The 57,671-nt window shown below is 35.2% G+C and carries 52 protein-coding genes, 1 tRNA gene and 1 pseudogene (2 of these 54 cut by a window edge); 17 read left to right on the plus strand and 37 right to left on the minus strand.

Annotated features, from left to right (window positions below):
• The 3 genes in view from pglK to NYG92_RS00590 are tightly spaced (at most 45 nt apart) and all read right to left on the minus strand, a layout consistent with a single transcriptional unit that may run on beyond the window.
• Positions 1-1,059 carry the 5' portion of a BC-type lipopolysaccharide transporter PglK gene (gene pglK, locus NYG92_RS00580; protein ID WP_082199438.1) on the minus strand. Its footprint begins 642 nt before the window's first position, so only the first 1,059 of its 1,701 coding nucleotides appear in the window; it begins with the start codon at positions 1,057-1,059; the stop codon falls past the left edge of the window.
• Positions 1,053-2,039: a UDP-glucose 4-epimerase GalE gene (gene galE / locus NYG92_RS00585; protein WP_289233210.1), complete on the minus strand. Its 987-nt coding sequence runs from the start codon at positions 2,037-2,039 to the stop codon at positions 1,053-1,055. The genes pglK and galE overlap by 7 nt, the downstream gene beginning before the upstream one ends.
• 45 nt (positions 2,040-2,084) lie before the next feature.
• Entirely contained in the window at positions 2,085-2,864 is a 780-nt protein-coding gene (locus tag NYG92_RS00590; RefSeq protein WP_027303553.1) for a 3'-5' exonuclease, read from the minus strand.
• Between the two features lie 65 nt (positions 2,865-2,929).
• Between NYG92_RS00590 and waaC the strand changes: the two genes are divergently transcribed.
• The 4 genes and pseudogenes from waaC to NYG92_RS00610 all read left to right on the plus strand — a co-directional run bounded on the left by waaC (position 2,930) and on the right by NYG92_RS00610 (position 7,385).
• Positions 2,930-3,952, plus strand: a complete 1,023-nt coding sequence (gene waaC / locus NYG92_RS00595) for a lipopolysaccharide heptosyltransferase I (protein ID WP_270965853.1) — start codon at positions 2,930-2,932, stop codon at positions 3,950-3,952.
• Positions 3,942-4,823, plus strand: coding sequence for a lipid A biosynthesis lauroyl acyltransferase (locus NYG92_RS00600; protein ID WP_289233211.1), 882 nt, complete (start codon positions 3,942-3,944; stop codon positions 4,821-4,823). The genes waaC and NYG92_RS00600 overlap by 11 nt, the downstream gene beginning before the upstream one ends.
• A pseudogene (locus tag NYG92_RS00605) lies at positions 4,820-6,350 on the plus strand (glycosyltransferase family 2 protein). Before NYG92_RS00600 ends, NYG92_RS00605 begins: the two are co-directional and overlap by 4 nt.
• 96 nt (positions 6,351-6,446) lie before the next feature.
• The gene (locus NYG92_RS00610; RefSeq protein ID WP_432264793.1) at positions 6,447-7,385 is read left to right on the plus strand and encodes a glycosyltransferase; all 939 of its coding nucleotides are present in this window, start codon (positions 6,447-6,449) and stop codon (positions 7,383-7,385) included.
• 26 nt (positions 7,386-7,411) lie between these two features.
• Here NYG92_RS00610 and NYG92_RS00615 read toward each other — a convergent pair whose 3' ends face one another.
• From NYG92_RS00615 to mapA, 5 genes are read right to left on the minus strand one after another with little or no spacing between them, the layout of a single operon-like run.
• On the minus strand, positions 7,412-7,858 hold the full coding sequence (locus NYG92_RS00615; RefSeq protein WP_289233213.1) for a hypothetical protein: 447 nt from the start codon (positions 7,856-7,858) through the stop codon (positions 7,412-7,414).
• The gene (gene flgP, locus NYG92_RS00620; RefSeq protein WP_147734654.1) at positions 7,834-8,352 is read right to left on the minus strand and encodes a flagellar assembly lipoprotein FlgP; all 519 of its coding nucleotides are present in this window, start codon (positions 8,350-8,352) and stop codon (positions 7,834-7,836) included. The genes NYG92_RS00615 and flgP overlap by 25 nt, the downstream gene beginning before the upstream one ends.
• A 56-nt stretch (positions 8,353-8,408) precedes the next feature.
• On the minus strand, positions 8,409-10,973 hold the full coding sequence (gyrA, locus tag NYG92_RS00625) for a DNA topoisomerase (ATP-hydrolyzing) subunit A (RefSeq protein WP_289233214.1): 2,565 nt from the start codon (positions 10,971-10,973) through the stop codon (positions 8,409-8,411).
• Positions 10,974-11,010: 37 nt separating this feature from the next.
• Entirely contained in the window at positions 11,011-11,586 is a 576-nt protein-coding gene (locus NYG92_RS00630; RefSeq protein WP_270965858.1) for a ComF family protein, read from the minus strand.
• Positions 11,583-12,227, minus strand: a complete 645-nt coding sequence (mapA, locus tag NYG92_RS00635; RefSeq protein ID WP_270965859.1) for an outer membrane lipoprotein MapA — start codon at positions 12,225-12,227, stop codon at positions 11,583-11,585. Before mapA ends, NYG92_RS00630 begins: the two co-directional genes overlap by 4 nt.
• A gap of 129 nt (positions 12,228-12,356) precedes the next feature.
• Between mapA and murD the strand changes: the two genes are divergently transcribed.
• Genes murD through NYG92_RS00655 form a run of 4 tightly spaced genes read left to right on the plus strand, consistent with a single transcriptional unit; the run spans position 12,357 to position 17,610 of the window.
• Positions 12,357-13,556: a UDP-N-acetylmuramoyl-L-alanine--D-glutamate ligase gene (gene murD, locus NYG92_RS00640; protein ID WP_270976316.1), complete on the plus strand. Its 1,200-nt coding sequence runs from the start codon at positions 12,357-12,359 to the stop codon at positions 13,554-13,556.
• A gap of 8 nt (positions 13,557-13,564) precedes the next feature.
• Complete coding sequence (locus NYG92_RS00645; RefSeq protein WP_270970731.1) at positions 13,565-14,089, plus strand: adenylyl-sulfate kinase; 525 nt, start codon at positions 13,565-13,567, stop codon at positions 14,087-14,089.
• Between the two features lies 1 nt (position 14,090).
• Positions 14,091-15,464 (plus strand): DUF2972 domain-containing protein, encoded by a 1,374-nt coding sequence (locus tag NYG92_RS00650; RefSeq protein WP_289233215.1) that lies wholly within the window; start codon positions 14,091-14,093, stop codon positions 15,462-15,464.
• Between the two features lie 55 nt (positions 15,465-15,519).
• The gene (locus NYG92_RS00655; RefSeq protein WP_289233216.1) at positions 15,520-17,610 is read left to right on the plus strand and encodes an RNA degradosome polyphosphate kinase; all 2,091 of its coding nucleotides are present in this window, start codon (positions 15,520-15,522) and stop codon (positions 17,608-17,610) included.
• Here the strand turns inward: NYG92_RS00655 and NYG92_RS00660 are convergent.
• Positions 17,607-18,056 (minus strand): low molecular weight protein-tyrosine-phosphatase, encoded by a 450-nt coding sequence (locus tag NYG92_RS00660; protein WP_289233217.1) that lies wholly within the window; start codon positions 18,054-18,056, stop codon positions 17,607-17,609. The genes NYG92_RS00655 and NYG92_RS00660 overlap by 4 nt on opposite strands.
• 106 nt (positions 18,057-18,162) lie before the next feature.
• Here NYG92_RS00660 and NYG92_RS00665 point away from each other — a divergent pair, with 106 nt between their 5' ends.
• Positions 18,163-18,735: a hypothetical protein gene (locus NYG92_RS00665; protein ID WP_027303566.1), complete on the plus strand. Its 573-nt coding sequence runs from the start codon at positions 18,163-18,165 to the stop codon at positions 18,733-18,735.
• Here the strand turns inward: NYG92_RS00665 and NYG92_RS00670 are convergent.
• Together NYG92_RS00670 and NYG92_RS00675 are read right to left on the minus strand one after the other, a co-directional pair.
• A complete protein-coding gene (locus NYG92_RS00670) occupies positions 18,721-18,909 on the minus strand; it encodes a hypothetical protein (protein ID WP_004277621.1) in 189 nt (62 codons plus the stop codon). The two genes, NYG92_RS00665 and NYG92_RS00670, sit on opposite strands and share 15 nt — an antisense overlap.
• Before the next feature lie 8 nt (positions 18,910-18,917).
• A complete protein-coding gene (locus tag NYG92_RS00675) occupies positions 18,918-19,436 on the minus strand; it encodes a thermonuclease family protein (protein ID WP_270961921.1) in 519 nt (172 codons plus the stop codon).
• 57 nt (positions 19,437-19,493) lie between these two features.
• Between NYG92_RS00675 and NYG92_RS00680 the strand changes: the two genes are divergently transcribed.
• Entirely contained in the window at positions 19,494-20,762 is a 1,269-nt protein-coding gene (locus NYG92_RS00680; protein ID WP_289233218.1) for a M20/M25/M40 family metallo-hydrolase, read from the plus strand.
• A gap of 12 nt (positions 20,763-20,774) precedes the next feature.
• On the opposite strand, the gene NYG92_RS00685 is transcribed toward NYG92_RS00680, so the two are convergent.
• Genes NYG92_RS00685 through NYG92_RS00725 form a run of 9 tightly spaced genes read right to left on the minus strand, consistent with a single transcriptional unit; the run spans position 20,775 to position 31,425 of the window.
• Positions 20,775-21,554 carry an enoyl-ACP reductase gene (locus tag NYG92_RS00685; protein WP_270976308.1) on the minus strand — a complete coding sequence of 260 codons (780 nt, stop codon included), beginning with the start codon at positions 21,552-21,554 and terminating at the stop codon, positions 20,775-20,777.
• Positions 21,554-22,450 (minus strand): 4-hydroxy-tetrahydrodipicolinate synthase, encoded by an 897-nt coding sequence (gene dapA, locus NYG92_RS00690; RefSeq protein ID WP_270965868.1) that lies wholly within the window; start codon positions 22,448-22,450, stop codon positions 21,554-21,556. The genes NYG92_RS00685 and dapA overlap by 1 nt, the downstream gene beginning before the upstream one ends.
• Positions 22,443-23,693, minus strand: a complete 1,251-nt coding sequence (locus tag NYG92_RS00695; RefSeq protein WP_289233219.1) for a M16 family metallopeptidase — start codon at positions 23,691-23,693, stop codon at positions 22,443-22,445. Before NYG92_RS00695 ends, dapA begins: the two co-directional genes overlap by 8 nt.
• On the minus strand, positions 23,690-24,745 hold the full coding sequence (locus tag NYG92_RS00700) for a quinone-dependent dihydroorotate dehydrogenase (RefSeq protein WP_416346594.1): 1,056 nt from the start codon (positions 24,743-24,745) through the stop codon (positions 23,690-23,692). The genes NYG92_RS00695 and NYG92_RS00700 overlap by 4 nt, the downstream gene beginning before the upstream one ends.
• Positions 24,746-24,783: 38 nt before the next feature.
• Positions 24,784-26,502, minus strand: a complete 1,719-nt coding sequence (locus NYG92_RS00705; protein WP_289233285.1) for an ABC transporter ATP-binding protein — start codon at positions 26,500-26,502, stop codon at positions 24,784-24,786.
• On the minus strand, positions 26,502-27,866 hold the full coding sequence (cysS, locus tag NYG92_RS00710; protein WP_289233220.1) for a cysteine--tRNA ligase: 1,365 nt from the start codon (positions 27,864-27,866) through the stop codon (positions 26,502-26,504). The genes NYG92_RS00705 and cysS overlap by 1 nt, the downstream gene beginning before the upstream one ends.
• The gene (gene murJ, locus NYG92_RS00715; RefSeq protein WP_289233221.1) at positions 27,853-29,307 is read right to left on the minus strand and encodes a murein biosynthesis integral membrane protein MurJ; all 1,455 of its coding nucleotides are present in this window, start codon (positions 29,305-29,307) and stop codon (positions 27,853-27,855) included. Before murJ ends, cysS begins: the two co-directional genes overlap by 14 nt.
• A 57-nt stretch (positions 29,308-29,364) precedes the next feature.
• Positions 29,365-30,549 (minus strand): glycosyltransferase family 8 protein, encoded by a 1,185-nt coding sequence (locus tag NYG92_RS00720; RefSeq protein WP_289233222.1) that lies wholly within the window; start codon positions 30,547-30,549, stop codon positions 29,365-29,367.
• Positions 30,550-30,606: 57 nt separating this feature from the next.
• Positions 30,607-31,425: a glycosyltransferase family 2 protein gene (locus tag NYG92_RS00725; RefSeq protein ID WP_289233223.1), complete on the minus strand. Its 819-nt coding sequence runs from the start codon at positions 31,423-31,425 to the stop codon at positions 30,607-30,609.
• Between the two features lie 49 nt (positions 31,426-31,474).
• Here NYG92_RS00725 and waaF point away from each other — a divergent pair, with 49 nt between their 5' ends.
• Positions 31,475-32,419 carry a lipopolysaccharide heptosyltransferase II gene (gene waaF, locus NYG92_RS00730; RefSeq protein WP_289233224.1) on the plus strand — a complete coding sequence of 315 codons (945 nt, stop codon included), beginning with the start codon at positions 31,475-31,477 and terminating at the stop codon, positions 32,417-32,419.
• Here waaF and NYG92_RS00735 read toward each other — a convergent pair.
• From NYG92_RS00735 to NYG92_RS00815, 17 genes are all read right to left on the minus strand, one after another.
• Positions 32,409-32,942, minus strand: a complete 534-nt coding sequence (locus NYG92_RS00735) for a HyaD/HybD family hydrogenase maturation endopeptidase (RefSeq protein WP_289233225.1) — start codon at positions 32,940-32,942, stop codon at positions 32,409-32,411. The two genes, waaF and NYG92_RS00735, sit on opposite strands and share 11 nt — an antisense overlap.
• Positions 32,939-33,631, minus strand: coding sequence for a Ni/Fe-hydrogenase, b-type cytochrome subunit (gene cybH, locus NYG92_RS00740; RefSeq protein ID WP_027303580.1), 693 nt, complete (start codon positions 33,629-33,631; stop codon positions 32,939-32,941). Before cybH ends, NYG92_RS00735 begins: the two co-directional genes overlap by 4 nt.
• Positions 33,632-33,640: 9 nt before the next feature.
• Positions 33,641-35,356 (minus strand): nickel-dependent hydrogenase large subunit, encoded by a 1,716-nt coding sequence (locus NYG92_RS00745; protein ID WP_289233226.1) that lies wholly within the window; start codon positions 35,354-35,356, stop codon positions 33,641-33,643.
• Between the two features lie 2 nt (positions 35,357-35,358).
• Positions 35,359-36,498 (minus strand): hydrogenase small subunit, encoded by a 1,140-nt coding sequence (locus NYG92_RS00750; protein ID WP_004277638.1) that lies wholly within the window; start codon positions 36,496-36,498, stop codon positions 35,359-35,361.
• A gap of 103 nt (positions 36,499-36,601) precedes the next feature.
• Entirely contained in the window at positions 36,602-38,443 is a 1,842-nt protein-coding gene (mnmC, locus tag NYG92_RS00755) for a bifunctional tRNA (5-methylaminomethyl-2-thiouridine)(34)-methyltransferase MnmC2/FAD-dependent 5-carboxymethylaminomethyl-2-thiouridine(34) oxidoreductase MnmC1 (protein ID WP_289233227.1), read from the minus strand.
• Positions 38,440-40,326, minus strand: a complete 1,887-nt coding sequence (locus NYG92_RS00760; protein WP_432264795.1) for an N-acetylmuramoyl-L-alanine amidase family protein — start codon at positions 40,324-40,326, stop codon at positions 38,440-38,442. The genes mnmC and NYG92_RS00760 overlap by 4 nt, the downstream gene beginning before the upstream one ends.
• Positions 40,323-41,414, minus strand: a complete 1,092-nt coding sequence (locus NYG92_RS00765; RefSeq protein WP_270976297.1) for a nitronate monooxygenase — start codon at positions 41,412-41,414, stop codon at positions 40,323-40,325. Before NYG92_RS00765 ends, NYG92_RS00760 begins: the two co-directional genes overlap by 4 nt.
• Positions 41,411-42,619 (minus strand): tyrosine--tRNA ligase, encoded by a 1,209-nt coding sequence (tyrS, locus tag NYG92_RS00770; RefSeq protein ID WP_270976296.1) that lies wholly within the window; start codon positions 42,617-42,619, stop codon positions 41,411-41,413. Before tyrS ends, NYG92_RS00765 begins: the two co-directional genes overlap by 4 nt.
• Positions 42,620-42,634: 15 nt before the next feature.
• Positions 42,635-44,827, minus strand: coding sequence for a RelA/SpoT family protein (locus tag NYG92_RS00775; protein ID WP_289233229.1), 2,193 nt, complete (start codon positions 44,825-44,827; stop codon positions 42,635-42,637).
• Positions 44,811-45,032 carry a DNA-directed RNA polymerase subunit omega gene (locus NYG92_RS00780; RefSeq protein ID WP_270959980.1) on the minus strand — a complete coding sequence of 74 codons (222 nt, stop codon included), beginning with the start codon at positions 45,030-45,032 and terminating at the stop codon, positions 44,811-44,813. Before NYG92_RS00780 ends, NYG92_RS00775 begins: the two co-directional genes overlap by 17 nt.
• 16 nt (positions 45,033-45,048) lie before the next feature.
• Positions 45,049-45,765, minus strand: coding sequence for a UMP kinase (gene pyrH / locus NYG92_RS00785; protein WP_270976294.1), 717 nt, complete (start codon positions 45,763-45,765; stop codon positions 45,049-45,051).
• Between the two features lie 50 nt (positions 45,766-45,815).
• On the minus strand, positions 45,816-47,000 hold the full coding sequence (locus NYG92_RS00790; protein WP_270976293.1) for a murein hydrolase activator EnvC family protein: 1,185 nt from the start codon (positions 46,998-47,000) through the stop codon (positions 45,816-45,818).
• A complete protein-coding gene (locus NYG92_RS00795) occupies positions 46,997-47,803 on the minus strand; it encodes an FtsX-like permease family protein (RefSeq protein WP_027303590.1) in 807 nt (268 codons plus the stop codon). The genes NYG92_RS00790 and NYG92_RS00795 overlap by 4 nt, the downstream gene beginning before the upstream one ends.
• Positions 47,790-48,455: a cell division ATP-binding protein FtsE gene (locus NYG92_RS00800; protein WP_004275773.1), complete on the minus strand. Its 666-nt coding sequence runs from the start codon at positions 48,453-48,455 to the stop codon at positions 47,790-47,792. The genes NYG92_RS00795 and NYG92_RS00800 overlap by 14 nt, the downstream gene beginning before the upstream one ends.
• A 48-nt stretch (positions 48,456-48,503) precedes the next feature.
• Positions 48,504-49,676 carry a tRNA (guanosine(46)-N7)-methyltransferase TrmB gene (gene trmB, locus NYG92_RS00805; protein ID WP_289233230.1) on the minus strand — a complete coding sequence of 391 codons (1,173 nt, stop codon included), beginning with the start codon at positions 49,674-49,676 and terminating at the stop codon, positions 48,504-48,506.
• Complete coding sequence (locus NYG92_RS00810; RefSeq protein WP_270976291.1) at positions 49,676-50,896, minus strand: fibronectin type III domain-containing protein; 1,221 nt, start codon at positions 50,894-50,896, stop codon at positions 49,676-49,678. The genes trmB and NYG92_RS00810 overlap by 1 nt, the downstream gene beginning before the upstream one ends.
• Positions 50,844-51,821 (minus strand): RluA family pseudouridine synthase, encoded by a 978-nt coding sequence (locus tag NYG92_RS00815; RefSeq protein ID WP_289233231.1) that lies wholly within the window; start codon positions 51,819-51,821, stop codon positions 50,844-50,846. The genes NYG92_RS00810 and NYG92_RS00815 overlap by 53 nt, the downstream gene beginning before the upstream one ends.
• Positions 51,822-51,896: 75 nt before the next feature.
• Between NYG92_RS00815 and NYG92_RS00820 the strand changes: the two genes are divergently transcribed.
• The 6 genes from NYG92_RS00820 to NYG92_RS00845 all read left to right on the plus strand — a co-directional run.
• Complete coding sequence (locus NYG92_RS00820; protein WP_289233232.1) at positions 51,897-52,997, plus strand: FtsW/RodA/SpoVE family cell cycle protein; 1,101 nt, start codon at positions 51,897-51,899, stop codon at positions 52,995-52,997.
• A 51-nt stretch (positions 52,998-53,048) separates the two neighbouring features.
• Positions 53,049-53,125 (plus strand) — tRNA-Ile (locus tag NYG92_RS00825).
• Positions 53,126-53,294: 169 nt separating this feature from the next.
• Positions 53,295-54,002 (plus strand): YebC/PmpR family DNA-binding transcriptional regulator, encoded by a 708-nt coding sequence (locus tag NYG92_RS00830; RefSeq protein WP_289233233.1) that lies wholly within the window; start codon positions 53,295-53,297, stop codon positions 54,000-54,002.
• On the plus strand, positions 53,999-55,933 hold the full coding sequence (locus NYG92_RS00835) for a motility associated factor glycosyltransferase family protein (protein ID WP_289233234.1): 1,935 nt from the start codon (positions 53,999-54,001) through the stop codon (positions 55,931-55,933). Before NYG92_RS00830 ends, NYG92_RS00835 begins: the two co-directional genes overlap by 4 nt.
• Positions 55,914-56,120 carry a hypothetical protein gene (locus NYG92_RS00840; RefSeq protein ID WP_257465869.1) on the plus strand — a complete coding sequence of 69 codons (207 nt, stop codon included), beginning with the start codon at positions 55,914-55,916 and terminating at the stop codon, positions 56,118-56,120. Before NYG92_RS00835 ends, NYG92_RS00840 begins: the two co-directional genes overlap by 20 nt.
• Positions 56,032-57,671: the 5' portion of a motility associated factor glycosyltransferase family protein gene (locus tag NYG92_RS00845; protein WP_289233235.1), read on the plus strand. It continues 103 nt past the right edge of the window; the window shows 1,640 of its 1,743 coding nt (coding positions 1-1,640); its start codon is at positions 56,032-56,034; its stop codon lies off the right edge, out of view. Before NYG92_RS00840 ends, NYG92_RS00845 begins: the two co-directional genes overlap by 89 nt.

A 57,671-nucleotide genomic window follows, 5' to 3' on the forward strand; every position in this document is an offset into this window, starting at 1 on the left:
ATTTTCAAGGCGTAATTCTTTAGTGAAATTTAATTCCCCTTCCGCATTTTTCTCTTCTTTTTCTTTTAAAATTTCAAAAAGAATATCTAAAGAAGAGTGATAATAAAGCAAATCGTGATAAGAGCTTATAATGCGATTTGCACTTGGCATAAGCCTATAAAGAGCCAAAACAAAAATGGAAATTGTCGCTAAAATATTTGAAATATCACTTTCATACTTAAACACCAAAAAAACAACGATAAAAACTAAAACACAAAAACCCACCGCCTCTAAATAAATTCTAGGCAAAGCATTAATGCTTTCGTTGGTAATATTTGCTTTTGAAAAAGCTTCACTTTGGGCTTTAAAAAGTTTCAAAACGCCCTCTTCTTTTGTCTTTAACTTAATGAATTTAAAATTATTTAAATTTGTATTTAAAATTTCAAAAAAGCTTTTCATCGCCTTTTCTCTTTCAATCCCTGCTTTTTTGATGAAAGGACTTAAAATTTTTACCAAAATAAAAGCATTAAGAAGCATAAAAATACTTAAAAAAATTGTAATTTTATAGTTAATCAAAAGCATTAAAGCGTAAAGTAAAAGCACTACAAAAATTTCGCTCATCATCAGCAAAAAAGATGAAAGCATAGTGCTAAGATTATAAACTTCTCCCGTGATGGACTTTAAAATCGCAGATTGATTTTTTTGAGTAAATTTTTCATAACTTATATGCAAAAATTTAGCAAAAATCTTAGAGGCGATAGCGTGGTAACGCCCCTTAGAAAAACGCGCCAAAAGATGAAAATACCACGCATTTAAAATAGCTCTTAAAAGATAAAACGCTATCATTATAAGCCCTAGATAAATGATAATCTTAAAGGCGGGCAAATTTAAACTTTGCTTAATGTTTATTAAAAACGCATTTCTTTCAAAATAAGAAAAATCGCTCGCCAAAGTGATAAAAGGCATTACTAAAGATATGGCAAAAGTTTCTATAAAAGAAATGAGTATAGAAAAAGCCAATAAAGAAAACAAAAAACGCTTATCCTCTTTGGAGAGGATAAAAAAAAGTTTTTTTAACACTGCTGTTCCCAATCATACGAGGACCTACAAATAAGTTCTAAATCATCGTATTTAGGTTTCCAAGAGGTTAATTTGCGAATTTTTTCAGCATTTGAGATTAAAACAGAGGGGTCTCCCGCTCTTCTAGGTGCAAGTTCGACCTTAAAATCCACCCCGCTTACCCTTTTCATTGCCTCAATGACTTCTTTAACAGAAAAGCCGTGTCCATAACCCACATTAAAGACATTACTCTCATTTGTCTCTAAATATTCAAGCCCCGCTAAATGCGCACTTGAAATATCATCAACATGGATAAAATCCCTAATGCAAGTGCCATCTTTTGTATCGTAATCATCTCCAAAAATGAAAAGCTTCTCTCTCTTACCAGCAGCAACCTCAGCCGCAACTTTAATGAGTAAAGTCGCCTTAGGGTAGCGTTGTCCTAGCTTAAAATCCATACAAGCACCAGCAACATTAAAATAACGCAAAATGCAATGCTTGAAATTTGGATTTGCCCGACTTGCATCACGCAAAACTTCCTCACTCATCAATTTTGACCTACCATAAGGATTGATAGGCTCGAGAGGACTTGTTTCGCTTACCACAGGACTTTTAGGCTCTCCATAAGTCGCAGCCGTAGAAGAAAAAATAAATTTATTGACATTATTTTCTAAGCAAGTTTGGATTAAATTTGAAGTATTAGCCGTGTTATTCATATAATATTTTAAAGGATCTTGCATACTCTCAAAGACCTCAATGCTTGCTGCAAAATGCACCACAGCGTCAAATTTTTCTCTCTTAAATAAGTCTTTAACGCCCTTAAAATCACTCAAATCTTGCTCAAAAAAGCTAAAATCCCTTATCGTTTTTAAATCCTCAAGGGCGATTTTAGAACCCTTGCTAAGATTATCTAGGACACAAATTTGATGGTTTGTATTTAAAAATTGTCTAAGCGTATGAGAGCCTATGTAGCCAGCACCGCCTGTGATTAAAATTTTCATTATTTTCCTTTATTATTAAACTTTATAGCATTTTATAATAATTCTTTAAATGCTTAATTTCAAAAACTCCTCCTCACAAGCTTTTATAAAATATGGCACATAAGAGCGATTTGCCTTTTTTTCCTTTAAATATTCTGCCATCAAATTTAAATAAAGCCCATAATCCTCCTCCGCCAAATTCCCCTTAATCAGCTCATATTTCAAAAAAAGCATATAGGTGTTTAAAACATCACTTTCGCAGTATTCGTGAATTTTTTCCATTTGATTTTGATAATAAAGGCTCATCACCTCAGCCCCGCTTACATCATATTTCCCCGGCAATCCAGCCATAGCACAAACGCTATCAAGCCTAAGGCGTCCCCCTAAACTCTCAAGCAAATCGCAATGCTTAAGCTCCGAAAATCTTGTCTTATAATTATTCCATTTATCTTGCGTATCTAAATAGGCACTTGCCCTAATATTATATTTTAAAGCTCTTAAAACAAACAAAGGGCAATCATAATTTTTCCCATTAAAGCTCACAAGCTTAGGCTCACTTTTATCGATAAAGGCGAAAAAATTTCTTAACATCTCTTTTTCATTTTCACCCTCGATTTTATTAACCTTAATAAATTTACCAAAATGATCCGCTATCACCGCACAAATACTGACGATTTTATGAAAAGGCAGGGGTAAAAACTCGCTTCCGTTTTGCTCTTTTTGCCACGCAAGTGCCTGTAAGCTTACCTCCTCATCGCTTCCTTCAAAACCTAAATTTTTTCTTATTAGCTCTACATCTGGCACACTTTCACAATCAAATATGCAAATATAACCTTCATTTTTCATCTTATTTAACCTTTTTTTAAACAACTTCGCTACAATCATAACAAAAAAATTAAAACTAGGTTTAAATGAAAATAGCAATTGTCCGCCTCTCTGCGCTTGGAGACATCATACAAAGTGCCATTGTTTTGCAATTTATCAAACAATTTCGCCAAGATATTGAAATTCACTGGTTTGTCGATGAAAGATTTAAAGAAATTTTAGAAAATCACCCGCACATCGATAAGCTTTACGCCCTACCCTTAAAGGATAAGAGATTTTTCTCTAGCCTTAAAATCGCCCTTGAAGCTAGGAAAAATCACTATGATTTTGTTTTAGACCTGCAAGGCTTGATGAAATCCGCTCTAGTTAGTCGCATTTTAAGTCATAATAATTTTGGCTTTGATAAAGACAGCCTTAAGGAAAGCTTTGCGCATAATTTTTATAATCAAAAACTTAGCATTGACTACGCAGAAAATGTTTTTGTGCGTTACCTTGCTTTAGCTGCATTTGCGCTTAATGCACCCTTTGAGCCTAAGGATATTTATTTTAAGCAGCCTATTTTTAAAGCCGATGAAGAGCTTAAAAACTCTTTAAAGCAAAGGTTTAATTTAAGCGAAAAAAACATTTTAATCCATGTTGGCTCAAGTGCGCAAAATAAAATCTACCCAATGACAAAGCTCGCCATACTTTGCAAACTTTTACTCCACTACGATGAAAAGCTTAAAATTTACCTTGCTTGGGGCAATGAAAAGGAAAAAATTCTAGCCAAAAGAGTGCTTTCTCTCAGCAAAATCGACAAAGAAAGCCTTATTTTACTTGATAAACTAAGCCTTAAAGAACTCATCGCCCTTACCCAGCTTTCAAGCCTCATAATAGGAAATGACAGCGGTCCTACTCATCTAGCTTTTGCGATGAATAAGCCCTCCATTACTATCTTTGGCGCAACTCCGCATTACCGCAATGCTTTTACAACAGAGATTAACAAAACCATCAGCACGGATAAAAAAATTTCCAATGTCAAGCACATCGACAAAAGCGATTTTTGCATTAGAAACATTGACGAGGAGGACATTTTTTCACTTGCTAAGGACCTTTTAGATGAGAGATAGGCTTTATCTTTTTTTATATTATTTACTTAGATTTTTAACGGCAATTTTGCCCGAATTTGTTCTGCAAAAATTAGGCTTAATGGTCGCTAAAATCACCTTTCATCTTAATAAAAAACACCGCAAAATCATCGACATCAATCTTCAACTTTGCTTCCCTCAAAAAGATCTAAAAGAAAGAGAGCAAATCGCCTTAAAAATCTATCAAAATTTCGCCAAATTTGGCTTAGACTGCATCCAAAATCGCTCCAGCACCAAAGAACAAATTCTTCAAAAAGTGCATTTTGACAATGAAGAAATTTTAAATAACGCCCTTAAAAGTCAAAGACCGCTCATATTAACAACAGCACATTATGGTAACTGGGAACTTTCTTCTTTGGCTTATGCGGCGAAATTTGGAAAAATGTCTATCGTAGGACGGGAGCTTGATAGCAAGGCTATGGATATTATTTTAAGTCAAAATAGAACACAATTTGACATCGAGCTTATCGACAAAAAAGGCGGACTTAAAAAAATGCTTAAAGCCCTCAAAAATCGCCGCACTTTAGGCATACTCACAGACCAAAATGCCGCACAAAATGAAAGTATGAGGCTTGAATTTTTTGGTAAGGAGGTCAATTATCAAATGGGAGCAAGTGTCATAGCAAAAAAAACAAATGCCCTTATTCTCCCCTCCTTTATCTACCAAAAAGACGGACTTTTTCACATTAAAAATTTCAAAGCGATGGACGCAGCGACACATAGCGTAGAAGAGCTGACAAAATACCAAGCTAAAAGCGTGGAAGAGATGATTAAATTTAAGCCTGATGAGTATTTTTTCTTTCATAAAAGATTTCGTAGCTTTAATGCTAACATTTACGAGGAGAAGAGATGAATCTTAAAGAAATTAGTGCGGTTTTAATCGTCAAAAATGCCACCAAAACGCTAAAAGAATGCTTAAATTCCCTAAAAGAATTTGGTGAGATTGTGCTTTTGGATAATCAAAGTGATGATGATACACTTCAAATCGCAAAAGACTTCGCAAAAGATTTCCCTAATATACGCATAGAACAAAGTGAATTTATAGGCTTTGGAGCGCTTAAAAATAAGGCAATTAGCTATGCAACAAAGGAGTGGATTTTCAGTATTGATGCTGATGAAGTGCTAGAATATGAAGCCTTAAAAGAGCTTGAAAAGCTTGATTTAAAAACGCATCACATCGTAGCCTTTGCTAGGAAAAATTTATACCGTGGGGAGTGGATAAAAGCCTGTGGCTGGCATCCTGATTTTGTTTTGCGTTTATTTCACAAAAGCTACACAAAATTTAATGATAACTTAGTCCATGAAAGCCTTATTTTGCCTCCAAATGCAGAAAAAATTTATCTTAAAAATGCCCTTAGGCATTATGCTTTTAGCGGAATTTATGACTTACTTGAAAAATGCCAACGCTACTCTCAACTTTACGCCGAGCAAAACTTACACAAAAAAAGCTCTATATTTAAAGCACTCACGCACGGATTGTGGAAATTTCATAGGGATTATTTTTTCAAAAAAGGCATTTTTTATGGCTATAAGGGCTTTATCATTAGCCTTTGTAATGGGCTTGGAGCATTTTTTAAATATGCTAAACTTTATGAGTTTCAAAATAAAAAACCAAGTGTGGCTTTAATTATCACGACCTATAATAGCCCCACCTACCTAAAAGCCGTGCTTGAAAGCGTGATGAAACAAAACACTATGCCAAATGAAATTTTAATCGCTGATGATGGAAGCACGGAGGAAACGGCAAATTTAATTAAAGAATTTCAAAACAAATTTAGTATGCCCCTAAAACACATTTGGCAAGAAGACAAAGGATTTAGAGCTGCAAAAAGTCGTAATAATGCCGCTAAAAAGGCGATAAGTGAGTATATCATCATCATAGACGGGGATATGGTTTTAGAAGAAAATTTCATCAAAGACCACTTAGATTTTGCAAAAAAAGGCGTACTGTTACAAGGCTCAAGAGTGATTTTAGATGCGACTAAGAGCCAAGATATACTAAGGGGGGGGCATTATGGATAGGCTTAAGAGAAACTTTATCCTTTCAAAAATTTATTATCATTTTTCTAAGATTAGGGCAGATTTTTTTGACAAAAAAGACTTTATTAAGGGTGTTCGTAGTTGCAATATGAGTTTTTTTAAGAGTGATTTTGACGCCATTTGTGGCTTTAATGAAAAATTTGGTGGCTGGGGTAGAGAAGATAGTGAATTTGTAGCAAGATTTTTATTTAATGGCGGAGAGTTTAGAAGAGTGAAATTTAAGGCTTTAGCGTATCATCTTTATCATAAAGAAAATGATAAGGCTTGTTTAGATGAAAACCATCAGCTTTATCTAAAAACTATCAAAGAAAGAAGGATAACTTGGAAAGAAAAAAGATAGTCCTGCTTATAGGCGATATCACTACCGGGGGGGGGTTCTGAGAGAGTTGTAAGTCATCTGGCTAATGCTTTTTGCGAATTTTACGAAGTGGAGCTTTTGAGCATTTATAAAGCAAATGAAACACCCACTTTTGCCCTTGATGATAGAATCAAACTTAGCTTTTTACATTTTAAAGAGCGAAAAAGAGTAAGAACCTTTTTTTATAAACTCATCGATAAATTTTACGAAAGCTATCTTTTAAAACAAAAATGCAAAGAAGCAGATATTATCATTTATAATAACTGCCCTCATTATCCCTTATTTAAAAATAAAAATACGCATTATTTATATATACTTCACGAAAGGCAAAAAAAATTTAGAACAAAATATAAGCATTATGACGCACTCATCGCCATTAATTTGAAGCAAAAAGCTCTTTTAGAAAAACATCATAAAAATGTAATTTATATCCCAAATTTTTTGCCTAAAATTCCGGATGTAATAACAAATCATCAACAAAAAGTCGTTTTATACTTAGGGCGTTTTTCTAAGGAAAAAGGGGTTTTAAGACTCATTGATATTTGGAAAAAGGTGCAAGAAGAAGCTAAATTTAGAGAGTGGAATTTAGTTTTTGTAGGGGATGGGGTGCTAAAAGAAGCGATGCAAGATAAAATCAATAAGCTAAATCTAAACGACACTATCATCATCAAAGGCTTTACTAACGATGTGGAAAAAGAGTATTTGGGTGCTAGCATTTATGCGATGAGTAGTTATAATGAGGGCTTTGGTATGGTGCTGATAGAAAGCGCCTCTTATGGCTTACCTAGCGTAGCCTTTGACATTGCTGGATTAAGCGACATTATAGAAAATGAAAAAAGTGGTTTTTTAATCGAAGATGATGATTTAAAAGATTACGCTGATAAGCTTCAAATTTTAATGCGTGATGAAAATTTAAGAAAAACTATGGGAGAAAATGCCAAACAAATCGTAAAGAAACGCTTTTCAAAGGAAATTATCCTTAAAAAATGGCAAGATTTATTTGCCTCTTTAAAATGAAAAGTTAAAATCAATGCAAATTTAGCCTAATCTTTCTTTTTAAGATAATAAATTAAGGCTGAATTCTCACCAAAATCTACGCTAAAACGCAGGGGTAAAATTTTCATATAAGTCTCGCTTTTTGCTTTAAGCAAGTCCGTTTTAACTATATCTTTGACGCTGATTTTAGCACTGATAAAACACTCACCAAGCTCATCTTTATGGGAATTTAAAAAAGCAAGTTGTTCCATTTTACTTGGTTCGATTAAGCCTAACTCATTTCGCGCGAAATTGCTTAAATCTTTTTGTGTATAGGGAATTTCGCAAGCATACTCACTTACCCTATTTTCGCTTTTTGTCATTGCTAAAGAGATATTTTGACTTTGATGAAAGAGAACGAAGTTTTTACTTGAAAGCTCCGCCCAAAAGATAAATTCCTCTAGGGCAAAGCATTTCAAGCTAAGAAAGATTAATAAGCAAACAATTCTTTCCACTTGTCTGCATCGATTTTAAGTTCTAAATTTACCCTATAAAGTCCTTGATTAAAATTCTCATCAATGATACTAGCATTTTTGATAAGTCCATTAACCTGTGCTGTGATAGTTGAACTTCTTAACATAGCGTCTTTAACTGTGTCTTTACCATTGACTTTTACACCATAAAGCTTACTCGCAAGCTGTCTATAAGCATCTGTAATCGCTGCTCTTTTAGCTAAAGCTAAAGCTTGAGCAGAAGAAACAGTGTTTAAAGGAGCTATCCCCTCGCCCACAGCCGTAAAGCTTAATTCGCTCTCACTTGCATCTGGAGCTAACATCTTCTCTTCTCTAATAATGTCGCGCACATCGTCTTTATCGACTTTTTGCACGACTACATCAGAGCTTCCACCACTTGCATCTGCGGTTTTATTAGTCTTCGCAGTGCTTGTTGCACTTGGGACACAGCCACCAAAAATTGCTGCTACAAGGAGCATAAAAAACAAATTTTTCATTTTACACCTTCAAAATATTGTAATATGACTATGAGAAAGCAAAAAGCGTTCCAAGTCTATTCTAAGCTTAGATTAACATCTTCTTCGATGTCCTCTTCTTCACTTTCCTTAGGACATTTAGCTATGCTAACCACCTCATCATTTTCAACATTAACGACAATCACACCACTCGTATTACGACCCGCTTTTCTTATGCTATGCATATCTACGCGTATCATTTTACCACTGCTTGTAAGTGCCATTAAATCCATACTTTCATCAACGATAACCACGCCAACAAGCTCTTTGGTTTTATCAGTGAGCTTCATACAAATGACGCCCTTGCCGCCGCGACTTTGCAAACGATACTCACCTGCATTAGTGCGTTTGCCTATACCTTTGGCACTCACGCTTAAAATTTCTTGCTCATCATTTTCTATGACAACCGCACCGACTAACTCGTCATTTTTCTCTTTAAATTTAATCGCCGTTACACCACGACTCACACGGCCAATCTCACGCACCTTAGCAAGTGGGAATTTAATGCACATCCCCTTTTTGGTTACCGCAAAGAGCATTTTGCCTTTTACACTCTCATCACTTTCTAAATTTGTAAGCGTTTCGTTTTCTAAATCTTCCTCAGTATCTTTAGAGAAAATTTCATTTTCATCTCTTTCTACGATGATAGCCGTTACAAGCTCATCATTTTCGTCCAAATTAATCGCCCTAACGCCTACGCTTCTTATATTTTGATACTCACTTAAATTTGTGCGTTTAACGATACCATTTTTCGTAAAGAAGCATAAAGATTTACTCTCATCAAAATCAGTCGTAGGGATAATCGCCATAATCTTTTCTTCCGCTTGTAAATTGATAAGATTAACCACAGCTTTACCCTTAGCTGTGCGTGAGCCTTCAGGGATTTTATAGACCTTTAGCCAGTAAAGCTGCCCCTTATCCGTTACAAACATTAGCGTATCATGCGTGTTTGCCGTAAAAAAGCTTTCGATAAAGTCATCATCATAAGTTGTAACGGCTAATTTTCCTTTACCACCTCTTTTTTGCTTTTCATACTGCTTACTTGGCACTCTTTTAATATAGCCACGATGGGTGATAGTTACGACCATATTTTCATTAGGAATTAAATCCTCCACATCAATATCATCATAATCATCTTCAATCTGCGTAATACGCGGCACATCAAATTTAGCCCTAATTTCTTTTAATTCTTCACGGATTAAGTCCTCAAGCAAGGCTTCGCTTTTTAAAATTTCATCAAGTCTTGCAATTTCTTTAAGTAATTCTGCCAATTCATTTTCTATCTTTTCACGCTCAAGTCCTGTCAAACGCCCTAATTTCATATCTAAAATGGCATTTGCTTGCAATTCACTCAAGCCAAATTTAGCCACTAAACCTTCACGCGCAGCGTTATTATCCGCACTATTTTTAATTAAAGCTATCACTTCATCTATATTATCTAAGGCGATTTTAAGCCCCTCTAAAATATGTGCTCTAGCTCTTGCTTTTTGAAGTTCATAAATGGTGCGTCTTATAATGACGGTTTTTCTATGGGTTAAAAATAAATTTAAAAGCTCAATCAGTGAGAAAATTTTCGGCTCTTTATTATGAATAGCTAGCATTATCACGCCAAAAGTGCTTTCCATAGTGGTAGATTTAAAAAGATTATTCAGCACTATCTCGCTCATCGCATCGCGTTTAAGCTCAATGACTACGCGAATCCCCTCCCTATCACTCTCATCTCTTACCTCAGCTATGCCCTCAATTTGTTTTTCTTTGACAAGCTCGGCAATTTGCTCTATAAGTCTTGCTTTATTTGTTTGATAAGGAAGCTCATCGATGACTATAATGTCTTTATTTGCCCTTTTTTCAATGTGAGTTTTAGCACGGATTTTTACCCTACCTCTACCCATGCGATACGCATCAATTATGCCCTTTTTACCATAAATAATCCCAGCCGTTGGGAAATCAGGTCCTTTGATAAATTGCATAATCTCTTCTAAACTTGCTTCTTTATTATCTAGCAAGTATAAAAGCCCATCGACAAGCTCATTAAGACTATGCGGAGGGATATTTGTCGCCATACCCACAGCAATGCCACTAGAGCCATTTAAAAGCAAATTTGGAACACGACTTGGTAAAACATCAGGCTCTTGCATAGAATCGTCATAATTTGGGACGAAATCCACCGTGTCCTTATCGATGTCCCTTAAAAGCTCCTCCGCTAAAATGGTCATTCTAGCTTCAGTGTAACGCATTGCCGCAGCACCATCTCCGTCAATCGAGCCGAAATTTCCTTGCCCATCAACACTTGGATAACGCATAGAAAAGCTTTGAGCCATTCTCACAAGTGCATCATAAACGGCTATATCGCCGTGAGGGTGGTATTTACCGATGACATCACCCACAATACGAGCAGATTTTTTATAGGCACTACGACTTCCTACACCCAAATCATTCATCGCATAAAGTATGCGTCTATGCACGGGCTTTAAGCCGTCTCTTGCATCAGGCAAAGCACGCCCGATAATCACACTCATAGAATAATCTAAATAGCTACTCTTAATCGAATCTTCAATATCGATGATTTGAGTATCGGAGTCTTTGTTAAAAAGATTTTCCATAAAATTCCTTTTGTTATAAAAAAATTATTTTAGCAAATTAATCTTTCGCATCAGCTAAAACTAAAGCAAAAAGCACAGAAATTTTGTTTTTTTCTAAAATTTTTTTAGCTTCAAGTATGCTAGAGCCAGTTGTTACAATATCATCGACTAAAATCACAGGATATTTAATTTCTTTTAAAAGCTTAAAATTTCTTTTATTTTTGCGTCTAAAATCTAAGCTTTTTCCACTATATTTAATCTTATTTTGTGCTTGTAAGGCGTGAAAAAGTGGCTGAATAAAAGGAGATTTTAAAGCCTTAGTTAAAATAGCTGCGTGAGAATAAAGCCCCTTTTCTACCCTATCATCGAGCGCTATGGCGTTTAGCTTAGTTTGAGGCTTAAAAATTTGATGAAAATTCGCAAAAGTTAATTTTGCAAGAAATTTAAAGACAAAATAGCCATAAAATTGATGTTTAGAATGAAGTAAATGTTTAATGTCGCTATATTTATAAAAATAATAAACCTTAAAGTCGTTTTCTAGCTTTCTCACTCCCCAGCTTTGCTCACTTAGCTCTTTTAAGCAACTATCGCAAAAGGCTAGAAGAGTGAAAGAGTGGCAGTTAATGCACCTCACAGAGAAGAGATTAAACTCGCGGCTTTATTTGCCATTTGTTTAATTAATAAATGCGTATAAAAAGATAAATCACTTAAATTTTCAAAGCCTTTCACATCTTGCTTGGTTCTTAGTGTGAATTTTTTATCGCGATTAATGTCATTTAAGCTCAACACGCCGATCAATCTTGAGTGAAGCCCTAAACTATCTTGCTTAGAAGTAAATCCAGAAAAAGATAAATTAACCTTAATTACATAAGGAGAGTTTTTGTCATTACTATCAAGCACCACAATACCCCTTGCCTCAAGTTCTTGCTTAAGATAAGTGTAAAAAATCGCATTGAAATTTAAGTCGATGTAATATTTTTGATTTTTAATATAAACTACTTTTTGCTCTTCTTTTAAGTCATAAAAGCGGTGCAAATACACTTTTTTCAAAGCCACGCCCGTATCAAGCGTCCTTTTATCCGCACAACAATTAATCCCCATATCGCTAATATATAAAAGTCCTTTGATCTTCGCTTCAAAACCTTGTGCGCTATCACAAGGATAACATTTGGTATTTTTAGAGATTTGATTGACCTGAGCGAAAGTATCTTGCTTTGCCGAACAACCCGCAAAAATTAAAAGTGCAAATAAAGCTAACAAGTAGTTTTTCATCATTTTTTATCCTTTTAAAATTCAAATTTTCAAATTGTATTTAAAAAGTTAGCAAATTTCAAGGTTTTTTATAATCGATTTAAAAAATTTAATTAAAATTTGTGCTTTTAAGTTTGATTATAAAGATATAAAATGAAAAAATCACTTTTTGGATATGGAAAAACAACAAAGGCTATCGCTCAAACCTTAGCACAAAAAATGGGAACTTTTAGCATTTATGATGATAGCTTTAAAGAAAAAAGCTTTGATGAATTTGGCAATGAGCTTTTACCCGTCAGTGCTTTTGAGCCTAAAAATAGCGAGCTTGAAATCCCAAGTCCGGGCTTTCCCCCTACGCATAAACTCATTAAAGAAGCGAGGAATTTACAAAGCGAGTATGATTTTTTCTACGATATTATGCCTAAAAGCGTATGGATAAGTGGGACAAATGGCAAAACGACCACTACGCAAATGACAGGACATCTCCTCAACGCACAAATAGGCGGAAATGTCGGCACTCCCTTAGCTTTGCTTGATCCTTTTGCAAAAATTTGGATTTTAGAAACCTCCTCTTTTACCTTGCACTATACTAAGACCGCAAAGCCTGAAATTTACGCACTTTTACCTATAAATAAAGACCATTTATCTTGGCACGGGAGCTTTGAAAATTATGTCAAGGCAAAACTAAGCGTCTTAGAAAGAATGAATGAAAATAATGTCGCCATTTTGCCAAAAATGTATGCAAATACCCCTACAAAAGCCCATATTATAAGCTATGAAGATGAAGTTGAGCTGGCTAAAAAAATGGAGATTGATTTAAATCAAATTGCCTTTAAACCGCCCTTTTTGCTTGACGCACTCATCGCTTTAAGCATAGAAAAAATTTTGCTTGATAGCCTAAGTTATGAGCTTTTAAATGGCTTTGTAATGGAAAAAAACAAACTTGAAGAGCTACTTGATACGCAAAATAGACTTTGGGTTAATGACACTAAAGCCACAAACCAAGCAGCGGTTATGGAGGCACTTAAACGCTATCAATTTCAAAAAATCCATCTCATCATAGGTGGCGATGATAAGGGAGTGGATTTAAGCGACTTATTTTCCTTTATGCAGGGTTTAAACATTGAGCTTTACGCCATAGGTGTAAGCTGTGAAACAATGATGGCTTACGCAAAAAAATTTAAATTAAACGCTACAAAATGTGAGTTTTTACCAAAGGCTGTGGAGGAAATTTCAAAAAAACTTAAAGTGGGTGAAGTGGCTCTTTTAAGTCCTGCTTGTGCGAGTTTGGATCAGTTTAGCTCCTATTTAGAAAGGGGCGAGTGCTTTAAAAAAAGCATAGCAAATTTGTAAGGAATAAAATGGAAAAATTAGAAAAAGGTGGGGTGATTTGGTTTAGCGGTTTAGCAGGAAGTGGGAAAAGCTTTTTAGCGGAGGCACTTTGTAAAAAATTACGCACAAAACTTCACAATGTCATTTATTTAGACGGCGATGAATTAAGAGAGCTTTTAGGGCATTTTGGCTATGACAAGGCTTCAAGACTTGAGGTTTCTTTTAAGCGTTCTAAATTTGCTCACTTTTTAAGTGAGCAAAATATGCTAGTCATTGTCAGCGCTATTTCAATGTGGGACGAAATTTATGAATTTAACCGCAAACATTTAAAAAACTATTTTGAAATTTATATTAAATGCGATTTTGAAGAGCTAAAAAGACGCGATAAAAAGGGGCTTTATAGTGGTGCTTTAAGCGGAGAAATTCAAAATGTCGTGGGCGTGGATATCCCCTTTGAAGAGCCAAAACCTCATTTAATCATAGATAATAGTGAGCTAAATAAAGCAGATGAAAAGATAAAACTTATCTTAAATACACTAGGTTTTAAGGATTAAAATGCAAAATTTACTCTCAAACTTCAAAGCAAAACAAGCTGGAATTTTACTAAATGCTCTTCAAAAAGCTAATGATGAGGAATTTTCTCGTTTTGTTTTAGAAAATATAGACGCCATTAGCGCGTGGCTTCATAGTGAGGAATTTGAAAAAGAACATTTGCAAAAGCCCTTTCCTCCACTTTTAAATCCTAAATTTTTAGAACTTGAGTCTTCAAGGTATTGTGCGAATTTAGCGTGGAATTTAAATTTGCCTCTTAGTATTGCTGGGGGGGGGGGGGGCGAACGCCTCAAACTCATTTATATCTCGCCTCACGGAGTAGGAGCGGCGGCTTTTGTTGGCTATCTTTATTTCTGCGATGTTTTTTGCCAACCTTCTTGGAATATGCCCCTTGATTCAAAAGAGCGTTATATCGAGTATTTCACTTATTTAAGCGAGGGGAAATATCAATACTATGGGGTTAATATTAGCGAATTTGGTGTTAAAGATATGGAAAAATATCTGTATTTATTAGGCGAGGATACGCCAGTAATCATTGGCACAAGAGATAGCATAGGCATTTTAAAGCATTGCATAGGGCGTAACTGGGATAAGCATATTGTAAGTTTTAACCAAGAATTTAATCTTAGCCACGATTTTAGAGACTATACTAGACATATCACCCATAAAGATATGGAGATAAAGATCGATTTTAAGGACCTTGAAAACTCTTTCACTAGCACGAAAATCCTGCCTTTTTTTCACAATATCACACCTATTGATTGTGAGGAAATTCTGCCTCATAAAGCCCTTGAAACGATGCAAAAATTAGCGGCTAAATTTCATTTTAATCCACCCAAAAATAAAACATATTTTCAAAATTATGAATTTAAGGGCTATTTGCGTTATATTCTGCCACTAATCCTTTATGCCAATGAGAAAGACCCTATTTTTAGCCTTGGAAAAAGTGTGAAAGAAACGCCACTTGATAGGGAAAATAGCTTTGTTTTTATCATTAATCAAAACTCAGAAACTTATGAAGAATATGAAAATATCTTTAAAGAACTAAGTGATGACCCCATTTCTCAAAATTTGGGAGTCTATGTAAAAAAAGAGGATTTAAAACGCATCGATAAAGAATTTTACGCAAAAATTAAGGGGTATTTGAGTGAATTTATCGCAGAAATTATTAGAGTTACAAAAGAGGCGGAGGAGAAAATTTTAAAAGAAAAAGATGTTTTAGCCTTTTTGAAAGAGCATAGGGAGATTAGCTTAAAATTTAAAAAAATGTGTGATGAAGAACTAAAATATTTTAAGCAAAATCACCCTGATTTAGTGAATTCTTGGCATTATTATAAGGAATTTGAAAAGCTTTGCGAAACTTTTGCTATTAACTAAAAATTGACTAAATATTAATAAAAAATGCTAAAATACAAGGAAAAAAGGACTGCCTATGCAAACTCAACCTAATATGTTTTTAAACAGAGAGCTTTCTTGGCTTCGCTTTAATTCTCGCGTTTTAGACCAGTGCAGTAGGGACCTGCCCATGCTTGAAAGATTGAAATTTATAGCCATTTATTGCACGAATTTGGACGAGTTTTATATGATAAGAGTGGCGGGGCTTAAGCAACTTTTTAGTGCGGGAGTCAATGCAAGCAGCAGTGATGAAATGTCTCCTTTAACGCAGCTTAAAGAAATTCGTAAATATCTGCACGAAGAAAAAAAGCTTTTGGAAAAATATTTTCATCAAATTATTAATGAACTTTCAAGTGAGAATTTGTTTATCAAATCTTACGAAGAACTTAGTAGCGAACTAAAAGCTAAATGCGATGAGTATTTTTTCTCAAATATCTTCCCCGTTATCGTGCCTATCGCCGTGGATGCGACTCACCCCTTTCCGCACCTTAACAATCTTTCTTTTTCTTTGGCGGTTAAAATTTGTGATAAATCTAATCCTGAGCTGATTAAATTTGGCATGATACGCATTCCTAGAATTTTACCTCGCTTTTATGAGGTCAATTCCAACACCTATGTCCCCATAGAAAGCATAGTTAAACAACACGCAGAGGAAATTTTCCCGGGCTTTAAGCTCCTAGCTTCGACTGCCTTTAGGGTTACAAGAAATGCTGACATTATCATAGAGGAAGAAGAGGCAGATGATTTTATGCTTATTTTAGAGCAAGGACTTAAACTGCGTAGAAAAGGGGCTTTTGTGCGTCTTCAAATCGAAGAAAACGCCGATACACAGATTTTAGAATTTCTTCACACTCACACGAAAATTTTTCATAAAGATGTGTATGAATACTCCATCTTGCTTAATCTCCCATCCCTTTGGCAAATCGTAGGAAATAAGGCTTTCACACATCTTTTAAGCCCTCTTTACACGCCAAAAACCTTGCCGCCTTTTGATGAGAATTTATCCATTTTTGAAGCCATTGATAAAGAAGATGTTTTGATAATCCAACCTTTTGAAAGCTTTGATCCTGTTTATAAATTCATAAAAGAGGCAAGTGATGATCCTGATGTGATTTCTATAAGAATCACCCTTTATAGAGTAGAAAAAAATTCAAACATCGTCCAAGCTCTAATAGACGCCGCTAGCGAGGGTAAGCAAGTAACCGTAATGGTCGAGCTAAAAGCACGCTTTGATGAAGAAAATAACCTCCACTGGGCTAAAGCCTTAGAAAATGCTGGCGCGCATGTCATTTATGGAATCACAGGTTTTAAGGTGCATGCTAAGGTTTCTCAAGTGATTCGAAAAAATGGGGATAAGCTTAAATTTTATATGCATCTTAGCACAGGTAATTATAATGCCTCAAGTGCAAAAATTTACACCGATGTGAGCTATTTTACCTCAAGAACGGAATTTGCTAAAGATACAACAAGCTTTTTTCACATACTTTCAGGCTTTAGTAAAAATCGCCGTCTAGAAAGCCTTGCAATGAGCCCTAATCAAATCAAAGAACAAATTTTAAAAATGATAAAGCTTGAAAGCGAGAAGGGGAGTGAAGGAGTTATCATCGCTAAAATGAATTCGCTAGTTGATGCTGATGTCATCGGTGCCTTATATGAAGCCTCTTGCAAAGGAGTGCAAATCGATCTAATCGTGCGTGGAATTTGCTGCCTTCGTCCTCATACAGAATATAGCAAAAATATACGCGTTAGAAGCATAGTGGGTAAATATTTAGAGCATGCTAGAATTTTTTATTTTAAACATAGTAGTCCAAATTATTTTATCTCAAGTGCAGATTGGATGCCTAGAAATTTAGAAAGAAGACTTGAACTTATGACGCCTATTTATGATGAGCGTTCCAAAACCAAACTTGCACAATTTTTAAAGCTAGAGCTTAATGACAATGCCCTAACCTACGAGCTTAAAGAAGATGGAGAATATCACAAACTTACGCCAAAAGAAAAAGATAAAATCATCGATTCTCAACAAACCCTAGAAGAAATTGTGAGTAAAATTTACAAAACCATACAAAAAGAAAATGACGAAAGTAAAGCAACTCACCTAGCTTCCAAACTTTTCAAGGAGAATTAAAGCTCCTTGATTAAATTTTTACAAGCACAAGAAATGATCTCATAAGTCTCGTCAAAATTCCCACTATACCAAGGGTCAGGCACTTCATCATAGCCTAAATTTTTAGCAAAATCTGTCATTTTTTTGAGTTTCAATTCCACATTTTGATAACAACGCTTCACATTTCGCAAATTCATACTATCCATAACGATAATTAGCTCATTTTCATCGCACATTTTTTGCGTTAATTTTTTACTGATGAAATTCTTGGCTTTGATATTTTTAGCATTAAGCTTATTTTTCGTGCCTTGATGCATACTTTCGCCATTATGCTCCTCCGAAGTGCCAGCACTCGAAATTTTAAATTCGCCCTCCCTACCCTCTTTTTCTAACAAATCCTTCATCACAAATTCAGCCATAGGGGAACGACAAATATTTCCCAAGCATACAAAAATAATTTTTTTCATCTTAGCCCCTTAAAAAACTTTATCTTACAACAAATCCCTAAATTGAAAACAAAAGCGTATTAAAAAAAATCTTTTTTAGTCGATATAGTAGCTAGAAAGGTTTGCTATGAAAAAAGACAATTTTGATGAGGGAACTCAACTAGAGGAATTTGTATCTCAAGAGGATATGGCGCACATTAAAACAGAGCTTGTAAGCTGTCCTGAGGCAAATAATTCTTTAGTGGGGACGATTACTGCTTTATCTAAAAATTATGCCAAATCTGTGCTAATCACAAATTCGGAAATGATTATAGATGAGCAAGGCTTGATTATGGACGCTTTTGTCTTTGCTGCAGCAAATTATGTCGCACAAGCCGCTGTCAATAAAGAATTTTCCGTCCTTATAAGCTCAAAGTCCTATTTTTACGCTCCCTTAAAGATGGGCGATATACTAGAGTTAGAAGCACACGCTCTTTTTGATGAAAGTTCAAAAAAAAGAAGTGTTAAGGTTGTAGGTAGGGTTAAAGAAATTAAAATGTTTGAATCAAGCATACAAATCATTTGCACCGATGATCACATCTTTAAACTTAAACGCCCACCAACTCAAGCCGTCAAGCAAGAAGAAGCTCCGCAAACTCCAGCCTCCAACATCAATCCAGAAACTATGGCAGCCTCCCTACTTGCCTCAATGGGAAAATGACTCTGGCGTCATAGGCACATCAATCCAATTTTTGGGGCATTCTTTATGATATGTCCCACTAGCATCATAATACTCCTTACAATCATCATAGTAGCGATTTGAAATGCCTCTTTCATTAACAAAACAGCCCGTTAAATTGAAAAGTACGCCTAAAATTATCATATATCGTTTCATTTTTATCCTTATTGATTTGCCTTACGCCATTTAGATGGCTCTTTAGGATTTTTAGCTCTCCAAAGACCCTTTTTTTGCTCTTTGGCTTTTATTTGCTCTAATTCATAATTCTTAGTCCAATAAGCCCAAGCATAGCCCTCACTTACCAAACGCCTCCCCACATCTTCGCCTCTTAGCGTGATACGAGCGACTATTCTATCATATCTATCTTTATCTTTATAAAAAATTGTAAGGTTTTGATTTAAAACAAGTTGTTGCAAATAAGCTTTTGACTTAGAGCCAAATTCCTGCTTTAATTCAGGTGCGTCAATACCATAAATTCGCACCCTCTCTTGTCCCCTAATGCTTAAAATATCTAAAGTATCCCCATCAATTACCCTCACAACTCTAGCTTCAAAGCTTTCATCATTTTGAGTTAAATTTTGCAAAAAAAGTGCAAATAACACAAAAATTAAAGCTAAAAATAATTTCTTAGGACTACTTGCAAACTTTCTTAGATTTAAAATTTGTCTTATTTTCCTTCTCAAAATTTACCCTGCAAATAAAAAATCATGGCATAATTCTAACAAAATTAAGGAGTAAATATGCAAGAGGTTATCGAAAATTTTAAAAAAATCTGTGCAATTCCTCATTGTAGTTTTGAAACAGAACAATTAAAAAATTTTTTAGCAAATTATGCTAAAGAAAGCGGTTTTAAGGTGCAAATTGACAAGGTTGGCAATATCCACTGCATTAAAGGAGAGCCAAAAATTTGCTTACAAAGTCATTATGATATGGTTTGTATGGGTGATGCACCTATGCTTGAGCTTTACGAGGAAAATGGCTTTTTAAAAGCTAAAAATGCCTCTTTGGGTGCAGACAATGGCATAGGCGTAGCGATAATGATGGAGGCGATGAAACGCTTTTCAAATTTAGAATGTCTCTTTACTAACGATGAAGAGGTGGGACTTTTAGGCGCTAATGGCTTAGAGTGCGAAATCAAAGCCAAAAAACTTTTAAATTTAGACCACGAGGGCGAAGATGAGATTATGATAGGTTGTGCGGGAGGGGTGGATATAAAAGCAAGTCGTCATTTTAGCACACAAAAAGCATGTGGAAAGGTTTATGAGCTAGAAGCGAGAAATTTCAAGGGAGGGCATTCTGGTATTGACATCATTAAAAACCAAAAAAATGCTCTCAAAGAAATGGCAAAATTTATCACACAAAATGAGGGTAAAATCATTTTTTTTGAGGGAGGTGAAAGAATTAATTCCATACCAAAACACGCTAAAGCTCTAATCCTTTGCGAAAAAGATTTAAGAGAAAATGAATGGATAAAATGCACTTTTAAGGGTGAGCAAGAAGTTCAAATTTGTGAGCAAAGTGAGCTTTTACTAAGTGCGATAAACGCCTTTGCTAATGGCATTAGAAATTATGACACTAAACTCAATATTGTAAAAACAAGCATTAATCTTTCTCTTTTAAAAATGCAAGGAGAACAAATTATTTTTGAACTTTTTGCGCGTTCAAACGCCCTCGATGAGCTTAAAAACATAGAATTTGAAACTTTGGAATTTTTTAAGGGTTATGATTTTAAGGTGGAAAGTTTTAATTTTTATCCACCTTGGGAGGGCAAGGAAAGTGCCCTAAGCGAAGAAGTTTTCAAAGCTCTTAGTCAATTTGTCAAAGATGTCAAAATTTCAGCTATTCACGCGGGACTTGAGTGTGGCATTATAGAGAAAAAATTCCCCCTAATGTGTGCTTCCATAGGTCCAAATATCTATAATCCTCACTCAACAGATGAAAGATGTGAATTAAGCTCGGTAGAGAAAATTTCTAAAGCCGTGTTTGAAGTGCTAAAAAACAATCAATAAGGCTTTTTAGCCTTATTTGAAAGTCGTGCCGCCATCGACTATAAAGGTATGTCCGGTAACCCAACTAGCCTTATTAGAACAAAGAAATAAACAAGCCCCAGCCAAGTCTTCAGGCTGTCCCATACGATTTAAGGGACTTAGATTAATGGTCGCTTGCTTAACCTCCTCATAATTTGTAAAAGCCCTTAAAGCGTCTGTTTCAATAGGTCCTCCACTCACAACATTAACGCGTATATTTTTATCACCAAGCTCTGTGGCAGCGTATCTTGCCATAGCTTCCACCGCCGCTTTTGCTGTGCCGTGTCCTGCATAATTTTCTATATGCACCAAATTTCCCGTTGAAGAGATGGAAACAATGCTTCCTCCACCCACCTTTTCCATTCTCTTAGCGGCTTCTTGAGAGCCTACGACAAAAGCATTAACTGTGGCTGTAAAAATATTATTAATCCCCCTAGGCTTTAGCTTCATAAATTTCGTATAACCACCCACAACGGCACGCCCAGAAATAATGGCATTTGAGATAAAAAAATCAATGCGTTCAAAATCCACATCTATTTTTTCAAAAAGCTCCTTATAAGTTTCAGGCTCTAAGATATTAAACTCATAAGCCCTTGCCTTAATTTTATAATTTTGTTCTAAATCTTTTACCATATCATCAGCTATTTGGGCGTTAGAATTATAAGTAAAAGCAATATTTACGCCCATTTTCGCAAATTCATAAACGATAGCCTTACCAATGCCCCTCGTGCCACCGCTAATGACTAAAGTTTTCCCTTGAAATTCCTTATCCATCAAAATCCTTTAATCTCATAATTTTTCATCACAGCTTCTATTTTAGCAAAATTTTCCTTACTAGGAGGGCAAAGTGGAAGTCTAAATTCTAATTTTTCAATCAAACCTGCTATAAACATCGCCGCTTTTATCGGAATGGGATTACTTTCACAAAAAAGAATTTTATTGATATTATAAAGCTCATCATTGATTTTCTTAGCCGCCTTAAAATCCTCACTTAAAGCCTTTTTTGTCAGCTCACTTAGTCTATCAGGAAGCAAATTTGAACTTACCGAAATAATGCCCTTGCCGCCGTTTGAAAGTATAGGATAATTAATCGCATCATCACCAGAAATTAAAACAAGACGCGGTTCGTGTGCGAGTAAATCCACGCATTTATCGATATTTCCACTTGCTTCCTTAATGCCATAAATATTTTCACAAGCTCTAAAAAGCCTAATCGCCGTGTCCGTAGCGATCTCACAGCTCGTTCTTCCTGGGACATTATACAAAAGCACAGGAATTTCAACACTTGAAGCTATGGCTTTATAATGCTGGTAAAGTCCTTCTTGCGTAGGCTTATTGTAATAAGGCGTAACGCTTAAAATCCCATCCGCTCCACACTTTTGTGCAAATTGTGCCAAGCCCACAGCCTCGTGAGTAGCATTGCTTCCAGCTCCTGCTAAGACCTTGACTTTTGAGTCTTTACAAATATCTACGGCGATTTCTATGCAAGTTCTATGCTCCTCGTGCGTTAAAGTCGCACTTTCTCCAGTTGTTCCCACAGGAACGACAGCATCGATACCATTTTGAATTTGTCTTTTGATAAGTTTAGCATAGCCTTGCTCGTCTAATTTTCCATTTTTAAAAGGCGTTATGAGTGCGCTCATCGCTCCTATAATGCAATTTTTATCCATTATTTTCCTTTCTTAAAATTAAAGTGGTTGAATTTTCTCTTATAAAATACTTTGTCGCCACCTCTACTAAATCTTCAAGCTCAAGGGTGGCTATATTTTTTTCATAATTTAATAAAGGCTTCAAATCTCCTCTTGCCAAATAACTTCCGCAGATCTTAGATAAAGCACTGGCATTATTTAAAGAAAAGATAAAATCGCTTCTTGTATTATTTTTCACCCTTTGTAAGGATCTTTTTGAAATTTTGCCCTGTTTAATGGAGTGTAAAATTGCAAGAAGTTTTTTTTCGACCTCTTCGGCTTTAACGCCCGGATTACAATTTGCGATAAAAATAAATAAATTCTCATCAACACTATCACTAACAAAAGCGTAAAATTCATTTACAAGGCTTAATTTATCGACTAAAATTTCATTGATAATCGCACTCTTACCATTTCCCAAAAGCTCCGCTAAAGCACTAAGTGCTGGGATATCTTTATGCTTGAAATTTGGAATTTTAAAAGCAAGAGCTAAAAATTCCGTTTGTGTTTCTTTTGTAAGCTCTGCCCTTCTTGCTCCATCTTGCTTTGGCTCTTTGGTGTGAATTTTTGGAATTTTACCTGTATTTTTAATCTTTTCAAAATGCTTACTAGCTTTTTGAAAAAGCTCCTTTGCCTCGACATCGCCACTTACGATTAAAATCGCATTTTGTGGCTGATAAAAGCTTTTATGAAAGGACCTAATGTCCTCAATACTCCAATTTTCAATATCCTTATAAAAACCTATGGGCGTCCAGTGATAAGGATGATATAAAAAAGCGTGATTATAAAGTCTAAAATACAAATAGCCAAGCGGATTATTATCTGTTCGCCAACGCCTCTCCTCTAAAACAACCTGCCTTTCAGGCTGAAATTCCTCATCTTTTAAACTTAAATTCTGCATAAGTTCTGCAAATAAGCCTAAAGACTGCTCCAAATTCTGCTTAGAACATTTAATGTAATAATGCGTATAATCAAAGCCCGTGCTAGCATTATCCACTCCACCAAAGCCCTTAACAATAGTATCAAATTCCCCAGCGTTTAAATTTTTCGTGCTTTTAAAATTAAGATGTTCAAGCATATGTGCTATGCCGCTTTTCCCCATAGTTTCATTTCTTGAGCCAACTTTATAAAAAATATCTACGCTGATGACTCCGCTATTTTTATTCACGGGCAAGGCATAAACTTCAAGCTTATTTTTCAAAACTTTTTTTTCATAAGTTATCATTTTAGCTCCACTCCAACCGCCTCGCTAATATGCAAAAAGCCGTCTTTTTTCAAAAGCTCCACCAAGCCCTCATTAATATTTTTAACAAGACTAGGTCCTTTAAAAATCAATCCCGTAAAAACTTGCACCAAATTCGCCCCTTTTTTAATCCTATCATAAGCCACCTCCGCACTATCTATCCCTCCACTTGCTATAAGTAAGGTTTTGCCAAAAAGCTCTTTTGAAAGAGCGTGAAAGAATTCTCCGCTTTTTTGCGTGATGAGTTTGCCGCTAATGCCTCCGAAAGTGCGGTTATTACTTAATAGACTATAATCTGTGCTTGTATTTGCTATGATAAAGCCACTCACACCTTTAGCAATGCCACTTTCACAAAGGCTCAAAGCCTCTTTAAATTCCATATCTGGAGCGATTTTAATCAAAATAGGCTTCGTTGTGATTTGCTTTGCTTCCTTCAATAAGGCATTTAAAAATTCCTCATTTTGCAAGTCTCTTAAATTTTTAGTATTAGGCGAAGAGATATTGATGATGAAGTAATCGCACAAATCCTTAAAGCTTTTAAGTAAGGAAAAATAGTCATTTAGAGCATTTTCATTACCTGTAAGCTTATTTTTGCCGATATTTGCTCCAAGGGGCAGAACAAAAGGGTAATTTTGCGTCATTCTTTTTGAGATAAGATCAGCCCCGTCATTATTAAAACCCATAGCATTTTGCAAACTTTCTTGCTCAATTAGACGAAAAAGTCGGGGCTTTTCATTACCCTCTTGAGCTTTTGGTGTGAAAGTGCCAAATTCCAAAAAACCAAAACCAAGCGCACTTAAAGGGCGTATCATTGTGGCGTTTTTATCAAAGCCACCTGCCAAACCTACGGGATTGTTAAATTCTAGTCCTAGTAATTTTTGTCTTAAAATTTCATTATCAACGATATATTTATAAGCTAAAAAGCTCAACGCCCCCGGGAAAATGGCATTTAAAGCTCTTAACGAATGCTCCACTAAACTATGTGCATTTTCAGGGTCTAGCTTAAAAAGTAAGGGTTTGAAAAAATCATACATTATTATCCTTTCAGGTGTGAAATTCTAGCAAAAATTGCTTACAATTTAGCTTCATCGCTTTTTATTTTTAGCCTACGATAAGCCTCACAATGTTCCAAAAGCACAGCATCACTTCCACACGCTACAACTTTGCCTTGATCAATTAGGGCGATTTTATCGGCATTTTCTACCGTGCTTAAGCGATGTGCTATAAGCAAAATCAGCCTATCTTTTTTCAAATTTTCTATGGTTTTTACAATAGCTCTTTCGCTTTCATTATCAAGTGCTGAAGTTGCCTCATCAAAAATAAGCAAATCAGGATCTTTATACAAGGCTCTAGCTATGGCTATTCTTTGCTTTTGACCACCACTTAAATTCTTACCATTTTCAAAAAGCACAGCATTAATCCCGCCCATTTTCTCTACAAATTCATAAGCGTTTGCAAGCTTTAAGCTTTTAATGATTTTTGCCTCATCAAGCTCCTCGCTATAAGCGACATTTTCAGCTATACTATCGTTAAAAATGTAAATATCTTGCGTAACTAAAGCCATTTTTAAGCGTAAAGATTTTAGGCTAAATTCATCTATGCTTTCATTATTAAGCAAAATTTTCCCACTCTTTCTTTTAAAAAAGTGAAGTAAAAGTCCTACGATAGATGATTTCCCTCCCCCACTTGCTCCTACAAGAGCTAAAATTTCGCCTTTTTTAAAGCTTAAATTAAGTCCATTTAACACATTTTTTTCCTCATAGGCAAAATGCACATCCTTAAATTCCACTTCATTAATACTCTTAAGCTCTCTTTCTCCGCCCTTAATTTCAGGTTTTAAATCAAGCAAATAAAAGGTCCTTTCACTCGCCACTATAGCAATTTGTAATCTTCCATACAAATTTGTAAGCTTTTTAATGGGCTGATAAAGTGCAAAAAGAGCCGACACAAAGGCTATGAAAGAGCCAGCGCTCATACGCCCTGCTATGACCTCCTTGCCACCTATAATAATCACCAAAGCCACACCCAAAGAGCCGATAAGCTCTATTATAGGCGAGATTAGAGCATCAACCCTGCTTGTTTTAAGTGTAACTTTGCAAAGCTTTTCATTATGCTTATTAAATTTATCACTTTCTTTTTGCTCTGTGCTATTTGCCTTAATCAGCTCGATATTTTTAAAAATTTCTCCCAAACTAGAAAGTAAATCCGCCCCCGTTTCTTGTGTGTTTTTAGCATATTTTTTAAGCTTTTTAGCAAACCATATTAAAGGTAAAATCGCACAAGGAAGCACGATAAGCGCGAAAAAAGCAAGACGCGGACTATGATAGATCACCACGCTTAAAAGCCCTATGGCTGTCATAATTTCACGCAAAAGCTCAGGCAACAAGGTAGAAACTATGCTTTGCAACGCACCTATATCGTTTGTGCAACGACTCATTAGCTCTCCACTTCTATAACGCTTAAAAAAGTCCATATCTAAACGCAAAAGATTATCAAGCACATTTTTTCGTAAGGTTTTTAAAATATTTGTGCCAATATATGCGACATAATAGCTTTGCATATAAAGCCCCGCGTTTTTAATCAAATAGGCAAAAACGACAAAAAATGGCACGATGTAAAGTAAATCCACCCTTTTTTCTATGAAAACATAATCTAAAATGGGTTGTAAAGAGTGAAAACTAGCCGCCGTGCCTAAGGCTGCCATCATCATGCCTAAAAAAGCGAGTAAAAAATACTTAAAATAAGCGATATAAAAGGGCTTAAACCGCCTTAAAACCTCCCTTAAGCTCATCAAGCTCTCTCCCAAATCGTGCCTTGTGCTGTATCTAAAAGCACAACGCCAAACTCGGCTAAATCTTGCCTTAATTTATCAGCCAAAGCGTAATCTTTTGCTTTTTTAGCCTCGCTTCGTTTTGCGATTTGTGTTTCAATCCACGCAATTTGCTCCTTGCTAAAACCTTGTTGGAAATATAAAATCACATCTTCAAAGCCTACACCAAAAATAAAAGCAAGTTCTTTAAAATCCTCCCTTAAATCCTCTTTTAAAACCTTATTTTCGTCAAGTTTTAAATTGGCATTTGCGATAAATTCATCAAGCAAAGCTAAAGCCTTAGAGATATTTAAATCATCTTGTAAGGCTTGCAAAATAGTAAGAGAAAGCTCTCTTTCACACTTTTTAGGCTTGTCTTCTAATTCGTTTAAATCAAGGCGTTTTTTAAGGCGGTAAAGCTTATCTAAACGCTTTTTACATAGGGATAAATCCTCCAAAGAATAATTAAAATGCGCCCTATAATGCACACTCATTAAATAAAACCTCAAAGCCTCACTGCTAAATTTTTTTAAAGCGTCCTTAATGAAAAAGCTATTATTAAGGCTTTTACTCATCTTTTCGCCATTTATATTCACAAAGCCATTATGAAGCCAGTGCGTGGCTAAATCTTTATGAAAGGCACAACGACACTGCGCCGCCTCATTTTCGTGATGCGGAAAAAGCAAATCCACCCCCCCAGCGTGTATATCAAGTCCGTCCTTAAATAAAGCCTCTATCATCGCCACGCACTCGCTATGCCAGCCCGGACGCCCCTTACCAAAGGGTGCAGCATAAAAGCCCTCGTCAAATTTCCATAGCACAAAATCACTTTCATTTTTCTTTTCTTTCTGCTCTAAAAGCCTTGTTTTAGTCTCTTCAAAACTGCGTTTTGAAAGACTTAAATACGCTTCATCTTTACTTGTATCAAAATAAATTCCATCTTCTAAAGTATAGGTAAAACCCTGCTTTTCCAAACGCAAAATAAGCTCTATCATCTGCTTAATATATTCGGTCGCCTTAGGCTTTAAGTCAGGCTCTAAAACACGCAAATTTTTCATATCTCTTTCATAATGGGCGATGTATTTTTGTGTGATTTGTTCTAGGCTTTCGCCACTTTCTTGCATTTTTTTCAAAATTTTATCATCAATGTCAGTATAATTTCTAGCAAAGTAAAGCTTTCTTCCAAGTGAAAGCAAAACCCTTCTTAATAAATCAAAACAAATGCTACTTCTAGCGTGTCCTAAATGTGCATCATCATACACCGTAGGACCGCACAAATACATATTAACAACGCCCTCTTTTTTAAGGGCTAATTTTTCTTTTTTCACACTATCAAATAAAAGCATTAAAGCCTCCTTTAATCCACTCAAAAAACTCTATTAAAACGCTAATTATCATCATTTTACTTTCTAAAAGCAAATAAGAAAAACAAGCTAAAAAAACTAAGGCTAAAAGGCTTTTCTTCCAAGAAATTAAGCCCCAAAAACGCCTAAAACCAAATTCCTTAATATTAGCCAAAAGTAAGTAAAAGGCACTTAAAGAACTCGCAAATGCCACAGCCAAAACCTTTAAATTCTCATCTTTAATCAAAAAAATTAAAACGATAGAAACAAAAGCACTTAAAATAAGGGATTTTATAGCGATAATGGCGGCTATTTTTTGCTTAAATTCCGCATAAAGCCACAAAGAAAAGAGTTTTTGTAAGCCAAAAGGCAAAAGACCTAGCAAATAAGCCATCAAAACATAAGCACTTAAAAGGCTATCTTTTTGCGTGAAATTACCTCTTTCAAACAAAAGCTGACAAATCTCTTTCGCAAAAATAATCCCTACTATACTCGAAACAACAAGCAAAAAGCTAAGTCCTGCTAAAGCCTTACGCATAAAGTCTAAAGCCTCTTTTTCTTGACTGCTTTTTAAAAGTCTTAAAATTTTAGGAAAGGCAACTTGAGTAAGAGCGATAGCAAAAAGAGCAAGAGGAAGCTGAAAAACGCGGTTAGCATAATAAAGATAAGAAATGCTACCTGTAATTAAAAAACTTGCGATTGTCGTGTCTAAAAGAGAGCTTATTTGAGTCGCTGAAGAGCCTAAAACTCCGTGAGAAAATGTGCTATAAAAGCCTTTTAAATTCGCCTTATACCGCCTTAACTTAATGCTTAAACCCATCGCACGAACCACTGCATTATCTTTTAAGGCAAAAAGGTGCAAGATAAGCTGTGCCACCCCACTTAAAAGCGTAGCATAGGAAAAATAATAAAGCGTTTGATGAGGGTCATTTTTATCCACGAAAAAAGCGGCGATAACTATGCTAAGATTAAACAAAGAAGCGGAAAAAGAAGTGAGGAAAAATTTGTGCTTATAATTTAATAAGGCACCAAAAAAGGTTACTACAAAGATGAAAAATAAATACCAAAAATTAATCGCCACCAAAGGAGAGGCTAAGGCTATGGTCTTTGCATCAAAGCCAAAGGCAAAAATTTTTGTAAAAAAAGACGCGAAAAAACTTACTAAAAGGCAAAATAAAAAGACAATAAAGCCAAATTGTAAAAGCACACTTACGCAAAATGCACCCTTTTTCCTTGCTTTGACAAAATTTGGCAAAAAACTTTGCCCAAAAGCACCCTCAGCAAAAATGCGTCTAAAAAAAGCAGGCATTTTAAGTGCGACAAAAAAAATATCGCTATAAAGCCCAGCCCCTAAAAAAAGGGCTATTAAAACATCTCTAGCTAGTCCTAAAATCCGAGAAAATAAAATACCAAGAGCATTGATTATATAATTTTTAAATACCAAATTTTCTACTCTAAATTAAAATAAGCAACAATTCTAACAAGCTTATTTTAACGCTTTTTAACGCGCATATTTTTCATAAGCTCTAATATGCTTTAAAGCCTTTAAAAATACACTAAAAGCACTTTTTTGCTTTGCCCTAGCGTGTAAGATAAATTCACCCAAAAACAAAAAAGAAGCAAAGTCTTTATCACTGAAATTTTGGGCATTTTGTGCGATTTTTAAATCCTCATTTTGATATTTTATCAAGCGTGAAATTTTAAGCAAATTAAAATTCTTTGTGTAGCGGTATAATAACGCACCAAGCCCTGCATAAAGCAAATGGTCTTTAATGTGGCTTTTAAGCTCTAAAAGCTCGGTATTAAAAGCAGGAGTTTTAACCGCTTCCTCCCACCATAAATCATTGACATTACGCCCCTTACTATCATTAAAAGAGCGTAAAAATTTCCAAGGCTTAAAGCATAGATGAAGAATTTTAGGATTTTCAAAGCTGCGGTTAAATTCCTCTTTTGTATAGTTTAAATAGCCTTTTTTATCATCTTTTGTAATCACATAAGCGTAGGCATTGACAAAGAAATTCCAAGCAAAATCAAGCTTTAAACGCCTTTTAGGCTCTATAGAGGCATTAAGCAAATCTTGGTCTGCACTTTTAATATAAAAACATTTTGACGCTAAGTCCTCACAACGCTCTTCAATTTGTGCCTTTTTGTATTCCTTCACATTGATAAGCAAAAAACCCGAGTTAAAATAATTTTCATCAAAATAAAAAATCTTCTTTTCATTTGCTTCTTTAAATTTAATCTTGGCTTTCTTACTTCCCATATCCCCCACCACAGCAGCGATATTATCCTTTAAATCAAGCTCAAAAAGCTCTCTTACATCATCAAAAACGAGCATATCAGAATCTAAATAAAGACAAGTTTTGACACTTTCATCTAAAAAAGCCATCATTTTAAGGCGGTAGTAAGAAAGTTTATTATTTTGTGCTGCACCTGAACTTGGAAATTTGTCAAATTTGGCATTATCCTGGATGTGGATTATGATTTCGCAAGGGTAAATTTCGCACAAAGCTTTTTGCAAATTTTCTAGCTTTTGCCTCGTTTCATCGCTTACAAAATCGCTTAAAATGTGAAAGCAAAAAGGCTTTTTTTCATAAGCTTTTGTCGCATTTTTGATAATGCTACTCATTAAAACACTAGTAAATTTAATGTAATTTTCATCGGCTGTAAAAAAAATGTGGTACACAAAAAGTCCTTATACTTAAAAATTTTCACTTAATTCTTTTAGTTTAGCAATTTACAATTAATTAATCAAAGCTCTAATCTTTAAATCTCTTATCTCTTTTTCTAAAACCTTAAAAAGCTTAGGGTTTAAATCATTTGGAGGAAATTTCTGCGCTATGCTTTTTATAAGATGAACACTTTTTGTCTTATCTTCATAATTTTGCTTTAAAATCGTTGCTTCCTTGCTCTCATAACGCCCAAAAACATTAAATTCATACATATAAATGCTATGCTTAAAAACGGCAATTTTCTCGCAAAGCATAAAATAAATATAGCAAAAAAGCACATCTTCGCCATAGCACAAAAACGCATTTTTATCAACAAACTCAAAACATTTTAAAGCCAAATCCTTACGAAAAACCTTAGCCCAAAGCGACCAGCAAAAATGTCTTTGTTTGCCTAGAAACTGAAAAAATTCATTTTGAGTTAAAATTTCATCTTGCTTAAAACGATAAAATTGCTTTGTTTTAACCCTATGCACAAAAGAGTCAAAAAGCACCACATCAGCTTTTAAATTTAAACTTTCAAAAACCCTTTTTAACGCCCCATCGCATAAATAATCATCTGCGTCTAAAAACATCAAAAAAGGCGAATTTGCCCTTAAAATTCCCTCGTTTCTACTTGCAAAAGTGCCTAAGTGTGTGGCATTACTAAAAAGCTTAAATCGTCTATCCTTTTTAACAAATTCTAAAGCTATCTTAGCTCCCTCATCTTCGCTTTTATCGTCAATAATAATCACTTCATAATTGATAAAATCTTGATTTTGACAGCTTTTTAAGGCTCTGTGTATGAAATTTTCGCAGTTATGAAGTGGGATGATGATAGAAATTATTGTCATTTTTAGCCTATTTTGTTAAAATTAAAAGTTTAACACACAAAGGCAAAATATGAAAATTTTTATCAATCTCCCCACTTGGCTAGGCGATACCGTAATGGCTAGTGTGGCGATTTATGGCATTAAGGAAAAATTTAAAGAAGCTGAATTTATCTTTTTTGGCTCTTTTGTAGCGACAACACTTTTTAAAGAATTTCCCAACTCAAGCATTATCTTAGAAGATAAAAAAAAGCGCTACAAACAAGCCTTTCATTTGCGTCAAAATCATCAATTTGACCTTGCATTTTCTTTTCGCTCGGCACTTTCGGCAAAGCTTATTTTAAAAATCATAAAATCCAAAAAAAAATTTTGTTTCAACAAAAAAATCTTAAAAGACTCACATCAAGTTTTAAAATACTTAAATTTCATTGAGCATACTTTAAATTTTCAAATCTCATCAAAAGATTTAAAACTACCCATCAAAACGAAATTTAAAGCACCCCTACAACTTAAAAGTGGCAAAAAAATTCTCGCTTTAAACCCTGGTGCAAGCTATGGGAGTGCTAAACGCTGGGATGAAGAGTATTTTGCAAAAGTGGGGTTTGAATTTGCCAAAAGCCACGAAATTATTATTCTTGGGGCGGGTAAAGAAGAGGCTAAAATTTGTGCTAAAATCTGCGAAATTCTTGCACAAAATGGCATTAAAGCTAAGAATTTATGCAATAAAACAAGCATTCATACCCTTACGCAAAATATCGCCCTAAGTGATCTTTTTCTCACAAATGACAGCGGTGCTATGCATTTAGGTGCAGCTTTAAAAGTCAAAATGCTCGTGCTTTTTGGACCAACCAAATTCACACAAACTTCTCCTTGGCAAAGTAAAAATGCCAAAATTATCCATCTTAATCTAGCCTGTATGCCCTGCATGAAGCGTGTTTGTCCGCTAAAGCATCACAAATGTATGCAGGATTTAACGCCACAAATGGTTATAGAAAAATTAAAAGAATTTAAGGCTTAAAAGAAATTCGTGCCAAATCTTGCAGGGTAAAATCTCCCACCTTTTCATAGTTAAAGCCCTTTTTAGCTAGATAATCAAGTAAAATTTTTTCCATCACGCTAGCAGCTTTAATAATCTCACCTGAAAGCTCAAAACTCATAGGCTCAATGCGTCTTGGCACGGCTGCTAAAATTTGTGTATGCGGTAAATCCCCAGCTAATTCCATATATTGTAGCGTTTGAAGCATTTCTATCTCGTGTGCGCTTCCACTCCAATTCACCCTCTTTGGCATAGCCTCATAAGGAAAGAAAAATACCTCTCCCACTTCAGCATCATCAGCATCAATACAGTCAAGCACAATCATCTCATCATACTCTGCCATAATATAGCTTAACTGCAAGGCTAAAGTGCCACCATCAATGAAGCTTAAAGTGTGATTTGGGTGGTTAAATTTGTAGTTTTTTTCAAGCTGTTTGCAAAGATGAACGCCTAAGCCCTCATCTGCAAACATAATATTTCCTATGCCAAGCACAAGAAAATTCAATTTTTCTCTTCCTTGATAAATTTATAACCGCTAATAATAGCGTCTAAAGCACCATCTCTACCCTTGACTGCATTAAAAATAGCCATATAAATATGCACAGGCACGAAAATCAAAATCACCCACATTAAAATTCTATGATAAGTCCTAACCTCAGCCAAGCCCCCCATCATAGCCTCAAGTGGTCTTAGCATATCATAAAGCATACCACCCAAGCCCTCGTGGTAAGTGTGCGTATAAAGAATAAGTCCTGTAAGGATAATGCCTATCATCACAAGATAAAAGAAAAGGTAAGTTACATATTGTAAGGGATTATAAACGCCTTTTAAAGGGGGATGCTTTCCTAAAAAAAGGTAAAATTTAATCTGCTCTACCCAAATTTTAAGGCTAAAAATATCAGCGATACTTGCCCTTTCTTTACGACTCCACTTGTCAAAAAAGAACAAATAGCCCTTAAAAATAATGCATCCTATCAAAACAAAACCCACAGCCTGATGCACTAAGCGATATTTTGCTTGCATAAAATTACTAGGATCACTTGGCAAATTTGGGCTTTGAAAAACATAAGAAATATAATATCCAGTCCCCACTAAAATCACAATCGCTACAGCCCTTATCCAGTGGGTTAAACGCAAACCTATGCTAAATTCATATTCTGCTTTTCTTTGCAATTTTTCTTCTTGTTTTTGCATAAAGTCTCCTTATAAATTCACATTGACTTTATATTCACTTAAATTATTTCCCTTAGTATCCATAACATGCACAGCACAAGCAATGCAAGGATCATAGGAGTGAATTTTGCGTATAATTTCAAGAGGCTGCTTTACATCGGCGATTTTAAGCCCGATTAAACATTGCTCGTAGCTTCCACCTACACCCTTTGCGTCTTTTGGAGAAGCATTCCAAGTGCTAGGGACAACAGCTTGCCAATTTTCAATCACGCCGTTTTTAATCCTACACCAATGACTCAAAGTCCCACGCGGCACATGCCCCATATAACGCCCTTTATATTCTTTATTTTTATCAATCACATAAGGCGAACAAGTGCTTTCATCGATCTTTAAATTTGCGACTAAATTATCAAAAGCTCTCAGGGTATTATCAGCGATAATCTTAGCCTCTAAACAGCGAGTAGCCGTTCTTCCCAAAGTGCTAAATACCGCCGTTAAAGGAAGATTTGTTTCTTTTAAAAAGGTATCGACAACAGGAACTACATATTGATTATTTTTAGCATAATTTACGACAATATTAGCCAAAGGTCCCACCTGCATAGGCTCACCCTCATAACGAGGAGCCTTAATCCAGCTATATTTACCCTTAGTATCGAAATTTTTAGTATGAGCTATTTTGCCGTGATGATCGATACTTTCGCCATCGACAAGCCCTGTGTAATTAGGATTTGTTTTGCCATCATAAGGATGTAAAGGCTCATTATCCGCATACCAAGAATGAGTCGCCTCTTCGGTAATCTTATCTTCTTCCACCTCATAAACCTTACTTAAATCGCCATTTTTAATAATGCCACTTTCAAAAAGCCACTCATCGCGACCCACTTGAAATTCTTTAAAAGTGTAAAGATTTGCCACACCGACATCATTTAACACACTAGCCTCATTTGCATAAGCTTTTCCAGCCATAACTAAGTCAGGATAATAGGCACGGTTCACAAAATCTGCCACCTCTTTAAATTTCTCCATATACTCACCCATTCTAGAAGGACTTAAAAGATCCATAACGCAAGTAACTCCGCCCACAGTCAAGCTTTGTGGGTGAGGATTTTTAGAACCAAAAATCGCCATACATTGCGCGATAATTCTTTGAATTCTTAAGCACTCTAAATAATGCGAAAGAGCAATAAGATTTTGCTCTGGGTTAAAGCGGTAAGTGCTGTGCCCATAATAAGCATTAGCAAAAGGTCCCAAATTCCCCTTATCGACAAAGGCTTTAAGTCTTTGTTGCACTTCCAAAAGCTTATCCGCACCTGTGGCGTAAGGATTTGAAGTATAATTAAAGGCTAAATCGCTTGCTTTTTTCACATCAGCACTTAAAGCACTCACTACATCAACCCAATCTAGTGCGTGAAGCTGATAAAAATGCACAATATGATCGTGTAAAAATAAAGCCGCATTCATCAAAGTTCTAGTTAGTAAGGCATTAAGTGGAGGAGTGATGCCAAGTGCATTTTCCACAGCGACAATTCCAGCTTTATAATGCGAAAAGGTGCAAACTCCGCAAATTCTTTGCGTCATAAAGCCTGCATCTCTTGGGTCGCGACCCTTAACAATAGTTTCAATCCCACGCCAAAGCGTAGAGCCAGCATAAGCCTCCTTGACAACATTATCATCATCAACAACAACTTCAACCCTCAAATGCCCCTCAATTCTTGTGATAGGATCAACGATAATTTTTTGACTCATTTTTACTCCTCATTTTTCTTCATAGAAGCGATTACCGCGTGTGCAGCTACGGCAACTCCTGTGAGCGTTAAAACGCCTATGCCTATTTTATCCGAGACATTATCTGCCCCAAGTCCCAAAACAGGGTCAAATTGACGACTTGCCAAAGGCTCTTCAAAAGGTCCCATAGTATCCCAGAAATTTGGCTCCGAGCAACCTATACAGCCGTGTCCTGCTTGAATAGGCCAAGAAGTATGCTGATTAAACCTTTCTCTAGAACAATTATTAAAAGTATAAGGACCCTTACAGCCCACTTTATAAAGACAGTATCCTTGCTTTGCACCCTCATCACCAAAACTATGGACAAATTCACCCGCATCAAAACGCCCTCTTCTTTCACACAAATCGTGAATTCTCAAGCCATAAGCCCATTTAGGTCTATTATACACATCAAGACTAGGAAGCTCTTTAAAAAGAAGAAGTTGAAGGACATTACCCACGATATTTTTTTCGCTAGGAGGACAGCCTGGAACATTGATAATAGTTTTATTTGTTACCTTGCTTAAGGGCTGAGAATTGCTTGGATTAGGGCGCGCCGCTTGAATCCCACCAAAGCTAGAACAAGTGCCAATAGCCAAAATCGCATAAGCATTTTCACAGGCTAATTTCGAAATTTCATAACCAGTTTTTCCGTGAGGTCCTATGGTAAGATAGCTCTCTGTATCGCCCATAGGGATACCACCTTCGACCATTAGGACATACTTACCCTTATGTTTTTCAATGGCATTTTCTAAATTTTCTTCCGCTTGCCAACCTGAAGCTGCCATTACCGTTTCGTGATATTCTAAAGAAATATAATCAAATATAAGACTATCAATAGTCGGCGTATCGCTTCTTAATAAGCTTTCGCTACACCCAGTGCATTCAGCCATATGAAGCCACACAACAGGAAGTCTATCGGCTAATTCCGCTGCCCTTGCCACCATAGGTGCAAAACTTGCAGGAAGTGCCAAAAAAGCCGTCATAGCCCCAGCCCATTTCATAAAATCTCTTCTTGAAAAACCCGCCTTTTCTAAAGCCTTAGGGATAGAGCCATTGGACTTTAAAGAAGGAAGCTTTTCAAGTGTCGCTAAGCGTTCTTTGATTTGCTCTAGATCAACCATCACTTTTCCTTTTTAAATTTTTATTCTTTAAAATAATAAAATAAAGCTTTTTAAACTTAAATTAAAATTTTAACAATCTTAAAAAAATATTTAGAAATTAAGGTTATCCCAGCAAACCTTTTTTAAGTTTTCTTATTAGAAATCTAGCGGGGTGAATATGAGGGATAAAGTCAGCATAAAAGCCCAATGGCTCATCATTTATCAAGGCACAAAGATAACGAGCACAAAGCACACTTGAGCTAAAAGCTCTTGAACCTTGAGCAAGACTAAGATAAAGATTGGGGATATTTTGCGGAGAAATTTGAGGCTTATTTTTATGCCATAATAAGGCTTTATAATTTTGTTTATAAAATTCCTCATCATAAGCCGCACCCGCTATGCAAAATCTATCACTAGAATAAGAGCGAAATCCCACCCTAGAGCCTATAATCTCAATCTCTTCATCTCCTCTTAAAAATTCTTTAATCTTTTCTAAATTTTCTTCATCATCTTTTCTTTGACCTTTTGGATTTGCATTAAGTCTGTCATAAGTTGCACCAATAACTTGTAAATTAGACTTTGGAGGACAAATATAAGCCTTAGACGAGAGGGGAAATTCCGTCTTAAAAAAAGGCTTTAGGTGCGTTAGCTGTCCTCTTACTCGGCTCAAAAGCATAGCTTCATAATGCAAAAAATCCTTAGCATCTGCTCCTAAAGCATAGATTAAAATCCCAAATTTACATCTTTTAGAAGCGTTTTTAAAAATAAGATTAAAGGTTTCATTTTCACGCTCATAATGGCTAAAATGATGATTAAAATAAATCTTTACTCCAGCTTTTTCAAAGAGGCTTGATAGAATTTCTTTGGGATAAATATGCCCTCCATAATCCAAAAAAGCCTTATTTTGTGCGATTTGAAAATAGGCATTGTCTTTTTGCGTAAAAAATCTTTGCTGCATTTGCAAAGTATAAGCAAATTCATAAACTCCCTTTAATTTTAAGTCTAAAATTTGTCTATAAAAGCGACTCGCCTCCACAAAGGCATTTAAAGAAAAATTTCCTAAAGCACTTTGAGGATTTAAAATCAAAGAGCTTAAAATCCCGCTTTCATTAGAGCTAGCACCCTCATAAAGTGTGGCGTTTTTTTCAAAAATTTCGACCTCAAAACCCCTAAGACTAAGCTCATAAGCCAAAAGTGCGCCACTGATGCCAGCGCCTATAATGGCGACTTTTTTATTTTCAAATTTGGCAGAAACTTTTTGAAAATAAGCCTCCTTGTTTGTCATTTGCTTCTTATGTTTTAAAAAAGCCCTTACCATCTCTCTTTTTCTAAAACCCTTCACTTTTGCGACATCAAAACCACAATGTTTAAGGTTTTTCTGTAAAAAAGAAGATGATGAAAAACTCAAAATTGTCACATTAAGCTTAGATAATCTTGCGATTTCAAAAAGGGTATTTTCATCAAACATAAGAGAATTTTTACTAGGAGAAAAGCCGTCTAAATACCAAATATTTGCCTCAAATTCCAAACGCTTCAAAACACTTATATCATCAAAAACAAGGTCTAAAAAGCAGTCTTTAAAATAAAAACGATAAATCCCCTTAGCACATTTAGGATAAAAAAGTAAAAATTGCTCCAAAAGCTCTTTAATTTCTTCGTAAATTCCAAGTCTTTTATAAGCCTCACGCAAAAAGCTAGGCTCTAAATAAAAACCCTCTACGCTCACATAAAAAAGCCTTTTAGGTCGCTTTTTAGTCTTTAAAAAATTTTGTAAAGTCAAAAAGAAATTAAGCCCTATGCCAAAGCCCGTTTCAGCGATGATAAAGCTTTCGCACTCTTCCCACTCAAATGCCTCCGTATAAACAAAGCGACTTTCTTCTACGCCTTCTTGCGAATTAAAATAAAAATCTTCAAAATCTAAAGAATAAGGCGTATTATCCTTAAAAATGACTCTAGCTTTTTTCATCGATTATGATAAAAATAATTTTCCACCCCATCAGCAATGCCCTTGGCTAATAAATCTTGAAAGTTTTTATTTGCAATTCTCTCGCCCTCGCTAGGATGTGTGATGTAGCCAATTTCAAGTAAAATAGCTGGCATTGAAGCACCAACTAAGACCCAAAAAGGCGCTTCTCTTACCCCACCATCAACCACCTTATAGCGCGTTCTGGTCTTAGCCAAAACGCCCTTTTGTATATCAATGGCAAGTTTGTTAGAAGCGACAATTTTTTCTCTATTTAAGACATTTAAAATGCTTTGCTTGGAAAAATAATTCATCTCTTCAAAGTCGCCTTGATTCTCTTTTTCAGCGGCTTTTTTACTACGCTCACTTCTTGCTGGACTTAAAAAGAAGGTTTCTAAGCCTTCAGAACTTTTAGCTTTAGAAGCGTTGGGGGCGGCATTAGCGTGTATGGATAAAAATAAATCAGCCTTTCTATCATTAGCGATTTTAGTTCTATCTCTAAGATTGATAAATTTATCCGTCGTTCTTGTATAATAAACCTTAAAGCCCCTTTTTTTAAGCTCATTGCCTATCTTTAGCGTTGTGCTTAAAACAATATCCTTTTCCTTTAAACGCTTATTTTTACTTAAAGCTCCACTATCCTTACCGCCGTGTCCTGCATCTAGGACTATGATTTTATTCGTTTTATAATTTTTATTAAGCGTATTTTTACTAGGACTTATTTTGACTGAACTAAAGCTTTGATTTTTAGGCTCATTAAAAGCCAGAACTAAGCTTTTATCATCGATATCCTTATAAAGCCCAAATTCTTTCGCAGAGCTTAAGACCACACGAACGACTTTTGGATTATATTGGGTTACGGTAATGGCGTTTTTACCATAAGTATAGCTTTTTCTATCTCCTCCTAAAACGCCCTTAAAGCTGACGATTTGCCTATAAAATTTAGAATCTTTTGCGTTGGAAATTTCAAAATCTTCCTCATCAAGCTCCTCATCAAATTTCAAAACAACCCCATTTTCACTCTTATCCACATCAACGATATAAAGAGATTTTTTCTCACTTTTTTGAATTTTTAAATTGTTTTCTTGCTTCTCAGGCTTTTTTTCGACCTTTTGCGTTTTGATGCTTTGATTTTTCTTTGGAACATCTTTTAACTCAGTCATCAAAATGCTTACTTTTTTTTCTTCCTTTTTCAAATTTAAACTTATTTTCTCCTTAGCTCTAAGGACTATACGAACGACTTTTGGATTATATTGAGAAAGGATGATATTATAATTTTTAAATTGAAATTCCTTCCTGCCCCCCTCCAAGATCGCTTCAAAATCGATAATATGACGGTAATTCCCCTTTTCATCTAAAACAAAGTCTTTAAATTCACTCAAATTTGCACTTAAATTAAGCTCCATTCCATTTGCTAACTTTTTGGAATTTAAGATATAAATTTTTTCCTCTTTTTTTGTCGTATCACTTTTCTTTAATTCTTCTTTTTTTACGACTTCTTTTTTGGAATTTTCCTTCACATTTTCAAATGCAGGTTTTTCCGTAGGCTTTTTATTCTCAAGTTTCACATCTTTGATAACGACTCTTCTTAAAGACTCAATATTTGCTTTTTTTATGCCACTTTCTTCAAGCTCCTTAGCATAAGATGTATCATCAAGCTTTAATGTATTGGAGCTAATGATAAGGCGTTTTAAAACTTCAACCTTTGTTTTTTCATCGTCATTAATCACGCTTTGTATATAAAGGCTTTTAAGCTGCTGATGCAACTTTACCTGCAAGTCATTTGTAGAGCCTATAAAATTTTTATCAAATTCTTCTATTTGTTTTTCAAAAGCCCCAAAACAAAAGCAAAATAATAAAAAAAGTGCGAGTAAGCTTCGCATTATTCGCCATTTACAAGTTTGTCAATAAGCTCTTTAACGCTAATGAGCTTATCTAGTCTATAACCATTTGCACCTGTAAAAAATAATCCCGTATCCTTCTTTCCCGACCAAGCATCAAAAAGCCTATCTGCGATACAATAGCCCACCTTAGTCGCCTCCTTACCTCTACCACAAGGGCTGACACAATTGCTAATACAATTAATTTTTGGACCCATTTTTTTAGCGACTAAATCAAGCAAATTTGTTTGCACACCTCTTGCAGGGTATCCTACGGGCGATTTTATAAGCTTGATGTCTTCCTCCTTGGAGGCTAATAAAACTTCTTTAAAATTATCACTCGCATCACATTCAAAAGTGCCGATAAACCTTGTCCCCATTTGCACTCCGCTAGCACCCAATTTTAACATTTTTTCAATATCATTTTTATCCCACACACCCCCCGCTGCTATAATAGGAAAAGAACCCCAATTTTTCGCCTCTTCAACAACAGGAGCAATTAAATTTTCTAAAGCAAAATTTGGATCTAGGCATTGCTCATAAGTAAAGCCTTGATGTCCGCCACTTTTCGGACCTTCTAAAACCACAGCATCGGGCAAACGATTATAACGCCCCTGCCATCTTTTACAAATAATCTTTAAAGCCTTAGCCGAAGAGATAATCGGCACTAAAGCCACATCGGGAAAATCCGCCGTAAATTCAGGCAAATTTGTGGGCAAACCAGCTCCAGAAACTATGACATTAAAGCCCACTTCACAAGCATCACGGGCAATTCTAGCATAATCATTACTCGCACAAAGTATATTACAACCCAAAGGTGCGTCCCCACAAACCTTTCTAGCATTTGTAATTAAAGCCTTTAAGCCCTCTTTGGAATAAAAATTTTCACTCCCATAAGGTTTAGCATTTAATTCTTTGCTAATGTGCGTTCTTTCTTCATAATAGCCCGTTCCCACAGAAGAGATAATGCCAAGTCCTCCATTTAAGGACACTGCCGAAGCAAGCCTATCCCAACTAATGCCAAGCCCCATTCCTCCTTGAAAAATGGGATATTTAATCGTATATTTTCCTATTTTAAGGGGTTTAAAACTCATTTTTTAACCTTTAATCTAGCAAATTTTCTTTTTCCTATTTGTAAAATATACTCACCCAATTCTAGTTGCATTTGCTCGTCCTTGATTTTTTGAGAATTAACGCTTACGCTATTTGCCACTATGGCTCTTCTCGCTGCTGAAGTGGAATTTTCCAAACCACATTCAACCAAAGCCTTAGCCAGCCACACACTACCACCACTTAGCTCAAATTCGACTATCTCACTTGGCAGGGCATTTGCACTATGCACTCTATCAAATTCAGCCTTTGCTTCATTTGCAAGCTCTTTAGAGTGAAATCTCTCCACAAGCTCTAAAGCTAAATTTTCCTTGACAATTTTAGGATGCAAAGAGCCATTTTGAATATTTTCTTTAATCGTTTCAATTTCTTTTAAACTTTTTTTGCTTAATAATTCATAATATCTAAACATAAGCTCATCGCTAATGCTTAAAATTTTAGCATAAATATCCTTAGCATTTTCGGTTACACCTATGTAATTATTGAGGCTCTTACTCATTTTATTAACCCCGTCAAGTCCCTCCAAAAGAGGCATCATAATGATGGCTTGTTCTTTTTTTGCATCATAAATTCTTTGTAAGGTTCTACCCATTAAAAGATTAAATTTTTGATCCGTTCCACCCATTTCTATATCACTTTTTAAAGCTACACTATCATAACCTTGCAACAAGGGATATAAAAACTCACAAATGCTAATTGGGCTTTGCTCCCTAAAACGCTTCGTAAAGTCCTCTCTTTCAAGCATTCTAGCCACGCTAAAAGTCGAAGTTAGCTCCACAATCCCAGCCGCACCAAGCTCATTGAGCCATTTAGAATTAAAAACAATGTCTGTTTTGTTTTTATCTAAAATTTTAAAAACCTGACTTTCATAAGTTTTGGCATTTTTTAACACTTCCTCTTGACTTAATTTTTTACGCGTAGCGTTTTTACCGCTTGGGTCGCCTATTTGCCCCGTAAAATCACCAATTAAAAACTGCACCCTTGCACCGTGCTTTTGCAAAAAAGCCATTTTGCTTAAAACCACGCTATGTCCCAAATGCAAATCAGGAGCTGTTGGGTCAAACCCCGCCTTAACATAAAAATTCTCACCCTTTTCGTAATAATTTTTAATCAAATCTTCAATTCTAGCTTCATCAATAATCTCCGCACAGCCTCTTTTCACTTCTGCCAAAATTTCTTTTATATCCATAAAAAAAACCTTTCTTTAACCCTCTTTATACGCATCATCAAGCGAAGTAAAATCTAAAAGCTTACAATTATCCTTCAACCTGTCTTTGACTCGATCCGGATTGATATTATCAGGAATTTCTATAAGCATTTCAAAATAATCTACCGAAGAATTTAAATTGCTTGATAAATTAATTGTTAATAAATTTATCTGCATTTTAGCAAGTAAAGATAAAAATTCAGCCAAAATTCCCTTTTTATTTTCCAAAGTAAGAAGCATTTTGTAAGATTTTGGCATATGAGAATCCCAAGCGATGAAAACCATATCTTTATTTTCCAACATCTTATCCGCCCTATCGCAAAGCTTATGATGCACGACTACATTACCAGCCTCCACAAAAGCCATAACCTCATCGCCCCTTTTTGGATGGCAGCAAATGTCAAATTCTACACTCGCAATTTTATGATTAGAATAAAATAAAAAATTCCCTATTTTTTGCTCTTTAATTTCATATTTATCAAACCAATATGACCTTTTACCATATTTTTTAATAGTATTAACCACATCTTTAAAATAAACGCTATCCTTAGCAACTTTACGAATATGACGCATTAAATTTTCTTTTTCTATCCAAGAAAGGATTTTTTCTTTTCTTTCATTAAAAACAAAACAAAGAATATTAATCGCACTAAGATAATGAATTTCTCGCATTTTTTGCTTACAAAATTCTCTAATGCTCGCTTTAGCCTTACCCGTTTTAACACTATCTATCCAAGAATAACGATAAAATTTATCATTACTTGTAACCACACGCACAATATCGCCATTTTTAAGCTCCGTTAAAAGTGAAACTTTAATACGGTTAACATAAGCTGTCTTAGCGTGAAGCCCTACCTTAGTATGCACTTCATAGGCAAAATCAAGCACAGTAGCACCACGCGGCAGGGTAAAAATTTCTCCTTTAGGAGAATAAACAGCCACATCTTCAACATACAAGCTATCTTTAGCATACTCATAAAGCTCGATGGCATTATAATCTTCGGCGTTTTCTAAGTTATTTGCACTTTGCATAGAAATATCGCTAATCCAATCTAACTTCGGTGCGACCACACTGCCATCTTCTTTATATTTCCAGTGTGCCGCTACGCCAAATTCGGCGATTTTATGCATATCAAAGGTGCGAATTTGTGCTTCGATAATATTTTTTGTATCAAAAATAGTTGTATGTATGGTCTGGTAGCCATTTTGCTTAGGCAAAGCAATATAATCTTTAAAACGCGAAACCAGAGGATTGAAATTTGTATGTAAAATTCCAAGTGCAAGATAGCAATCGCTCACTTTTTCCACTAAAATTCTTACCCCAAGTAAGTCAAGAACCTCTTCAATACCAACGCCTTTTCTTTGCATTTTAAGATAAATAGAATAGCTATGCTTAATGCGTTTTTGAATTTCAAAAGTGCCTTGTCTAAAGCCATTGTTTAAAAATAAAAGCTCGATTTTAGAGATAAATTCATTAAGCCCAAGTTGCATTTGCTGGTCGTTAGAATTGATGTAATTAAAAATTTGCTGATATTCTTCTGGCATTAAATAGCGAAAGCTCAAATCCTCCAAATAATTTTTAATGCTAGAAATTCCAAGCCTATGTGCTATGGGTGCATAAACGACTAGGGTCTCCTCACTGATGCGTTTTTGCTTATCCTCCCTTAAAGCATCAAGGGTGAGCATATTATGCAGTCTATCGCAAAGCTTAACGATTAAAACGCCTATATCCTCGATACTTGCTAAAAGCATATTGCGAAAAGTAAGGGCGGATTTGGTGAGGGATTTTTTAGACTTAGAAGAAATAAGATTATCCTCTCTTATTTCTATGATTTTAGTTAGTCCTAAAACAAGCCTTAAAACCTCTGTGCCAAATTGCTCCCTTAACTCTTCCTCCGTGCAAACGGTATCTTCTATCACATCGTGAAGTAAGGCAGCTAAAATCGTAGCCCTATTTTCACTCAAAAAAGCGACCAAACTAGCCACTAAAATAGGATGCACAGCATAAGGCTCACCACTTTTTCTAAGTTGTCCTTCGTGATATTTAATGCAACACTCAACCGCTTTTTCTAAAATCGCATCTTTTTCACAAACACTATATAAAAGTGCTTTAGCACCTTCTAAATCTTTGCAATTTTTTGTATTTTCGATTAATTCTTCAAGAAATAATTCCTCATCGAGTGCTTTCAATGAAACCCTCTAAAGCAATTTTATCTTCCGCTATCTCAAAAAGTGCTATGTCGGCAAATTTGATTTTATTTTTATCAAAGCTGACTAGGGGAACTGCTCCATTTGCTAACTGCTCGGCTCTTTGTGCCACAACCAAGGCAAGGCGGTAGCGGTCGTTGCCCATTTTTTCTAAAGCTTTTGCTGTAACTTCTTCTATTCTTTGCATACTTTCTCCTTCAAATTTAATTTTTCACAATCGAGCAAAGGCTCGTATCGCCCCGTATGATTTTAAGCAAATTTCCACTCTCAAACATATTACAAACTACGATAGGTAGAGCATTGTCCTTAGCTAAAGCTATGGCTGTATCATCCATAACCTTAATACTATCTTTCATCGCATCATCATAGCTTAGTGTGCTTAAAAACACCGCATCGTCATATTTTTTAGGATCTTTATCATAAACACCATTGACCTTAGTCGCCTTAATGACCATTTGCGCATCAATCTCTACCGCTCTTAAAATCGCCGTAGTATCTGTGGTAAAATAAGGATTACCCGTGCCAGCAGCAAAAATAACCACACGCCCCTTTTCTAAATGCCTTTGCGCCCTTCGCATAATATAAGTTTCACAAAAAGCTTCCATTTGTATCGCACTTTGCACCCTTACATTAAGCCCATAACTCTCAAGTGCTTCTTGAATAGCAATAGCATTAATCACCGTAGCAAGCATACCCATATGATCGCCACTTGTTCGTTTTATAAGTCCTCCCTTAGCCGCCAAAGCCCCTCGCATAATGTTTCCCCCGCCTATAACTATGCCAACTTCTATATCGTTTAAAATTAATTCTTTAATCTCGCAAGCAATGAATTTAAGGATAGAGTCCTCAATCCCAAAGCCCGTTTCTCCAGCCAAAGCCTCACCAGAAAATTTAACTAAAACTCTCTCCCTACTTTGCATTTTTTCTCCTTATTAATGGCTAATTATAATGAATTTTGCTTTAAAACTAGCTAATTTAAGCTAATCAATTCCAAAGGATTAATATGAAAATTCTTTTGCGTTACCTCAAAAGTCAAATCATCTTTAATTCTACCCACAACAGCACCTTTTTTAACCCTCTTTCCCACTTTAATATTAGGAGCGATTTTATCCAAATGCGCATAAATGGTATGAATTCCATCATTATGCTCGATAATAACAACTCTTTGAAGCATAGTGGTATTTTTTGCAAAAACAACCCTACCATCTAACACACTTTTAACGGTCGCATCGGCTTTTTTACTTCTTAAAACGACATTTTCATTAAAAATTTTAATATTATAAATAGGATCAACATAATTGCCAAATTTTTGCTTAATGGTAAAAGAGTCAAGTGGCGCTATGGTCTTTTTCCCCGTATATCGCTTCACGGAGCTTCCCTGATAGCTTGAGCCGATTTGCCTTATTTTTTGATTATTATTAGTAAGCTTGCTAGTTTCTTCTTTTTGTTTTTTGACTTGCTCTTTTTTATCAATGATTTTAAGCTCATCTAGAGTCGCTCTTAATTCTTCTTGCTGTGCCTTTAAATTATCAAGTTTTTTTGCGTAAATTTGTCGGTCTGTTTTTTGCTGATTAATTTCTTTTATCTGTCTATTTTTAAGGCTTTGAAGCTCTTTTAATTGTTCGTTATAATTTTTAAGATTAAGTCTAATTTGCTCAATTTGCTTTTGCTTATTTTCTATTAATAAATTCACTCCCTCATAGTCTTTAGAAAGTTTTGAAATTTCTTCACTTAATACCTTATCCAAGCTTCCTAAAAGCTCAAAAGCCATAAAGCTTTCCTCTCCTTCAATATAACCCTCAGGTATAGGCAAATCATAAGCAAAATCCTTAGCCATTAAACTTATAAGTTTGCTTTCCATTAAAGATTTAATTCTCAAAAGTTCTTTATTTTGATTATTTAAAGTGCTAAGTTCTTTATTTTGAACCTTAATATTGGCTTCCAATTTGCTTGTTTGAGAAGAAAGGGTGTTAATTTGCTCACTTAAATTTTTAAGATTTTTCTCTCCACTTAAAATATCTTGTGCTAAATCTTCAAGCTTTTTACTAAGCTGTTGTTGTATGCGTTCGTTTTCCTTTAAATTTTTCGTTTTTTCAGCTATACCATTTGCAAAAAGCAGAAGAGAAAACAAAGAAAAAAGGAATAATTTCCTCATTTTTTAACCTTAAACATCACAAAATTCACACAAAGCAAACAAACAGACAAAGTGCCTAAGAAAATCAAGCTTAAATGCAAGGCGAAATTAATCTCAGGCAAACTAATATCCACAGCCCTTAAGCTTTCTTGTATCAAAGAAAAGTGATAAATTTGTGTAAAAAAGACAAGCAAAATAATAAAAGCAATCAAACAATCCACAATTACAATCCTATAAAGCATAAAGGAACGAAACCAAAAAGGTGCGCCAAAAAGACACATTATCTCGACCCTTTGTGTATGCTCATAAAGCCAAATTCGCATTTGCTTTAAGAAAAGTATGAAACTTAGCAAAATAATGATGAAAAGAAAAAACCAGAAAATAAATTTCATTAAAACAAGAAGAGAATAGACCTTATTATGCGTTTTAGCGAAGGTTTCGACCTTACTAATGCCCTTGATGCTTAAAAGCTGATTTTCCATCTCGTTTAATTCACTTTGAGTTGGCAAATAATCAAGCTTAATGCTATAAAATTTCGGCAAAGAATCGCGTAAAAGTTTTAAATTCTTATCTGAAATGTCATTTTTAAGCCTTTCGATCAAATTTTTAGGATCTAAAAGCTCAAAAGAAACAAAGCTATTAAGCTTTGTTTTAAGTGTATTTTCATCAAGACTTACACTACTTGTAACGATGATATTATAGTCCTTATTGACAATTTTTTCATAATGCTTTAGCGTTGCGTTAGAAAACAAAATAAACTCAAAAGCAAACATCATAAAAAGCAAGGGCAAAATCAAAGATAAATGTGTTCTAAAAAATTTCATTCATTTTTCCATTTTCTATATTAAATCTTCTGTAATTTAGTCTTAAATTACTAGGAATTCTATGTGTTACAACCACAACGCAAGTGCCTAAAAGCTCACGAGCGGACTTTAAAAGCGTCCAAATAATATCAGAAGAATACTCGTCCAAATTTCCCGTTGGCTCATCACAAAGTAAGAGCTTTGGATTATGCGCTAAAGCTCTTGCCATAGCGACTCTTTGCTGCTCACCACCTGAAAGCTGATCGGGCTTTTTATCAGCTTTGAAGGTCAAATTCACATGCTTTAAAAGCTTAGCTGCTTGCTCTTGGCAAATTTTTTTAGAATAGCCCTTAATCATTAAGGGAAGCATTACATTTTTTTCTATGCTATATTCTTGTATGAGCTTATAATCTTGAAAGATAATTCCTATCCTTTGACGCAGCTTTAAAAGTTCTAAATTCCCTATTTTTCTCATACTTGCTCCACACACTTCAAGCTGTCCTGAAAGCAATTCTAAATCTCCATAAAAAGACTTTAAAAGCGTGCTTTTACCACTTCCGCTCTTGCCCGTGATAAAAATGAAATCATCATTTTTAAAAGCAAAGCTCACTTCTTTTAATACCAACTCATCATAACCCAAAGAAAGCTTTTTTGCCTCTATAAGATTTGCCATTTTTCACCTTTTCTTTTTTTGCAATTTTGCTTTAATTTTGCTTAAAACTTAAGAAAATTGTTCAATTTTGTGCTTTAATTCTCCTAATGCCTTTAAATTTTCTTGTGTTTTTAAAGGATTTTTAAAAAGAAATTCTGTCTTTTTGCCAAATAAAATATAAGCGTGTGATGGGGCATTAAAAGCTCCAAAAGCACATTTTAAAATAAAACCCTTTTCACTCTCATAAAGATTTCTAAAGCTTAAAAAATAATCTTCCCCTCTTATACTTTTCTTTTCAAACTGCTCCCAAAAAGTTCTCATTTGACTTGCATTTAAATGCAAATTTGTCAAATCAAGCTTTTCTTCGTTTTGATTTTCTTCCGGCATATCAAGTCCCCAAACGATTAAATTATAAATGTCTTTTTTCTGCTTTTTCCATCTATCTTCATATTTGCTTGAAATTTCCAATTTCTCATTTTTTTTCAGCAAAAACTGCGGCTTAGAAAAAATCAAAAATTCCTTTAAGGCAAAATCAAAATACGCATAACTATCTGTCCTAAGCTCAAATTCTCCCCTTAAAACCCTCGCACACTCCTTGCAAAACGCCTCACTTATAACCCTTCTGTGCGGCTTATCTTCCCAAGGCACGGGAAAATGTAAGAAAATTTTTTCAATGGATTTAGTCTTTAAAATACTTAATAAAAGTCTCGCATCACTTTGAATTAAAAGGACATTATTTAAATTTTGTGCCTTAGCTAATTTTGCCACTTGAGTGAGAGCTGGAGTGTAAATTTCTACTCCAAGCATTAAAATTTTAGGATTTTGCTTCGCCTTAAAGAGTAAATGCCTACCCGAGCCAAAACCGATTTCTATATAAATTTTTTCTTCTTTTTCGAGTCTTATTGAAAGCTCTTCCAAATCTCTAGCGATTAAGGGAGTTTGCTCCACTAAGGCATTATTTTTTAAGCCAAAAGCCTCATTTAAAATTCCCTCACAAAAATTCTCCTTAAAGACCTTTAAAGCTTTTTGTAAATAGCCTATTTTAGAAGGCTTAGAGTGTTTATCTGCTTTGATAATGAAAGCGTTTTTTTCTTTTTTAATTTGCAAAAAAAAGCTTTGCTCTAAAAGCTGTGTAAAAATCAGCGTAACGCTCGCATTTTCCGCCTTAAAAAGAAAACTTACTCCGTCTTTTTCAAAAGGCAAAGTAAGTTTCTTTATGCTTTTGGTTTTAAAATTTGGCATTATTGTGCTGCTTTGACCTTAGATGAGGGTGCTGAGCGTTGCCCAAGCTCATCAATAGCAATCACTTCATAACTATACTCCACTCCCGCTAAAGCCTTAATATCTCTTAGTCTTTTTTCTTTAATTCCTTTAAAAACAGCGTTTTGCTCCCCACCATAACGCTTGACTTCATATTCTACGGCTCTATTATCATTATCCGCCCACTCTAGCACAATGCCTTCGCTTGTGATTTGTGCTAAAATAATGCTAGGACTAGCAGGAAGACCCAAAGTCTTACCCTCGACACCCTTTTTAGGCATAGGACTTTCCAAGCCGTCTTTATCGACCATAGTGATTTTATATTGCTTACTTTCTCCAGCACCTTGCACTATATCTTCATAGCTGTTTTTATCTGTTTTTGCTAAAAGCGTAAAAGGTAAAAAGCTCGAGCTTGTCGCATAAATTTTAAAATAAGAAAAATCCTCATACACAGGCGAATCCCAGCTTAGCATAATCTTTCCGTTAAGATCATTACTTGCACTTAAATGCGTTATTTCAGGCGGCAAAGCTTTGCTAGTTGAATTTAACACTTCGCTAGGCTCACTTTGAACCCCATCAAAGGTCAAAGCACTTACTCTATATAAAAAATTTTCATTTGCCTTAACCTCATCGATAAATTCAGCACTCAAGCGGTTTTTCACTTCGCCTATTTTTGCAAATTTTTTATCCTCCACTTTCTTTTTTTCAATAATATAGGCATTAACCCTTAAATCCGTATGCGGACGCCAAATAAGCTTAATGCGTTCAGGTAAATTTGTAATCGCTTGCACAAAGGCTAAAGGCTCTGGGCGAGGCTGGGTTGCAATTTCTATTACCTGTCCTTCTTCTGAAAAATGTCCTTGCTCATTAAAAGTTTTCATCATATATTGATATTTTGTTCCGCTTTCTAGCTTTGTATCAACATAATGTGTTTGAAATTTATCCTTAATAGTCGCTACAAGCTTCATTTGCGGCTCTTTTTCGCTTGAGCGGTAAAGATAAAAGCCTTGTATATTCTCACCATACAAAGGCTCCCACTCAAAAGCGACATTACTAAGATCGCTTATACTTTTAAGACTTTGCACCTTTGGCAAACTCTCATTTAACTGCGTTTGCTTAGGCGTGGTAAGTTCAGCCACACTACAAGCACTAAATAAAAGAGTCAAACTCGCCAAGCAAATGCTCAAGTGAAATCGTCTCATCATCTTCTCCTATTAAAAGTTTTTTTTCTAAAATTTCTTTAAAATCTTCCATTAAAGGCGCTTTAACAAAAACTAGCTCCTTTGTTCTTGGGTGTTTAAAATACACAAAATACGCGTGTAACATCACTCTACAAGCCTCATTTCCCTTATAACCATAAAGCGTATCGCCTAAAATATGGCGGTTGATACTTGCTAAATGCGCCCTTATTTGATGCGTTCTCCCACTAAAAAGCTTTGCTGCGATTAAATTGACATCTTTAGCAAGTGCCAAATTTATAAAAGCACTTTTAGCCTCTTTTGCCTTAATTTTTGGACTATAATTTTCTCTCTCAATCGCAATTTTTTTAATACGATTTTGCGTACTTCTTGTTAAGGCTTTATTGATGATTATTTTATCCTCTTTTAGTGGCAAGTCAATTAACGCAAGGTAAATTCGACCCAAGCTTTTATCTTGCAATTGCTCACTTAATCTTTGATGAGAAAAATTATTTTTCGCAATAATAATCGCCCCACTTGTTTCTTTATCTAGCCTATGCACAAGCCCAGCACGAAGCTCTCCTACCAAATTTGAAAGTGTATATTTTTTCGCAAGTAACCAATCGATTAAAGTCGCCTCCTTCACGCTACTTGCACCGTGAACAACCAAATTTTGAGGCTTATTTAAAACAAGCACATCTTCATCTTCAAAAAGAACATCAACCTCAAAATTTACTTCATATTGCGTTTTAAGTTCTTTTTGCGGCAGGGTTTTAAGCGTGATAAGATCGCCTTGTTTAAGTTTAAAGGAATTTTTATTTTGAATTTTATCATTGATTAAAACGGCATTATTTTCTATCAGTAAGCTAACTTGCGAACGACTTTGATTAAGAATTTTAGCAAGTTTGACATCTAATCTTGCCTCTTCATTAATTAAAAAAGTTTGCATTTTATTTTATCTTTCCTTAGCGTAAGATTTAAAATTCTAGCGTATAATTGCGTATTTTATCACAAAAGGCAAATTTTGTTTAAACTTGACAGAAGAATACTTACGCATTTTGACTATATCCAGCCCATACTTATCCTGCCTATCATTATGCTTTCTTTTTTTCTCATTTATGAAGCAAGTGCTAGATTAGCCGAAAAGCAGTTTATTTACATTTGTGTGGGCTTTTTGACCTTTTCTTTTTTCTTTCTTTTACCGCTTAGAAGATTTATTTGGCTTATCCCTGTGCTTTATTGGATTAATATCGCTTTGCTTTTGAGCGTAGATTTATTTGGCGTAGAAAATTTAGGAGCAAAAAGATGGCTTGCTATCCCTTTCACCTCCTTTACTATCCAGCCTTCTGAACTTTTCAAACCTGCTTTTATCTTAATGTTAGCTTATCTCATCTATCAAAATCCCCCACCAAAAGAAGGCTATGGAGTTAAAGATTTTATAAAATTAAGCTTTTTTATTCTTTTGCCCTTTCTTCTCATCACACAAGAACCGGACCTTGGAACAGCAAGCATTCTTTTAATAGTAGGCTTTGGTGTGCTTTTTATCATAGGGGTAAATTATAAAATTTGGCTTAGCATTTTTTTAGCCCTTGCCCTTGCCTCACCGCTTATTTATACACATTTTTTAAAACCCTACCAAAAGCAAAGAATTCACGATTTTTTATCCGAAAAACCAAGCCATCAAGTCGCACAATCTATCATCGCCATAGGTAGCGGAGGACTTAGCGGTAAGATGCAAGATGAAGCTACGCAAACGCACTCTAAATTCCTACCCATTTCAACGAGTGATTTTATCTTTGCTTATGTTGTAGAGCGTTTTGGCTTTTTTGGAGCTTTATTTTTGGTGCTTTTATATGCTCTACTCATTTTTCATTTATTAAGTTTAAATTACAAATTTAAAGAAGATTATTTCACACGCGTTGTGATTAATTGTGTCGCCTTATTTATCTTTATTTACGCGGCTGTTAATATTTCTATGACCGTGGGTTTTGCACCAGTAGTTGGTGTGCCTATGCCCTTTTTTAGCTATGGAGGAAGCTCTTTTACAACCTTTATGGTCTTTTTTGGCATTTTACAGCACTTAATTACCTTTAGATTTTTTTGGACGGATAAAATAAAAGGTTAAATTTCTTTTTAAGAATTTTAAGCTATAATTTCAGCTTTAAACTAAGCCAGTGGATTTATAGCTCAGTTGGTTAGAGCAACCGGCTCATAACCGGTTGGTCGCAGGTTCGAGTCCTGCTAAATCCACCATTATTTTATTCTATATTTTCACTAACCCCTTTCAAATATCTACAAAATAAGTATTTTTAAAAATTAAAAATTTTATCTTCATCTTTTTATTGCAAATATTAAATTTTTAAACACCCTTAAAGCCTTATTATTTTATACTTTCATCTTTAAAACACTAAGAAAGGACACTATGGGACGCGCATTTGAATACCGCAGAGCCTCAAAAGAAGCTAGATGGGACAAGATGAGTAAGCTTTTCCCTAAACTTGCTAAAGCCATACAAGTCGCAGCAAAAGAAGGTGGAAGCGACCCTGATATGAATCCAAAACTTCGTTCTGCCATCGCCACCGCTAAGGCAAATAATATGCCAAAAGACAACATTGACGCCGCAATCAAAAGGGCAAGCGGTAAAGATAGTGCGGAGATTAAAAGCATACATTATGAGGGCAAAGCCCCGCACGGAGCTTTGATAATGGTCGAGTGTATGAGTGATAATCCAACTAGAACCGTGGCTAATGTCAAGGCTATCTTTAACAAAAACGGCGGAGAAATGCTACAAAATGGGGCTTTAGGCTTTATGTTTGCTAGAAAGGCAGTTTTTCACTTAGAAAAATTTGAGGGCGATTTGGAGGAGCTTGAGCTTGACCTCATCGATGCAGGACTTGAAGAATTTAATCAAGATGAAGAAGAGCTTTTAATTAGCGGTGATTATACCGCTTTTGGAGAATTAAGCAATGCCATTGAGGCTAAAAATTTGGTCGTTAAAAAAGCAGGGCTTGAATATGTGCCAAATTCACCTGTAAATTTTAGCGAGGAGCAGTTAGCCGATATAGAAAAATTGCTCGATAAATTAGAAGATGATGATGATGTCCAAGCTGTTTATACAAATATAGAATGAATACTTTAGAAAAAAATTTAAACGCCCTTGAAAACCAAACGCTAAAATTAGAGCTAAGAGGCATTAAGCATACGCACATTAAACCCATCTTTGGAAAGGATAGTTTAGAACTCAACTTTTCGAATTTAGAGGGGGGGGGGGGGGTGATGTATCAAAATCCCTTAGTCGAGCTTAAGCAAAGCCTAGAATTTTATAACGAGCAATTTGCGTTTTATCCTGTGCTTTATTTTTACGGCTTTGGCAATGGGCTTTTATATAAAGCCCTACTTCAAAACCCACAACATAAGCATTTGGTGATATTCGAAAGAAATTTAGAGCTTTTATGGCTGTGCTTGAGTCTCATTGATTTTTCAAAAGAGCTAAAAGAGCAAAAACTCATCATCTATCATCAAACAAATAATGAAATTTTAAGAGAGCTTTGCACAAAAGAACCTTTTTTAGCTTATGCTAAGACTTGCATTTTGCATTTGGGTGCTAAGTATTATGAAAATTTTCAGCAAGATTATGAAAGACTTGAGCTTGATTTACAAGAAACCTTTTCTCAAGCGATGTTTAGCAAGGGTAATAACCTAGAGGACGCCTTGCAAGGTGTGGGGCATTTTATCCACAATCTCCCTGCAATTTTAAATAGTCCTAGCATCAAAGAGCTTTTAAACAAAAGGCAAAACATTGCCAAAACTGCCATTATCGTAAGCACAGGACCAAGTCTTATAAAGCAACTTCCTCTTTTAAAAGAGTATAGAGAAAAAGCATTAATCTTTTGTGCGGATAGTGCTTATCCTATTTTAGCAAAGCATAATATTAAGCCTGATTTTGTGTGTATGATTGAGCGTTCTGAAATCACGGCGGAATTTTTTAAGCACGATTTTGGAGACTTTGATGAGGGAATTTGCTTTATCCTTAAAAGTGTCGTGCATCCAAACGCTCTTAAATATATGGAGCAATACAAAAGAAACTATATTGTATTTAACGAAACCCTACCTTTCATCAAGGCTTTTAGGCTCGATGCTTTTGCCCTGCATTATGGAGGTCCAAGCGTAGCAAATTTAGCTTTTGTGCTATCTTTATGCTTGAAAGTGCGAAATATCATCTTAATCGGACAGGATTTAAGCTATGATGAAAGTGGCTTTTCTCACCCTAAAGACTACCAACATGGGCAAAATTACGAGAGCGAAAGTAAGAAATTTAGCGTTTTAGCTTATGGTGGGGAAGGTTTTGTAGAAACAAATTTGTATTGGAATATGTTTAAACATAGCTTTGAAGCCGATATTTTAGAGGCTAAGAAATGGCTTGATATTGACATTTTTAACGCAACTGAAGGTGGAGTCAAAATAGAAGGAACGATAGAAAAGAGCTTTAAGCAGTGTTGTGAAGAACTTTTAAAAGAAGAGCTAAAAAGACCTTTTGGGAATTTAAATTCCTTAAACCAAACCAAGCAAGACGAGCTTTTACTCAAATGCTATGCTAAAATTTATCAAAGTTTAAGTTTAAGCGAGGCATTTTTACAAGAGCTTGAAGAAAATGAAGATAAAATTCAAAAAGCCTACGAGACTTTTTCTCTTTCTAATCCTCAAACCTTCAAGGAAACGCAACAAAATTTAGTCCAGCTTATTGAAAATTGCAAAGAAAGGATAGAGAAAAATAAAAAAGACAAGGCTATTTTATTTGATGTTTTAAATCCTCTCCTAGCACAATTTGAATTTGACCTTGCAAAAATTTTGGTGCTAAATGCTAAAAATATCCAAGAAAATTATGAAAAAATCCTACTTTATGCTAATGCACACTTAAGCCTCATCACCCTAGCAAAGCAAGGCTTAACGGAGCAAAAAGAAACGATTATCAAGCACCTAAGCCCCCTCGAAAATGCTCTAACTCATCTTAATCCTTACAAAGATAAAATAAAGGAAAAATATGCAAAAAGCACTCTTTAACGCAAATTTAAACGCCTTAAAAAATCCTCTTTTAAAACAAGAGCTTCTTAGCATAAAAGAAAGCAAATTTAAGCTCATCGTAGGCAAAAATGAACTTGATGTCAATTTGCTCGATGAGGGGGGGGGGGGGGGTGATGTATCAAAATCCCTTAAGCGAATTGAAGCAGAATTTAGAGCGTTACAATGATAAATTTGCCCTTTATCCTGTGCTTTATTTTTATGGCTTTGGCAATGGGCTTTTGTTTAAAGCCTTACTTCAAAATTCTCATCACAAGCATATCGTTGTTTTTGAAAAAGAGCTTGAAATTCTTTATACCATCTTTCATCATATTGATTTTTCAAACGAGCTTATGAATCAACAAATTCTTGTTTTTGATGCCAACACTTTAAGCACGGAAGAGCTTCGATGCCTTTGTAATTTAGAGCCTTTTTTAAGCTATGCTAGAGTTTATTTTTTAGAGCTTAGTAGTCATTATTATGAAAAATTTAGCGAAGAAATTTTGAAGCTCAATCAAGCTTTATTGCAAAGCTTTTTCTATGTCATTTCTTCTCACGGAAACGACCCACTTGATGCGCTTCAAGGCATAGAGCAATTTATCCTCAATCTCCCCGCCCAGCTAACTCACCCAAGCCTTAAAGAATTCTTAGAAAAAAGACGCAATTTAAGCAAAACTGCTATCATCGTAAGCACAGGACCAAGCCTTATAAAGCAACTTCCTCTTTTAAAAGAGTATAGAGAAAAAGCATTAATCTTTTGTGCGGATAGTGCTTATCCTATTTTAGCAAAGCATAATATTAAGCCTGATTTTGTGTGTATGATTGAGCGTTCTGAAATCACGGCGGAATTTTTTAAGCACGATTTTGGAGACTTTGATGAGGGGATTTGCTTTATTTTGGTTTCTTTAGTGCATCCCAATGCTCTTAATTATCTTAAAGATAAAAATTATATTCTTATTAATAAAACTTTAAATTTCGCACATTTTATGGATTTTAAAGAATATGATTTTGAGCATCCGCTTTCTAATGTCGCCTGTATGGCTTATTCTCTTGCTTGTGAGCTTGGTGCTAAAAATATCATTTTAATAGGACAGGACTTAGCCTATGATGAAAATGGCTTTTCACACCCTAAAGATTATCAGCACGGGCAAGATTATGAAAAAGATAATGCCAAATTTAGCATTTTAGCTTATGGAGGAGAGGGTGAAGTTCTCACTCACACTACTTGGCTTTTATTTAAGCAAAATTTAGAAGATATTATTTTACGCCAAAGCCCCACCTGCTACAATGCCACAGAAGGCGGTGCTAGGATAGAGCATTGTATAGAAAAAAGCTTTAAGCAATGCTACGAAGAACTTTTAAAAGAAAAGCTAAAAAGACCCTTCCCACCCCTTACAAAACCAACAAATTCAAAAGAACTTTTGCAAAAAGCAAGTGAGAAAATCACACTCGCACAAAAACATAGCAATGAATTTCAAATCACACTTTCACATTTTCATAAACGCTTACAAGAAGAAATTTTAAAGCTTGAAAGTGTTAATCTAAAGCATTATGAACTTGAAATTTTAGACGAAATTCAAAACTCTCTTTCACACGCTAAGGAAAAATATTACGAATTATTTGAACTTTTAAGTCCTTACATTACCCAGTTTAAACTAAATCTTGCTAGAATTTTGGTTTTAAATCCAAAAACCTTAGAGGATCAATTTAATAAAAACTTAATTTTATTGCAAGAAAATTT

This window comes from Campylobacter felis (assembly GCF_030250085.1).
GTDB classification, from domain to species: Bacteria; Campylobacterota; Campylobacteria; order Campylobacterales; family Campylobacteraceae; genus Campylobacter_D; species Campylobacter_D upsaliensis.

What these genes read in the sequence shown, in the direction of transcription:
- galE (WP_289233210.1), bottom strand. Translation starts at nt 2,039, where the DNA reads ATGAAAATTTTAATCACAGGCGGTGCTGGCTACATAGGCTCTCATACG.
- NYG92_RS00590 (WP_027303553.1), bottom strand. Translation starts at nt 2,864, where the DNA reads ATGAAAAATGAAGGTTATATTTGCATATTTGATTGTGAAAGTGTGCCA.
- waaC (WP_270965853.1), top strand. Translation starts at nt 2,930, where the DNA reads ATGAAAATAGCAATTGTCCGCCTCTCTGCGCTTGGAGACATCATACAA.
- NYG92_RS00600 (WP_289233211.1), top strand. Translation starts at nt 3,942, where the DNA reads ATGAGAGATAGGCTTTATCTTTTTTTATATTATTTACTTAGATTTTTA.
- flgP (WP_147734654.1), bottom strand. Translation starts at nt 8,352, where the DNA reads ATGAAAAATTTGTTTTTTATGCTCCTTGTAGCAGCAATTTTTGGTGGC.
- gyrA (WP_289233214.1), bottom strand. Translation starts at nt 10,973, where the DNA reads ATGGAAAATCTTTTTAACAAAGACTCCGATACTCAAATCATCGATATT.
- mapA (WP_270965859.1), bottom strand. Translation starts at nt 12,227, where the DNA reads ATGATGAAAAACTACTTGTTAGCTTTATTTGCACTTTTAATTTTTGCG.
- murD (WP_270976316.1), top strand. Translation starts at nt 12,357, where the DNA reads ATGAAAAAATCACTTTTTGGATATGGAAAAACAACAAAGGCTATCGCT.
- NYG92_RS00645 (WP_270970731.1), top strand. Translation starts at nt 13,565, where the DNA reads ATGGAAAAATTAGAAAAAGGTGGGGTGATTTGGTTTAGCGGTTTAGCA.
- NYG92_RS00650 (WP_289233215.1), top strand. Translation starts at nt 14,091, where the DNA reads ATGCAAAATTTACTCTCAAACTTCAAAGCAAAACAAGCTGGAATTTTA.
- NYG92_RS00655 (WP_289233216.1), top strand. Translation starts at nt 15,520, where the DNA reads ATGCAAACTCAACCTAATATGTTTTTAAACAGAGAGCTTTCTTGGCTT.
- NYG92_RS00660 (WP_289233217.1), bottom strand. Translation starts at nt 18,056, where the DNA reads ATGAAAAAAATTATTTTTGTATGCTTGGGAAATATTTGTCGTTCCCCT.
- NYG92_RS00665 (WP_027303566.1), top strand. Translation starts at nt 18,163, where the DNA reads ATGAAAAAAGACAATTTTGATGAGGGAACTCAACTAGAGGAATTTGTA.
- NYG92_RS00670 (WP_004277621.1), bottom strand. Translation starts at nt 18,909, where the DNA reads ATGAAACGATATATGATAATTTTAGGCGTACTTTTCAATTTAACGGGC.
- NYG92_RS00680 (WP_289233218.1), top strand. Translation starts at nt 19,494, where the DNA reads ATGCAAGAGGTTATCGAAAATTTTAAAAAAATCTGTGCAATTCCTCAT.
- NYG92_RS00685 (WP_270976308.1), bottom strand. Translation starts at nt 21,554, where the DNA reads ATGGATAAGGAATTTCAAGGGAAAACTTTAGTCATTAGCGGTGGCACG.
- dapA (WP_270965868.1), bottom strand. Translation starts at nt 22,450, where the DNA reads ATGGATAAAAATTGCATTATAGGAGCGATGAGCGCACTCATAACGCCT.
- NYG92_RS00695 (WP_289233219.1), bottom strand. Translation starts at nt 23,693, where the DNA reads ATGATAACTTATGAAAAAAAAGTTTTGAAAAATAAGCTTGAAGTTTAT.
- NYG92_RS00700 (WP_416346594.1), bottom strand. Translation starts at nt 24,745, where the DNA reads ATGTATGATTTTTTCAAACCCTTACTTTTTAAGCTAGACCCTGAAAAT.
- NYG92_RS00705 (WP_289233285.1), bottom strand. Translation starts at nt 26,502, where the DNA reads ATGAGCTTAAGGGAGGTTTTAAGGCGGTTTAAGCCCTTTTATATCGCT.
- cysS (WP_289233220.1), bottom strand. Translation starts at nt 27,866, where the DNA reads ATGCTTTTATTTGATAGTGTGAAAAAAGAAAAATTAGCCCTTAAAAAA.
- NYG92_RS00725 (WP_289233223.1), bottom strand. Translation starts at nt 31,425, where the DNA reads ATGACAATAATTTCTATCATCATCCCACTTCATAACTGCGAAAATTTC.
- waaF (WP_289233224.1), top strand. Translation starts at nt 31,475, where the DNA reads ATGAAAATTTTTATCAATCTCCCCACTTGGCTAGGCGATACCGTAATG.
- cybH (WP_027303580.1), bottom strand. Translation starts at nt 33,631, where the DNA reads ATGCAAAAACAAGAAGAAAAATTGCAAAGAAAAGCAGAATATGAATTT.
- NYG92_RS00745 (WP_289233226.1), bottom strand. Translation starts at nt 35,356, where the DNA reads ATGAGTCAAAAAATTATCGTTGATCCTATCACAAGAATTGAGGGGCAT.
- NYG92_RS00750 (WP_004277638.1), bottom strand. Translation starts at nt 36,498, where the DNA reads ATGGTTGATCTAGAGCAAATCAAAGAACGCTTAGCGACACTTGAAAAG.
- mnmC (WP_289233227.1), bottom strand. Translation starts at nt 38,443, where the DNA reads ATGAAAAAAGCTAGAGTCATTTTTAAGGATAATACGCCTTATTCTTTA.
- NYG92_RS00765 (WP_270976297.1), bottom strand. Translation starts at nt 41,414, where the DNA reads ATGAGTTTTAAACCCCTTAAAATAGGAAAATATACGATTAAATATCCC.
- tyrS (WP_270976296.1), bottom strand. Translation starts at nt 42,619, where the DNA reads ATGGATATAAAAGAAATTTTGGCAGAAGTGAAAAGAGGCTGTGCGGAG.
- NYG92_RS00780 (WP_270959980.1), bottom strand. Translation starts at nt 45,032, where the DNA reads ATGCAAAGAATAGAAGAAGTTACAGCAAAAGCTTTAGAAAAAATGGGC.
- pyrH (WP_270976294.1), bottom strand. Translation starts at nt 45,765, where the DNA reads ATGCAAAGTAGGGAGAGAGTTTTAGTTAAATTTTCTGGTGAGGCTTTG.
- NYG92_RS00790 (WP_270976293.1), bottom strand. Translation starts at nt 47,000, where the DNA reads ATGAGGAAATTATTCCTTTTTTCTTTGTTTTCTCTTCTGCTTTTTGCA.
- NYG92_RS00795 (WP_027303590.1), bottom strand. Translation starts at nt 47,803, where the DNA reads ATGAAATTTTTTAGAACACATTTATCTTTGATTTTGCCCTTGCTTTTT.
- NYG92_RS00800 (WP_004275773.1), bottom strand. Translation starts at nt 48,455, where the DNA reads ATGGCAAATCTTATAGAGGCAAAAAAGCTTTCTTTGGGTTATGATGAG.
- trmB (WP_289233230.1), bottom strand. Translation starts at nt 49,676, where the DNA reads ATGCCAAATTTTAAAACCAAAAGCATAAAGAAACTTACTTTGCCTTTT.
- NYG92_RS00810 (WP_270976291.1), bottom strand. Translation starts at nt 50,896, where the DNA reads ATGAGACGATTTCACTTGAGCATTTGCTTGGCGAGTTTGACTCTTTTA.
- NYG92_RS00815 (WP_289233231.1), bottom strand. Translation starts at nt 51,821, where the DNA reads ATGCAAACTTTTTTAATTAATGAAGAGGCAAGATTAGATGTCAAACTT.
- NYG92_RS00830 (WP_289233233.1), top strand. Translation starts at nt 53,295, where the DNA reads ATGGGACGCGCATTTGAATACCGCAGAGCCTCAAAAGAAGCTAGATGG.
- NYG92_RS00835 (WP_289233234.1), top strand. Translation starts at nt 53,999, where the DNA reads ATGAATACTTTAGAAAAAAATTTAAACGCCCTTGAAAACCAAACGCTA.
- NYG92_RS00840 (WP_257465869.1), top strand. Translation starts at nt 55,914, where the DNA reads ATGCAAAAAGCACTCTTTAACGCAAATTTAAACGCCTTAAAAAATCCT.